This is a genomic window from Pseudomonas sp. NY15374 (assembly GCF_048068255.1).
Taxonomy (GTDB): domain Bacteria; phylum Pseudomonadota; class Gammaproteobacteria; order Pseudomonadales; family Pseudomonadaceae; genus Aquipseudomonas; species Aquipseudomonas machongensis.
The window spans coordinates 1-52942 of sequence record NZ_JBLUPZ010000008.1 but is presented as its reverse complement, the minus strand read 5'-3'; the positions used below and the strand labels follow the sequence as shown (position 1 = coordinate 52942).

The 52942-nt window shown below is 61.4% G+C and carries 64 protein-coding genes; 38 read left to right on the top strand and 26 right to left on the bottom strand.

What is annotated here, in order from left to right; translation table 11 throughout:
- The first annotated feature begins 102 nt into the window (after positions 1-102).
- Positions 103-1017, top strand: a complete 915-nt coding sequence (locus tag ACNFHO_RS17430; protein WP_416766940.1) for a LysR family transcriptional regulator — start codon at positions 103-105, stop codon at positions 1015-1017.
- A gap of 546 nt (positions 1018-1563) precedes the next feature.
- Here the strand turns inward: ACNFHO_RS17430 and ACNFHO_RS17425 are convergent.
- The 3 genes from ACNFHO_RS17425 to ACNFHO_RS17415 are packed head-to-tail and all read right to left on the bottom strand — an operon-like array spanning position 1564 to position 2844.
- Entirely contained in the window at positions 1564-2316 is a 753-nt protein-coding gene (locus ACNFHO_RS17425; RefSeq protein WP_416766939.1) for a gamma-glutamyl-gamma-aminobutyrate hydrolase family protein, read from the bottom strand.
- 54 nt (positions 2317-2370) lie between these two features.
- Positions 2371-2613, bottom strand: coding sequence for a hypothetical protein (locus ACNFHO_RS17420; RefSeq protein ID WP_414155371.1), 243 nt, complete (start codon positions 2611-2613; stop codon positions 2371-2373).
- Positions 2614-2634: 21 nt separating this feature from the next.
- Positions 2635-2844, bottom strand: coding sequence for a hypothetical protein (locus ACNFHO_RS17415; protein ID WP_416766938.1), 210 nt, complete (start codon positions 2842-2844; stop codon positions 2635-2637).
- 522 nt (positions 2845-3366) lie between these two features.
- Here ACNFHO_RS17415 and ACNFHO_RS17410 point away from each other — a divergent pair.
- The 3 genes from ACNFHO_RS17410 (at position 3367) to ACNFHO_RS17400 (ending at position 6483) form a co-directional block, all read left to right on the top strand.
- Entirely contained in the window at positions 3367-3876 is a 510-nt protein-coding gene (locus tag ACNFHO_RS17410) for a ferritin-like domain-containing protein (protein WP_063544688.1), read from the top strand.
- A 558-nt stretch (positions 3877-4434) separates the two neighbouring features.
- Complete coding sequence (locus ACNFHO_RS17405) at positions 4435-5769, top strand: acetamidase/formamidase family protein (protein WP_416766937.1); 1335 nt, start codon at positions 4435-4437, stop codon at positions 5767-5769.
- A 282-nt stretch (positions 5770-6051) separates the two neighbouring features.
- Positions 6052-6483, top strand: coding sequence for a RidA family protein (locus ACNFHO_RS17400; RefSeq protein WP_416767049.1), 432 nt, complete (start codon positions 6052-6054; stop codon positions 6481-6483).
- A gap of 268 nt (positions 6484-6751) precedes the next feature.
- Here the strand turns inward: ACNFHO_RS17400 and ACNFHO_RS17395 are convergent, their stop codons facing one another.
- A complete protein-coding gene (locus tag ACNFHO_RS17395) occupies positions 6752-7501 on the bottom strand; it encodes a creatininase family protein (RefSeq protein ID WP_112898114.1) in 750 nt (249 codons plus the stop codon).
- Positions 7502-7909: 408 nt separating this feature from the next.
- On the opposite strand from ACNFHO_RS17395, the gene ACNFHO_RS17390 reads away from it, so the two are divergent.
- Together ACNFHO_RS17390 and ACNFHO_RS17385 are read left to right on the top strand one after the other, a co-directional pair.
- Entirely contained in the window at positions 7910-8650 is a 741-nt protein-coding gene (locus tag ACNFHO_RS17390) for a response regulator (protein ID WP_054893741.1), read from the top strand.
- The gene (locus ACNFHO_RS17385) at positions 8647-9984 is read left to right on the top strand and encodes a sensor histidine kinase (protein WP_416766936.1); all 1338 of its coding nucleotides are present in this window, start codon (positions 8647-8649) and stop codon (positions 9982-9984) included. Before ACNFHO_RS17390 ends, ACNFHO_RS17385 begins: the two co-directional genes overlap by 4 nt.
- An 8-nt stretch (positions 9985-9992) precedes the next feature.
- On the opposite strand, the gene ACNFHO_RS17380 is transcribed toward ACNFHO_RS17385, so the two are convergent.
- A complete protein-coding gene (locus ACNFHO_RS17380; RefSeq protein WP_112899562.1) occupies positions 9993-10808 on the bottom strand; it encodes an AraC family transcriptional regulator in 816 nt (271 codons plus the stop codon).
- 104 nt (positions 10809-10912) lie between these two features.
- Here ACNFHO_RS17380 and ACNFHO_RS17375 point away from each other — a divergent pair, with 104 nt between their 5' ends.
- The 4 genes from ACNFHO_RS17375 (at position 10913) to ACNFHO_RS17360 (ending at position 14632) form a co-directional block, all read left to right on the top strand.
- Positions 10913-12127, top strand: a complete 1215-nt coding sequence (locus ACNFHO_RS17375) for a CynX/NimT family MFS transporter (protein WP_416766935.1) — start codon at positions 10913-10915, stop codon at positions 12125-12127.
- Between the two features lie 309 nt (positions 12128-12436).
- Positions 12437-13579, top strand: coding sequence for an ATP-binding protein (locus ACNFHO_RS17370; RefSeq protein ID WP_416766934.1), 1143 nt, complete (start codon positions 12437-12439; stop codon positions 13577-13579).
- Positions 13576-13947: a response regulator transcription factor gene (locus ACNFHO_RS17365; RefSeq protein WP_112898110.1), complete on the top strand. Its 372-nt coding sequence runs from the start codon at positions 13576-13578 to the stop codon at positions 13945-13947. Before ACNFHO_RS17370 ends, ACNFHO_RS17365 begins: the two co-directional genes overlap by 4 nt.
- Positions 13948-13972: 25 nt before the next feature.
- The gene (locus ACNFHO_RS17360; RefSeq protein WP_151924525.1) at positions 13973-14632 is read left to right on the top strand and encodes a response regulator transcription factor; all 660 of its coding nucleotides are present in this window, start codon (positions 13973-13975) and stop codon (positions 14630-14632) included.
- 89 nt (positions 14633-14721) lie between these two features.
- On the opposite strand, the gene ACNFHO_RS17355 is transcribed toward ACNFHO_RS17360, so the two are convergent.
- The 4 genes from ACNFHO_RS17355 to ACNFHO_RS17340 form a co-directional block, all read right to left on the bottom strand.
- Entirely contained in the window at positions 14722-14985 is a 264-nt protein-coding gene (locus tag ACNFHO_RS17355) for a DUF2790 domain-containing protein (RefSeq protein ID WP_153774677.1), read from the bottom strand.
- Positions 14986-15289: 304 nt separating this feature from the next.
- The gene (locus ACNFHO_RS17350) at positions 15290-15514 is read right to left on the bottom strand and encodes a hypothetical protein (RefSeq protein WP_416766933.1); all 225 of its coding nucleotides are present in this window, start codon (positions 15512-15514) and stop codon (positions 15290-15292) included.
- A 72-nt stretch (positions 15515-15586) separates the two neighbouring features.
- Entirely contained in the window at positions 15587-16300 is a 714-nt protein-coding gene (locus ACNFHO_RS17345; protein ID WP_416767048.1) for a DUF72 domain-containing protein, read from the bottom strand.
- Positions 16301-16450: 150 nt separating this feature from the next.
- Entirely contained in the window at positions 16451-16669 is a 219-nt protein-coding gene (locus ACNFHO_RS17340) for a hypothetical protein (protein WP_054893733.1), read from the bottom strand.
- A 303-nt stretch (positions 16670-16972) separates the two neighbouring features.
- On the opposite strand from ACNFHO_RS17340, the gene ACNFHO_RS17335 reads away from it, so the two are divergent.
- Positions 16973-18301, top strand: coding sequence for an SDR family oxidoreductase (locus ACNFHO_RS17335; protein WP_416766932.1), 1329 nt, complete (start codon positions 16973-16975; stop codon positions 18299-18301).
- 98 nt (positions 18302-18399) lie between these two features.
- On the opposite strand, the gene ACNFHO_RS17330 is transcribed toward ACNFHO_RS17335, so the two are convergent.
- Complete coding sequence (locus ACNFHO_RS17330; RefSeq protein ID WP_416766931.1) at positions 18400-18924, bottom strand: cupin domain-containing protein; 525 nt, start codon at positions 18922-18924, stop codon at positions 18400-18402.
- 144 nt (positions 18925-19068) lie between these two features.
- Between ACNFHO_RS17330 and ACNFHO_RS17325 the strand changes: the two genes are divergently transcribed.
- Positions 19069-20856 carry a thiamine pyrophosphate-requiring protein gene (locus ACNFHO_RS17325; protein ID WP_416766930.1) on the top strand — a complete coding sequence of 596 codons (1788 nt, stop codon included), beginning with the start codon at positions 19069-19071 and terminating at the stop codon, positions 20854-20856.
- Between the two features lie 58 nt (positions 20857-20914).
- Here ACNFHO_RS17325 and ACNFHO_RS17320 read toward each other — a convergent pair whose 3' ends face one another.
- Entirely contained in the window at positions 20915-21997 is a 1083-nt protein-coding gene (locus ACNFHO_RS17320; RefSeq protein WP_416766929.1) for a M28 family peptidase, read from the bottom strand.
- Positions 21998-22298: 301 nt separating this feature from the next.
- On the opposite strand from ACNFHO_RS17320, the gene ACNFHO_RS17315 reads away from it, so the two are divergent.
- The gene (locus ACNFHO_RS17315; RefSeq protein WP_051096970.1) at positions 22299-22508 is read left to right on the top strand and encodes a general stress protein; all 210 of its coding nucleotides are present in this window, start codon (positions 22299-22301) and stop codon (positions 22506-22508) included.
- 52 nt (positions 22509-22560) lie between these two features.
- Here ACNFHO_RS17315 and ACNFHO_RS17310 read toward each other — a convergent pair whose 3' ends face one another.
- Both ACNFHO_RS17310 and ACNFHO_RS17305 read right to left on the bottom strand, forming a co-directional pair.
- Positions 22561-22719, bottom strand: a complete 159-nt coding sequence (locus ACNFHO_RS17310) for a hypothetical protein (RefSeq protein ID WP_172964773.1) — start codon at positions 22717-22719, stop codon at positions 22561-22563.
- A 71-nt stretch (positions 22720-22790) separates the two neighbouring features.
- Positions 22791-22931 (bottom strand): hypothetical protein, encoded by a 141-nt coding sequence (locus ACNFHO_RS17305; protein ID WP_416766928.1) that lies wholly within the window; start codon positions 22929-22931, stop codon positions 22791-22793.
- Positions 22932-22950: 19 nt separating this feature from the next.
- Here ACNFHO_RS17305 and ACNFHO_RS17300 point away from each other — a divergent pair, with 19 nt between their 5' ends.
- The 6 genes from ACNFHO_RS17300 (at position 22951) to ACNFHO_RS17275 (ending at position 27055) form a co-directional block, all read left to right on the top strand.
- A complete protein-coding gene (locus ACNFHO_RS17300; protein ID WP_063544668.1) occupies positions 22951-23490 on the top strand; it encodes a type 1 glutamine amidotransferase domain-containing protein in 540 nt (179 codons plus the stop codon).
- Between the two features lie 86 nt (positions 23491-23576).
- The gene (locus ACNFHO_RS17295; protein ID WP_063544666.1) at positions 23577-24434 is read left to right on the top strand and encodes an SDR family oxidoreductase; all 858 of its coding nucleotides are present in this window, start codon (positions 23577-23579) and stop codon (positions 24432-24434) included.
- Positions 24435-24601: 167 nt separating this feature from the next.
- Positions 24602-25105 (top strand): CinA family protein, encoded by a 504-nt coding sequence (locus ACNFHO_RS17290; protein WP_054893726.1) that lies wholly within the window; start codon positions 24602-24604, stop codon positions 25103-25105.
- A gap of 66 nt (positions 25106-25171) precedes the next feature.
- Positions 25172-25624, top strand: coding sequence for a hypothetical protein (locus ACNFHO_RS17285; protein ID WP_416766927.1), 453 nt, complete (start codon positions 25172-25174; stop codon positions 25622-25624).
- Between the two features lie 9 nt (positions 25625-25633).
- Positions 25634-26077, top strand: coding sequence for a DUF421 domain-containing protein (locus tag ACNFHO_RS17280; RefSeq protein ID WP_414155362.1), 444 nt, complete (start codon positions 25634-25636; stop codon positions 26075-26077).
- 513 nt (positions 26078-26590) lie between these two features.
- Positions 26591-27055 carry a hemerythrin domain-containing protein gene (locus tag ACNFHO_RS17275; RefSeq protein ID WP_054893723.1) on the top strand — a complete coding sequence of 155 codons (465 nt, stop codon included), beginning with the start codon at positions 26591-26593 and terminating at the stop codon, positions 27053-27055.
- Positions 27056-27170: 115 nt separating this feature from the next.
- Here ACNFHO_RS17275 and ACNFHO_RS17270 read toward each other — a convergent pair whose 3' ends face one another.
- Positions 27171-27566: a hypothetical protein gene (locus ACNFHO_RS17270; RefSeq protein ID WP_416766926.1), complete on the bottom strand. Its 396-nt coding sequence runs from the start codon at positions 27564-27566 to the stop codon at positions 27171-27173.
- Positions 27563-28153 carry a hypothetical protein gene (locus tag ACNFHO_RS17265; protein WP_054893721.1) on the bottom strand — a complete coding sequence of 197 codons (591 nt, stop codon included), beginning with the start codon at positions 28151-28153 and terminating at the stop codon, positions 27563-27565. Before ACNFHO_RS17265 ends, ACNFHO_RS17270 begins: the two co-directional genes overlap by 4 nt.
- A 240-nt stretch (positions 28154-28393) precedes the next feature.
- Between ACNFHO_RS17265 and ACNFHO_RS17260 the strand changes: the two genes are divergently transcribed.
- Positions 28394-28885, top strand: a complete 492-nt coding sequence (locus ACNFHO_RS17260; protein ID WP_416766925.1) for a DUF1543 domain-containing protein — start codon at positions 28394-28396, stop codon at positions 28883-28885.
- Between the two features lie 28 nt (positions 28886-28913).
- Here the strand turns inward: ACNFHO_RS17260 and xth are convergent, their stop codons facing one another.
- Both xth and ACNFHO_RS17250 read right to left on the bottom strand, forming a co-directional pair.
- Positions 28914-29711, bottom strand: coding sequence for an exodeoxyribonuclease III (gene xth, locus ACNFHO_RS17255; protein ID WP_416766924.1), 798 nt, complete (start codon positions 29709-29711; stop codon positions 28914-28916).
- Positions 29708-29950 (bottom strand): hypothetical protein, encoded by a 243-nt coding sequence (locus ACNFHO_RS17250; protein WP_054894654.1) that lies wholly within the window; start codon positions 29948-29950, stop codon positions 29708-29710. The genes xth and ACNFHO_RS17250 overlap by 4 nt, the downstream gene beginning before the upstream one ends.
- Positions 29951-30198: 248 nt before the next feature.
- Between ACNFHO_RS17250 and ACNFHO_RS17245 the strand changes: the two genes are divergently transcribed.
- The gene (locus ACNFHO_RS17245; RefSeq protein WP_414155358.1) at positions 30199-31401 is read left to right on the top strand and encodes a zinc-dependent alcohol dehydrogenase; all 1203 of its coding nucleotides are present in this window, start codon (positions 30199-30201) and stop codon (positions 31399-31401) included.
- 13 nt (positions 31402-31414) lie between these two features.
- Positions 31415-31648, top strand: a complete 234-nt coding sequence (locus ACNFHO_RS17240) for a PLDc N-terminal domain-containing protein (protein WP_054894652.1) — start codon at positions 31415-31417, stop codon at positions 31646-31648.
- A gap of 90 nt (positions 31649-31738) precedes the next feature.
- Here the strand turns inward: ACNFHO_RS17240 and ACNFHO_RS17235 are convergent, their stop codons facing one another.
- The 3 genes from ACNFHO_RS17235 to ACNFHO_RS17225 form a co-directional block, all read right to left on the bottom strand.
- Positions 31739-32263 carry a hypothetical protein gene (locus ACNFHO_RS17235; RefSeq protein WP_054894651.1) on the bottom strand — a complete coding sequence of 175 codons (525 nt, stop codon included), beginning with the start codon at positions 32261-32263 and terminating at the stop codon, positions 31739-31741.
- A 171-nt stretch (positions 32264-32434) separates the two neighbouring features.
- A complete protein-coding gene (locus ACNFHO_RS17230) occupies positions 32435-32596 on the bottom strand; it encodes a hypothetical protein (RefSeq protein WP_416766923.1) in 162 nt (53 codons plus the stop codon).
- Positions 32597-32674: 78 nt separating this feature from the next.
- Positions 32675-33562, bottom strand: coding sequence for a MerR family transcriptional regulator (locus ACNFHO_RS17225; protein WP_416766922.1), 888 nt, complete (start codon positions 33560-33562; stop codon positions 32675-32677).
- 153 nt (positions 33563-33715) lie between these two features.
- On the opposite strand from ACNFHO_RS17225, the gene ACNFHO_RS17220 reads away from it, so the two are divergent.
- The 7 genes from ACNFHO_RS17220 (at position 33716) to ACNFHO_RS17190 (ending at position 39219) form a co-directional block, all read left to right on the top strand.
- On the top strand, positions 33716-34162 hold the full coding sequence (locus tag ACNFHO_RS17220) for a PAS domain S-box protein (RefSeq protein ID WP_112898072.1): 447 nt from the start codon (positions 33716-33718) through the stop codon (positions 34160-34162).
- A gap of 100 nt (positions 34163-34262) precedes the next feature.
- A complete protein-coding gene (locus ACNFHO_RS17215) occupies positions 34263-34685 on the top strand; it encodes a nuclear transport factor 2 family protein (RefSeq protein WP_054894648.1) in 423 nt (140 codons plus the stop codon).
- Positions 34682-35437 (top strand): SDR family NAD(P)-dependent oxidoreductase, encoded by a 756-nt coding sequence (locus ACNFHO_RS17210; RefSeq protein WP_063544644.1) that lies wholly within the window; start codon positions 34682-34684, stop codon positions 35435-35437. The genes ACNFHO_RS17215 and ACNFHO_RS17210 overlap by 4 nt, the downstream gene beginning before the upstream one ends.
- A gap of 3 nt (positions 35438-35440) precedes the next feature.
- Positions 35441-36688 (top strand): NAD(P)/FAD-dependent oxidoreductase, encoded by a 1248-nt coding sequence (locus ACNFHO_RS17205; RefSeq protein ID WP_125930078.1) that lies wholly within the window; start codon positions 35441-35443, stop codon positions 36686-36688.
- Complete coding sequence (locus ACNFHO_RS17200; protein ID WP_416766921.1) at positions 36685-37494, top strand: DUF1365 domain-containing protein; 810 nt, start codon at positions 36685-36687, stop codon at positions 37492-37494. Before ACNFHO_RS17205 ends, ACNFHO_RS17200 begins: the two co-directional genes overlap by 4 nt.
- A complete protein-coding gene (locus ACNFHO_RS17195) occupies positions 37469-38731 on the top strand; it encodes a class I SAM-dependent methyltransferase (protein WP_416766920.1) in 1263 nt (420 codons plus the stop codon). The genes ACNFHO_RS17200 and ACNFHO_RS17195 overlap by 26 nt, the downstream gene beginning before the upstream one ends.
- Positions 38731-39219, top strand: coding sequence for a DUF2878 domain-containing protein (locus ACNFHO_RS17190; RefSeq protein WP_416766919.1), 489 nt, complete (start codon positions 38731-38733; stop codon positions 39217-39219). Before ACNFHO_RS17195 ends, ACNFHO_RS17190 begins: the two co-directional genes overlap by 1 nt.
- Here the strand turns inward: ACNFHO_RS17190 and ACNFHO_RS17185 are convergent.
- From ACNFHO_RS17185 to ACNFHO_RS17165, 5 genes are read right to left on the bottom strand one after another with little or no spacing between them, the layout of a single operon-like run.
- Entirely contained in the window at positions 39157-39339 is a 183-nt protein-coding gene (locus ACNFHO_RS17185) for a DUF2256 domain-containing protein (protein WP_112898067.1), read from the bottom strand. The genes ACNFHO_RS17190 and ACNFHO_RS17185 overlap by 63 nt on opposite strands.
- A complete protein-coding gene (locus ACNFHO_RS17180; RefSeq protein WP_416766918.1) occupies positions 39336-40862 on the bottom strand; it encodes a cryptochrome/photolyase family protein in 1527 nt (508 codons plus the stop codon). The genes ACNFHO_RS17185 and ACNFHO_RS17180 overlap by 4 nt, the downstream gene beginning before the upstream one ends.
- Before the next feature lie 8 nt (positions 40863-40870).
- Entirely contained in the window at positions 40871-41176 is a 306-nt protein-coding gene (locus ACNFHO_RS17175; RefSeq protein ID WP_063544632.1) for a DUF6482 family protein, read from the bottom strand.
- Positions 41173-41709 (bottom strand): DUF3833 domain-containing protein, encoded by a 537-nt coding sequence (locus tag ACNFHO_RS17170; protein ID WP_416766917.1) that lies wholly within the window; start codon positions 41707-41709, stop codon positions 41173-41175. The genes ACNFHO_RS17175 and ACNFHO_RS17170 overlap by 4 nt, the downstream gene beginning before the upstream one ends.
- Positions 41710-41711: 2 nt before the next feature.
- Entirely contained in the window at positions 41712-42248 is a 537-nt protein-coding gene (locus tag ACNFHO_RS17165) for a chalcone isomerase family protein (RefSeq protein ID WP_416766916.1), read from the bottom strand.
- Positions 42249-42461: 213 nt separating this feature from the next.
- Between ACNFHO_RS17165 and ACNFHO_RS17160 the strand changes: the two genes are divergently transcribed.
- Together ACNFHO_RS17160 and ACNFHO_RS17155 are read left to right on the top strand one after the other, a co-directional pair.
- Positions 42462-42689 carry a hypothetical protein gene (locus tag ACNFHO_RS17160; protein WP_416766915.1) on the top strand — a complete coding sequence of 76 codons (228 nt, stop codon included), beginning with the start codon at positions 42462-42464 and terminating at the stop codon, positions 42687-42689.
- Positions 42690-42765: 76 nt separating this feature from the next.
- Positions 42766-46893: a CheR family methyltransferase gene (locus ACNFHO_RS17155; protein WP_416766914.1), complete on the top strand. Its 4128-nt coding sequence runs from the start codon at positions 42766-42768 to the stop codon at positions 46891-46893.
- Positions 46894-47069: 176 nt separating this feature from the next.
- Here ACNFHO_RS17155 and ACNFHO_RS17150 read toward each other — a convergent pair whose 3' ends face one another.
- The gene (locus ACNFHO_RS17150) at positions 47070-47465 is read right to left on the bottom strand and encodes a low affinity iron permease family protein (protein ID WP_063544622.1); all 396 of its coding nucleotides are present in this window, start codon (positions 47463-47465) and stop codon (positions 47070-47072) included.
- 300 nt (positions 47466-47765) lie between these two features.
- Here ACNFHO_RS17150 and ACNFHO_RS17145 point away from each other — a divergent pair, with 300 nt between their 5' ends.
- The 7 genes from ACNFHO_RS17145 (at position 47766) to ACNFHO_RS17115 (ending at position 52706) form a co-directional block, all read left to right on the top strand.
- Positions 47766-47909 carry a hypothetical protein gene (locus tag ACNFHO_RS17145; RefSeq protein ID WP_153774704.1) on the top strand — a complete coding sequence of 48 codons (144 nt, stop codon included), beginning with the start codon at positions 47766-47768 and terminating at the stop codon, positions 47907-47909.
- Between the two features lie 74 nt (positions 47910-47983).
- Complete coding sequence (locus ACNFHO_RS17140; RefSeq protein WP_239502749.1) at positions 47984-48928, top strand: DUF72 domain-containing protein; 945 nt, start codon at positions 47984-47986, stop codon at positions 48926-48928.
- On the top strand, positions 48925-49698 hold the full coding sequence (locus ACNFHO_RS17135) for an endonuclease/exonuclease/phosphatase family protein (RefSeq protein WP_416766913.1): 774 nt from the start codon (positions 48925-48927) through the stop codon (positions 49696-49698). Before ACNFHO_RS17140 ends, ACNFHO_RS17135 begins: the two co-directional genes overlap by 4 nt.
- Entirely contained in the window at positions 49695-50897 is a 1203-nt protein-coding gene (gene clsB / locus ACNFHO_RS17130) for a cardiolipin synthase ClsB (RefSeq protein WP_151924500.1), read from the top strand. The genes ACNFHO_RS17135 and clsB overlap by 4 nt, the downstream gene beginning before the upstream one ends.
- Positions 50897-51856 carry a lysylphosphatidylglycerol synthase domain-containing protein gene (locus ACNFHO_RS17125; protein WP_416766912.1) on the top strand — a complete coding sequence of 320 codons (960 nt, stop codon included), beginning with the start codon at positions 50897-50899 and terminating at the stop codon, positions 51854-51856. The genes clsB and ACNFHO_RS17125 overlap by 1 nt, the downstream gene beginning before the upstream one ends.
- 26 nt (positions 51857-51882) lie before the next feature.
- Positions 51883-52311, top strand: a complete 429-nt coding sequence (locus ACNFHO_RS17120) for a hypothetical protein (RefSeq protein ID WP_125930088.1) — start codon at positions 51883-51885, stop codon at positions 52309-52311.
- A gap of 17 nt (positions 52312-52328) precedes the next feature.
- The gene (locus ACNFHO_RS17115) at positions 52329-52706 is read left to right on the top strand and encodes a Rho termination factor N-terminal domain-containing protein (RefSeq protein WP_063544611.1); all 378 of its coding nucleotides are present in this window, start codon (positions 52329-52331) and stop codon (positions 52704-52706) included.
- The last annotated feature ends 236 nt before the right edge of the window (positions 52707-52942 follow it).

The following is a 52942-nucleotide window of genomic DNA, read 5'->3' as shown; positions in this document are numbered from 1 at the left end:
CTACGGGCAAATCGCTGCATTGGCCCCCGTAAACCCGTGCAGGGTAACAGCCTTTGGCCTTAATATTCACCCCGACCCACCTGAGCAAGGCGAAACGCACCGATGAATCGTAACGACCTGCGCCGCGTAGACCTCAACCTGCTGATCGTGTTCGAGACGCTCATGCATGAGCGCAGCGTAACCCGTGCAGCCGAAAAACTGTTTCTCGGCCAGCCGGCGATCAGTGCGGCACTGTCACGTCTGCGAAACCTGTTCGACGATCCACTGTTCGTCCGTACCGGGCGCAGCATGGAGCCCTCGGCTCGCGCCCACGAGATCTTCGCCCTGCTCTCCCCGGCCCTGGATTCGATCTCCACCGCCGTCAGCCGCGCCGCTGACTTCGACCCAGCCACCAGCACCTCGGTCTTTCGCATCGGTCTGTCGGACGACGCCGAGTTCGCCTTGCTGCCGCAGTTGCTCAAGCGCATCCGCGCCGAAGCGCCGGGCATCGTCCTGGTGGTACGGCGGGTCAACTATTTGCTGATGCCGACGCTGCTCGCCTCTGGGGAGATTTCGGTGGGTGTGAGCTATACCGCCGACCTCCCGGCCAACGCCAAGCGCAAGGTGCTGCGGCGCAGCAAGCCGAAACTGCTGCGCGCCGACAGCGTACCGGGCAACATCACCCTCGACGACTTCTGCGCCCGTCCGCATGCACTGGTCTCGTTCGCCGGCGACCTCTCCGGCTTCATCGACGAAACCCTCGAGGAAATCGGTCGCAAGCGTCATGTGGTGCTGGCCGTGCCGCAGTTCAACGGCCTCGGCACCCTGCTCGCCGGCACCGACATCATCGCCACGGTACCGGACTATGCAGCAGAAACCCTCACCGCCACCGGCGGCCTGCGCGCCGAAGACCTGCCATTGGATGTGCGTACCTTCGAACTGCACATGGCTTGGCGCGGAGCGCAGGACAACGACCCGGCGGAGCGGTGGTTGCGGTCGCGGATACAGATGTTCTTCGGGGATCCTGACAGCCTCTAGAGGACAATGTCACCGCGCATGCGCTTCGTGCTCTTCTGGGCCGTTGCCAAGAACATCTGGTGATGTACTCGTGCAGAGAGGTGACAGAACCACTCACCAAACAAGCCATTGAGGCCATGCGTAAGTATCACTAGCGGGGCCAGGAGTTCTACCCAAGCCAGGGCGGGCATTGATCGGCTTCGATGCCGCCCGTTGGTTGACGTGCCGCGAGCCGCCAGGCTATGGCCTTCTGAAGCCGAAAAAAAGGCCCGCAGCGAGGCGGGCCGAAGACCTGATGTGGAGAGTCGAACCAACTCTACAACTGTTCTGACGAACGCAATCATCAATGGTTTTGCATATCCGCGTCCCCTCCGACGGGCGGATAACGCTTGATTGCCGCGGCATGGGTTGCGCTGGCGCGCTAACCGTCCCCTAGTCGGCCAAGTGCTGCAGTCTGATGAAAGTGGGGGGCAGAGGCAGATGCTGAAGCCCCCAGTAGAGGATCTCCTCCCAGCGTTGCTGGCATTGCAAAATGCCCGTCCAGATTAAAGACCGATCAGATGGAGACTACCTGAGCCGTTGCGCAGCTCGAGCTCGGCAAGCGGCTCCAAACGCCTCGAAAATCGCGCGATATTGCGGATAGAACATCACCTGCCACTCCGGATGCCATTGGACCCCAAGGGCGAATGAGCGACTGTCTTCCACCGACAACGCTTCGACGAGGCCATCCATTGCCACAGCCTCAATACGCAAACCTTCACCGACCCGTTCTATACCTTGCCCATGTACCGAGTTGACTTCGATCACCTCGGGAAACCCCAACCCGTGTAACACCCCACCTGATCGTACCGTGAGCCTGTGAGCGGGCGCGTACTGGTCTTCAATAGGTTCGTTGCTTGGGGGCTCATGCTCTACCCCTGGTTGATGGAGCTGCTGAACGAGCGTGCCGCCGAACGCCACATTCATCTCCTGAAAACCCCGACACACGCCTAGCACTGGCAGTCCTTCTTTTACTGCAGCACGCCAAAGCGGTAGCGTGAGGTGATCACGAGCAGCATCTTTTTTAGTACCAGGCGGGCTCGGGGGGCCATCGTAATGATGAGGCTCGATATTGGACGGTGAGCCGGTGAAGAACAGCCCATCCAGTCCATCGATTATGTCTGCGATGTTCAGCAACTCTGGAAACATCGGCAAAATCAACGGTAATCCATTGGCAGCAGTGGCTACTGCCCGGGCATTCTTGTCGTCATTCAATTGCACTGCATGCGGGCCGACCTTATAACTACAGGCCGTCACCCCGATTATTGGCAGCCGTGACATCTTCTCCCCCTAGTCATGTCTCCTGTCGGTGCAGCCGGTGCGCATGGCTGCCCTCTAGTAATCAGCACCGGCAATTGCTTTGAGAAAGGCCCTGTCTGCGAGCTTGCGCAGGTCTCGCCATTCGCGCCAGTCCACCAATCCAAGGCGGTCCATTTCGTCGGCTTGACGCAGCAGTTCTTCATGATGGGTGCTGGGGCAATCACGTCTTTGCTCCACGTCGTCGTAACGCAGAAACCACCTATTGATCGCAACGAGTCGGCGCTCTTCCTGGTCTATCTGTCCGCTGATCGCGTTCATGCTGATAACCCGTCAGGGTTGCTAGTAGTGTCCTGGCGATGTGCCGGGCTTGTGGTCATGCACGACACGCTGAACTTGCACATCGGTGAACGATGACGCTTCGTTACGATGCAAACCCTGCAAATACTCGCGCGCAGCCTCGCGAGTAAGGCCCGCCTGCTGACTGCGAAACTCGCAGGTGTCGGGTTGGCTATCGAAGATGTAGCTGATCAAGTACAGGTATTTGGCCATTTTGAGGATCCCACGGCAGAGATAGAGTGAGACGCGATCTACTGGGTTGAGCCTGACGCAGTGGCATCCGTTCACCCCGATTGACGATTGGCGTATCCGCAACGGTTCCACGGGCCGTACGTGCGTGGTTCATTAGAGCTATGGCTTTCAGCCACCAACGGCGACTCGGTCCGCAGCTTCATGGCTTCAAGTACGAGCGATCGGGAGCTGACAGCTCTACCGAAGCAGGGCCGTCACCACCATCAACGGATTTTCGACGTACTCCCACGCCTCCCCTTAATTCCAAGGGGCCCGCCGTCTGGTCCACCCGACATATTGAAATACTTATTGGTGGATAGGCGTGTTGAAGAAAGAATTGGGTGCAAAGCGCAATCAAAAACGAACGGAACACGCGAGAAAGTTCAGATCGGCTACGCAAATAAGCCCACCCAAATAGTTTGCGCGCCAAACCATTCGTCAGGCCACTTGAACACGTGCTGGCGACAGAAATTCTCAATTACTCTGGCATAACGGAGAACTATCATGACTCAGCCTACCGAGAACCTTCTTGATTGGTTGCGCGACGCCCACGCAATGGAACAGCAAGCGGAAAAAATGCTTAAAGCACAAGCGGAACGGCTGGAGCATTACCCAAAATTGCGCGAGCGTATTGTTCAGCACATCACCGAAACCGAGGGGCAACAGCGATTGCTAGTTGAGTGCATTGAACGGTTGGGAGGAAGCACCTCAACCCTGAAAGATCTGGCAGGAAAGCTTATGGCGTTTGGACAGGCTGTGGGCGGCATGACGATGAGCGATGAAGTGGTCAAGGGCGCGATGTCCGGTTACGTATTTGAAAATCTGGAGATCGCTTCTTACACCGTGCTTATTGAAGCGGCTAACTTCTCCGGTGATGAGCTGACCGCAGAAGCCTGCCGGTCGATTTTGAAAGAAGAGATCGCCATGGCTGACTGGTTAAGGGAGCACCTACCCGAAATAACTCGAGCGTTCCTTAGCCGCTCGGCTACACCCGGGGAGGAAGCGAAACGGTGAGCAGCGCTCACGGCCGCATGCTCTTGCGTGCGGCCCAACACACCAATTTAAGGGCCGAAGATGAGAAGCTCAAGAGGATATGGCGCCGGCTTGAGCATAGTTAAAAAGGCATGCAAAATTGCACACTGGTAATGCAACATAAATAATTAAGCTCCCAATTAAATGCCTGCATCACCGCCCGTTTGATTATTACCGGTGCGAGGCCAAGGGCAGAAAAGCTCCGAGCATGTTCAGCACTCCTTGAATATACAAAGACTGGCACTGCCAAGCCGCAGTCCTGTAGCGAGCATGCTCGCTCTTACAGCCGTGTGTGTTCCCGTTGCAGGGTCGTGCATTAAGTTTTATTCGGCAGAGAAGCACCGCGGCCCGACGCGACGAGATCTTCTGTTGCGTGTATCGCAATGTATCCACGCAGCCCTCCGATACAGTCCCCGTAATTTCCCAGCTTCCCCGAACACAAGGTAGATACAAAGCTGCGCTGAACTATGCAGGCTGTTTGACCCTTCTCGGGCTGCCTCAGCCGGCAGCCGTTCGCTCCTGATTCCCAAGGGGACCACAATGACAACGCCTGTTCCTGATTCCACCCTCAATGTCACGCCGGTCGACCGCCTGCGGGTCGATCAATACACCCATGGAATCATCGGGCCGAGCCTGGCTATGCTCGGCCCGCTGGCTGATGGCGGCACCCTGATCACCGGCACGCCGCCGGGCTGCTGGGGACCGATGATCACTCCGGCTTTCGAGGGCGGCCATGAGGTGACGCAACCGGTGGCCATTGACGGCGCTGAAATCGGCGATGCCGTGGCGATCAAGATCAAAACCATGCGCGTCACCTCCCTGGCCACGTCGTCCGGGGTCATGTCGTTCGTCGAGGGTCGCTACAATGGTGATCCGTTCGTTTCCAAGTTCTGCGCCAATTGCGGCACCGAACACCCGGCCAGCCATGTCGAAGGCATAGGCGAAGACTCGATTCGCTGTAACCACTGCGGCGCCGAAGTCAGTGCGTTCCGCTTCAGCCATGGTTACGTTATCGTGTTCGATGCGCAGAATCAGGTCAGCCTGACGGTCAATCAGGACATCGCCAATCGACTGGCCGGCAAGGCGTCTGAAATGTCAGCACTGCCGAAATTCGCCGCCCAGCATTCGATCCTGTCCCTAGCCCGCGCCGATATCCCTGGTGTCGCCGCGCACATGCGGCCGTTTCTCGGCAATATTGGCACCCTGCCGTCGCGAGACTTGCCCGATTCCCATAACTGCGCGGATTTCGGCCAGTACCTGATCAGCGCCCCGCACCGTTTCGGTATGACAAGAGAAGAGCTGCACGCGGCCAAGACCGATGGCCACATGGACACCAACTCGGTCCGCGAGGGTTGTGTGCTGATCTGCCCGGTGAAAGTGCCGGGCGCCGGGGTGTACATGGGCGACATGCACGCCCAGCAGGGCAACGGTGAAATTGCTGGGCATGCCACCGATTGCTCCGGGGAAACCGAAGTGGTGGTGGAGGTGGTGAAGAACCTGACGCTGGAAGGTCCGATCCTCCTGCAAAACATCGATGATCTGCCGCCGATGGCGCGGCCGATGAATGCCCGTCAGCGCGCTGATGTCCGTGCGCTGAGCGAGCACTGGGGCCAGCAGGAAATCGAGCAGAGCGGTCCGATCACCTTCATAGGCAGCGGCGAAAATCTCAACCTGGCTGTGGAAAACGGCCTGCAGCGCGCCGCTAATGTCACTGGCCTGCCGTATGACGAAATACTTAATCGCGCGACCATCACCGGCTCCATCGACATCAGCCGCCTGCCCGGTACGGTGCGCGTGACTTTTCTGTGCCCCATGAGCGTGTTGGAACGCATGGGCATCGCTCATCTGGTGCGTGAGAAATACGATTTGGCGTAATGGCCTAGTCCGAGGCCGAGCCGTTAGCGCCCGGTGATACCGATTCATTGCTGGAGCGTCTGTTGACGGTATCGCCCCAAGGCCTACCCCTTGGCATCAAGCGTGTCTGATCGGCCCGGTGACACACAGACTTGCCAGGCAGATCAAAATCGAAACCAACTGGATACGCTAGTGAAATTGGCTGGCGCCCTACCCTGATATTCAGAGCTTGCTGACATGATCATTCGCTCGAAACTCAAGACCGCACGCATCCCCACCGGCTGGATATCAGCTCTCGCCTTGATCGCACTCCATTCCCAGTTTTCAGCGGCTGCGACTTCACCTGCGGGCGATGCGGTCGTGACAACCACAAACGCGCCAGCCGCCATAGGGCCCTATTCACAAGCGATTCGCGCTGGAGATACGCTTTATCTTTCTGGGCAACTGCCAATTGACCCGGCGACCGGAAGCCTGCCTATAGATGACACTATCGAATCACAGACTCGGCAATCACTGGAAAACATCAAATCCATTCTTGCAGTCGACGGGCTGAAGATGAGCGACATCGTGTCCACCACCGTCTACCTCACGGACCTGGAAGATTTTGGCAAAATGAACGAGGTGTATGGCACCTATTTTTCAACTGCCTATCCCGCCAGGGTCACTGTTGGAATCACACGCCTGCCGAAAGGGGCGAAGGTCGAGATCGCATCGGTTGCAAGCCGACATAAATAATCCAAGGCCGAGCCAAGGAGCTCGACCTTCACCGCTTTAGCTGTCTAACTGTCAAGGCTACAGCCATGCCGAAGCGGCCCGTTCGAAAGGCTTCTTCGAGTCGGCACTGCGCCGATGGGTTAATCAGCTTCAGCAGGAGCGCGGCGGCGTTCTTTGCCGAGTTGGGCACAATGTCGATAGCCTGGTAATGGCGGTCATCACACTGGGTCTGGCCCCCTGGTTCAGCCAGCCCAGTACCGAAGACCCCGGAGAATGATACGGGATCATTTCACGCCGGCGTGGGTTCGTTGGTGAACTGGTCCACGACCTTCACCAACCCCTGAACAGCCATCATCACCAACTGCCGGCCCTTTTCCGGCGACGCCTGCCCTGGGTCAGACCCCATTCGCCCGTCCGGGTGGCGCGCGCGAAAATCCAGCGCCTCGCGGATGGGACCCCAGTTGGCGATCTGGGGTGCATAGTCGGCTGTCTTGATACACGCTGGGTATGCCCATTGGGTCACGGCAATTTCCGACGGCGTGGCATGGATGCCATGCCCGGTCGGGAACTGTTCCTTGACGAGCGCTTCCACCCCGTCCAGATCCCACCAGTTGCACAGCTTCAAAGCAAACCCTGCCGGTCGGCCGGCAAAGCTGGCCTCGGTGTAGATTTCCGAAAACGCCGCCTCGATCGAGGCCACGTTGCCGCCATGGCCGTTGAGAAAGAGGATTTTCTCGAAACCATGCACCGCCAGCGAGCGGATCCAGTCGGTGATAGCGGCAATGAAGGTCGATGGTCTGAGCGAGATCGTGCCGGGGAAACCGAGATGGTGCTGGGCCATGCCGATGTTGAAGGTCGGGGCGATAAGGATGTCGGCCGTCTTCTGCGCCTCAAAAGCGATGATTTCCGGGCACATCCAGTCGGTACCTAGCAGCCCCATCGGCCCATGCTGCTCGTTGGAGCCGATCGGGATGACGATGGTTCGGCTGCGCTGTAGGAATCGTTCGGTTTCAACCCAGGTCGATTGATGTAGGAGCATCTTGGTTTTCTCTTGGGAAAGGTGGTTGACCGGTTACGCCTGCCCAGTGATAGCACCCTCACACCTGGCCCGACAGCATACGAAGGTATCGATGCCGCTCCCGCAATCCGCGGCTAATAACAGCTAACAGCAAATAACGGGCAGTCCGCTGCCTGGCGCCTCACGCTGGAGGCCAGAGTACGGATCACGAGAATTACCCATGCTGAATGTCGAAAAATTTCTGTACAGCGCACGCACCCAGCCCTGCTGGTGCAGGCGGCCAACCAGAATTGCCCCTCCCCCAAGGCGACACGGGACAACATTACCGTGACGCTGAGCCTTGCACCGACACCTTGATGTAATGGCGCAACACTCAAGCAACCGCTAGAAGTGCGTGCCTCAAGGTTCAAGACACAAAAGGTAGCGCAGATGGAACACGTGGATCACATCCTGATCGTAGACGACGATCGCGAGATCAGGGAGCTGGTGGGCAACTACCTGCGCAAGAACGGCCTGCGCGCCACGGTCATGGCCGACGGCAGGCAGATGCGCAACTTCCTGGAGTCAAACCGTGTCGACTTTATCGTGCTTGACATCATGATGCCTGGCGACGATGGCCTGGTGCTCTGCCGCGAACTGCGTGCCGGCAAGCACAAGGCTACGCCAGTGCTGCTGCTGACCGCGCGCAACGAAGAGGCCGACCGCATCGTCGGCCTTGAGATGGGCGCGGACGATTACTTGGTCAAGCCTTTCGCCGCCCGCGAACTGCTGGCGCGCATCAACGCGATACTGCGTCGCACGCGCATGCTGCCACCCAATCTGATCGTCAGCGAGGCCAACCGGTTGCTGGCGTTTGGCGCCTGGCGGCTGGACACTACGGCGCGTCACCTGCTCGACAGCGAGGACACCGTCGTGGCCTTGAGCGGCGCGGAATACCGCCTGTTGCGGGTGTTCGTCGACCACCCACAGCGGGTGCTGAGCCGCGACCAGTTGCTCAATCTGACCCAAGGCCGTGACGCCGACCTGTTCGACCGCTCGATCGACCTGCTGGTCAGCCGCCTGCGCCAGCGCCTGGGCGACGACGCCCGCGACCCGGCCTATGTGAAGACCGTGCGCAGCGAGGGCTACGTGTTCTCCTACGCTGTGCAGATCCTGGGGGAACCCGCATGAAGCCCACGCGCTGGCCACACACCCTGGCCTCCCGACTGTCGCTGATCTTCCTGGTCAGCCTGGTGATCGCTCATGGTCTGTCTTTCGGCCTGCAGTTCTATGAGCGCTACCAAAGCGCCAAGACCCTGATGCTGGGCAACCTGGAGCAGGACCTGACCACCACCGTGGCCATGCTCGAACGCCTTCCAGCCGAAGAGCGCCGGGCGTGGCTGCCGCGTTTCGTACACCCCAACTATCGTTACCAGCTGGATGAGGGCTTACCCGGCAAGCCTCTGGACATGGCGTCGTCGCCCGAATTCGTGCGATCCATGGAGGCGACCCTGGGCCGCGAGTACACCTTGAACTACATCCAGCTGGAAGACCTGCGCCCTCACTATCAGGCCCACTTGCGCTTGCACGACGGCAGCCCCTTGACCATCGATGTGCGACCTTCAATTTCACCGCTCTCAGCCTGGCTGCCGCTGGTGCTGGTCGGCCAGTTGCTACTGCTGCTGGGCTGTACTTGGCTGGCGGTGCGCACGGCCATTCGCCCGCTGACGCACCTGTCCAAAGCCGTCGACAGCCTCGACCCAAACGGCGCCGGCACGCGCCTGGATGAGTCGGGCCCGGTGGAGGTCGCCTACGCCGCTGTCGCCTTCAACACCCTGCAGGCACGCATTGCCGCCCATGTGAAGGAGCGCATGCAACTGTTGGCGGCCATCTCACATGACCTGCAAACGCCCATCACGCGCATGAAGCTGCGCGCCGAGCTGATGGACGATTCGCCCGAAAAAGACAAGCTGTGGAGCGACCTGAGTGAAATGCAGCATCTGGTCCAAGAGGGCGTGGCCTACGCCCGCAGCATGGATAGCTCGACCGAAGTAAGCCGCCGCATCGATGTGCAGGCTTTCCTGGAAAGCCTGGTGTTCGATTACCTCGACACCGGCAAGCACATCAACCTGGACATGGCTTGCGAGGCTGTACTCGACACCCGCCCCCATGCCCTGCGCCGGCTGCTGGTGAATCTGCTGGACAACGCCCTGAAATATGCTTCAGACGTCGAGATCGCGGTAACGAGACCCGGCGCTGGGAGCCTGACCATCCAGATTCTTGACCGTGGCCCCGGCATTCCCAACGAGTTGCTGGCCGAAGTGCTCAAGCCTTTCTATCGCCTGGAGAACTCTCGCAACCGCGACACAGGCGGAACCGGGCTCGGCCTGGCCATCTCCCAGCAACTGGCGATATCGCTGCAAGGCACGCTGGTGTTGCGCAACCGTGAGGGCGGTGGGTTGTGCGCTCAGTTGAGCCTCCCTGCCCTCGTTACCGAGCAGGTCAAAGCGTTGACCAACAGCTGACACCGTCTTCAGCGCGCAGCCATGAACGCACTGGGCGAATCACCCATCACCCGACGGAACATGCTGCTGAACGCGCTGACGCTGGAATAACCGAGCGCCTTCGCAACAACGCTGATCGCCTCGCCATTGTCGAGCCGGTCCAGGGCGCTGGCCAAACGTACCTGCTGTACCCAGCTGCGGAATGTCATGCCGGTCTGTTTGAGGAACAGACGGATCAGCGTGCGCGAGCTGGCTCCGACCTTGTCCGCCCAGTATTCGATGGTACGGGCATGCCCTGGTGCCTCAAGGATCGCATTACAGATCACCAACAAGCGTCGATCGGCCGGCCAGGGAATCTGCAGCGGCAAGGTCCGGGCAGACTCCAGTTCACTGAGGATCAGCGCGACCACGTGGGCATTACGCCCCTCCAGCTCATATTCGATGGGTTGGCTGGCCAGGATAAGGATCAGCTCGCGCAACAGCGTGGAAACCTCTAGCACCCGGCAGCGTTCACCGTAGCGGGCGGCGAGATCGGCCTGGATGTAGATAGAGCGCATGCTGACCGCACCCAGCATCAGCTGGTCATGCACCACGCCCGCCGGGATCCACAGGGCGCGCCTGGGAGGCAAAAACCATAGCCCGTCGTCCGTCGCCACGCGCATGACACCATGAGTGGCGTAGAGCAATTGGCCGTGGCGGTGGGTATGCGGTGCGTTGTAGGCGCCGGCGGGCTGGTTGCGCAAGAGCGCCGTCATCGGCAGCGCGACGTCCTGATAGTCGCGATAGTCCTCACTACGCCCACACAACGCATCGGTGTCGTCCCGCGCCCGTGCTTCTTTGTTCATCTCATACCCTTTGAGGTTGTCACTTGGCCGATACATTTTGGCACTTATCATCGCCAATGCCTCGTTACGATCCTTTGCAACCACCCGATACAAGGCGCGTCAACATGGCATCCGACAAACATCATCTAAAGGTCGTCATCGGTCTGCTGGTGCTTTCCCTGGCACTGCGCCCGGCGATCGTCTCCATCGGCCCGATCCTGCTGCCGATCCAGCAGCACTTCGGCCTGAGCTTCACCCAGGCAGCCTTGCTAACCGCCATCCCGGACGTGTGCATGGGCCTCATGGCCTTGCTGGCGCCCAGCCTGGCCCGACGTCACGGCACCGATCGCTGCGTGGTTGCCGCACTGGTTCTGCTCGGCGCCGCTTGCCTGCTGCGAGCGTTGGCCGGCACCACGATGCTGCTGTTGTTCAGCACCTTCCTGGTCAGTGTCGGCATCGCCATCGCCGGAGCGCTGATCGGTGGCTGGATCAAAACACACTTTCCCCAGCGTCCGGCATTGTTCATGGGTATTTACGCCGCCGGCCTGAGCGTCGGGGCCAGCCTGTCAGCAGTCCTGACCGCGCCCATTACGGCGCTTGCGCAAAGCTGGCGCGTAGGCAGCGGGATTTGGAGCATGCTGTGCGTGAGCGCGGTGCTTAGCTGGCTGTGGATGGGCAGGCGCTTGAGCGTAAGCACTCCGATAGTCGCACCGCTCGACAACCAGCCGACCAGGTTGCCCTGGACCGAGCCGCAAGCCTGGCGGGTAGCGCTGCACTTCGGCGCCAGTCAGTTCGTGGTCTATGCGCTGTTCGCCTGGCTGGCGCCGGCGTCCAGTGAACGGGCGCTGACATCCCTGCCTCCCGGCATTCTGCTCGGCCTGTTCACTGCGGTGTTTGCCGTAGCGAGCATCGTCGCCGGAGTGGTTCCCGGTAACCCCGAGGACCGTCGCGGTGTGCTGGCGCTGTCGACCTTGCTTGCCCTGGCCGGCGCTGCCGGCATGGCTTTCGCCCCTGCCGCAGCGCCGACGCTGTATGTGCTGCTGGTCGCTACCGGTCTGGGCATGGGTTTCACCGTGGGCATGACGCTGCCACTGGACCATGCGCAAACACCTGCGCAGGCCAGCGCCTGGACCGTTTTCATGCTGTTCATCGGCTATCTGATCGCCGCACTGGGACCCATCTGCTTCGGCGCCCTGCGCGATTACACCGACAACCATGACCTTGGGTTCGAGCTGCTGTTTGCCGTGCTCGTCTTGATGCTGTGCCTGACCACGGCGCTCAAACCGGCCCGCTCAGGCGCAGAAGGATTGAATCAGCTAACAGAAGCTGACAGGGCATAACGGGTAGTCGCCGGCATCGGCCCTCACTCTGGGAACTCGCCACTCTGTGCGCTGGCAAGCAGTGGCATCGACCTGGTACTTGCCATCGGACGACTGTGCGAAATTCTGTCGCCCAGCGTGGCCTGCTTGCTACTCGAGGCCTAGTGGACATCACAGCATCTGCTCAATCTGTACACCGCCAGCCTGCTGTTGGCGTCCCTGCTGGTCTGGTGCTGCTACCGGTCGCGCAGTGACACCTAGGTATCTATCGGCACATTTCCCGCCGCAGTGCACGCTCACTCGGCGGTGCCCGCAACACAGAGAATCGTCATGCCCAACGAACCAGACCTAAGCCACCTAATCAATGCCGTGCCCGGCTTCGTCTGGAGCGCCGACGCCAATGGCGAGGTCAATTTCATTAACCAGCGCTGGTGCGATTACACCGGCATGTCGCAAGAGCAGGCACGTGGCCAAGGCTGGACCGCATCGCTGCACCCGGACGACGCCGGAGGACTGCAGCAGTACTGGGTGGCCTTGATGCAGGCTGGCACGCCAGGTGAATACGAAGCTCGGCTAAGACGCCACGACGGTGCCTTTCGCTGGTTCCTGATCCGCGCCGTGCCGCAACGTGATGACGACGGAGCAGTGGTGTGCTGGTACGGCGAAAACACCGATATCGAAGACCGCAAGCAGGCTGAAGAAGCGCTGGACAAAGTCCGATCGGAAATGGCCCACCTGGCACGGGTAGCAAGCCTCGGCGCGCTCACGGCCTCCATTGCCCATGAGGTCAATCAGCCGCTGGCAGGCATTGTCACTAACGCCAGCACCTGCCTGCGCATGCTCGGTGCCACCCCACCCAACGTCGATGGCGCGATGGAGACCGCGCGGCGCACCATTCGTGACGGCAACCGTGCTGCGGATGTGATCACGCGCCTGCGCGCTTTGTTCGCCAGGCAAAGCGTGATGACCGAGGCAGTCGATGTAAACGAGGCAGCGCACGAAGTCATCACATTGCTGCTCGGCGAGCTACGGCGCAACGGCGTTGCGCTACAGGTGCAGTTTGCCAAGGGGCTGCCAGCGGTCATGGGGGACCGCGTGCAGCTGCAGCAGGTGATCCTCAACCTGATCATCAACGCCATCGAAGCCATGCGCAAAGCGGCCGGCACCGCACGGCAGCTGCTGGTGACCACGGTTCTGGACGGCCAGCATGGCGTGCACCTGGCTGTACGCGACAACGGCAGCGGTTTCGACCGCCAGGCCATGGAACGCATGTTTGAGACGTTCTACACCACCAAGGAATCCGGGATGGGTATCGGCCTATCCATCAGCCGCTCGATCATCGAACGCCACAATGGGGAGCTCTGGGCCACACTCAATGATGGCCAGGGGGCAACCTTTCACTGTGCCATTCCTCTGCCGACAACCAGCAGCGAAGCAACAGCCGACGGTGTCACCAAGGAGGTAAACGGATGAAAGGGCCCTTGCTCGTAGCAGTGGTCGATGACGACGAGTCGGTCCGCGAGTCACTGCCCGACCTGCTTAGAGAGTTCGGGTTCGCGGTAGAAGCATTCGCCTCGGCCCAGTCTTTCCTGAGCGCGTCTGGCCTGCAGCAGATCCGCTGCCTGATCCTGGATGTGCTGATGCCCGGCATGTCAGGCGCGGATCTGCTCCAGGCTCTGCAAGCCTGCGGCAATGCCATGCCGGTGATCCTCGTCACCGCCAACACCGATGCTTGCCGGGACCCGCGCCTGCAGGGCGCCGGCGTGGTCGACTGCCTGGCCAAGCCTTTTAGCGAGGCACAACTGCTCAAGGCACTGAGTGCCGCGTTGCCGGTTGGTTGATCAAGGACTTCAAGGAGCTGACCCGATGCTCGCCCGCCCCCTCACAGCCCCCGTGACGGCCACGGCAACGCCTGTGGTGTATGTCGTGGACGACGATATTTCCGTGCGCGAGTCGCTGGAACCGCTGATCCGCTTCGCCGACTGGCAGCCGCGGCTGTTCGCCTGTGCCCAGACCTTTCTCGCTCACCCCCGGGAGGTCGTGCCCAGTTGCCTGGTGCTGGATATCAATCTGCCGGGCCTGAACGGCTTGGACTTGCAGGCCAACCTGACCGGCGCGCAGCCGACCATGCCGATCATTTTCATCACCGGCTACGGCGATATTCCAGGCACGGTTCGCGCCATGAAGGCCGGCGCGCTGGAGTTCCTGACCAAGCCGTTCGACGCTGACATTCTGCTCGCGGCCATCAGCGCCGCGCTGGAAAAAAGCCGCAGCGCGCTGGAGCGCGAAGAGCACCTGCACGACCTTCGCATGCGCCATGCGTCATTGACCCCTCGCGAGCGGGAGATCATGAACCGGGTGGTGGCTGGCTGCATGAACAAGGTCATCGCCGCGGACCTCGACATCAGCGAAATCACGGTGAAGGCCCACCGCGGCAAGGTCACCCGCAAGATGAAAGCACGTTCGGTGGCTGAGCTGGTGCGCATGGCGTCACAGCTGACGGGGCCCACTGCTGACGAACAGTGAGCCCCGCGCCTGCGTGGCAGGCGTTGGTGGTTCCGGGTTTACCAATTCATGGCTGCGCTCCTGTAGACGGATCGAGTCGGTTGTTGATTTCAGTTTTCACCGATGCAGTTACTGGAAAGGGTACGGTAGTTCATCACTTGGGTCTGATTGTGCGAGTCGAGGTAGGTCAGCCGGGCATTGACCGGTCCGCAGGTCGGCGCATCATCCTGGCTGGTCGACACCACCTTCTTGATATCCAGCGGAGTGCCGTAGGTGTAGTTGCGCACGTTGTCGGCCGCTTCTGCGCGGGCAGCCAGGGTGCAGACATTCAGTGCGGCGAACAGGCAGGCGGCGTAGACGGTTTTGCGGTTCATGGTCGGGTTCTCCAGGCTTCAATGGGCTGTTCGTTTGAACCGAGGCGTTGCTGCTTCGCTTCGATAGAGCCCATTTAAAGCCGGCAAAGTACCTGGCCTGTGTCACGAACCCGGATTAATCGATCACAAGGTATCAACGCCGCCTGCCAATACGCTGTGATACAAACCCGCTGACACTGCTCGATCTAAACCAAAAACGAATCTGTCGAGCAGACTGCGGGCGTCCAGTCACCCCAAACCCCAGGTAGCGGAAAATCTCGCTAAGCGCTAACCGGGTTTAGCGCCCGGTCACCTGAGCGGATATTCAAAGGCGGGCTTTCCTGTCGACCTCGGCCAGACGCTTTTCGATCTGGCGCGTCTTTTCCTCCTGTTCCTTGATGGACGTGGGCGTAATGACCTTGTCCACCGCCTCGGTATCCTGGTCCGGGCGCTCAAGCACCGGGCCTTGCACCCGCTCGCCTTGCTGTGCTTCTTCAGAAGAGAGCGGCCGTGGGACTTTGTCGCCGTTCTTGCCATCGTCAGCTTTCATGGGCTGTTCCTCGCGGTCTAATGTGTTCTCAGAAGAGCCCTGATGCAGCCAAAAAGTTTGATCCGATTTGCATCAGCGCAGATACCGCTCAAGCGTCAGTGCGTTACCCAGTGCTGCGCTGGAGGCCGTGTTGTCGAAGATGCACCAGGTATCTGCACCTGCAGCGTGACTGCGCTGCAGCCGCTCAGCCAGCTGTTGCAGGTATTGTTGGGAATACTCGCTGTGGTAGATCCGCGGCTCGCCGTGCAAGCGCCAGTAGACCAATCCAGGCCAGCCAGCGGGTTGTGCGTCGGCAGCAAAGCGTGAAGGGCTCGCCGCCACCTGGGCAATACGCAAGTCGACCAACATCGATTGCGCCGCTTGCCAACTGGCGTGCCTGGGCTCGACCGCGACCGGCCCGGCATAGTGTTCGCGCAGGACTTCAAAGAAACGCCGGTCGCGCCCGGCATCATGGGCGAGCGACGGCGGCAACTGAACGAGCAGGCAACCCAGACGGTCCCCCAATTGCCGGCACTGGCCAAGAAACGCATCAAGCGCAACCTCGCAACCTTCCAAGTGTAGCTCGTGGGTGATGAGCCTGGGCAGCTTGACGGCGAAGCGAAAATGTTCCGGAACCGAGCAAGCCCAACGGGCATAGGTCGCAGGTAGATGCGCACGGTAGAACGAACTGTTGATCTCCACGGCATCAAGCCGCGCGGCATAGCGCTGCAGGTGGCTGCCCGGCAGCCGGAACTCGTCGGCGTACTGGCGGGACAAGCTCCAGCCCGCGCACCCCAGATGAATCATCATGGCATTCCAAATGCACTGTGTTGCTGCAATGGAGTCGTCAAGGCAGGTCGTCGTTCAATAAGCGCAAAGCGCCGAACAAGAGGCGCCAGAGACGAGTCGGCGCTCTGCCTGGCTTATTTCGATTATCGCGTTCATCCCGGCAACCCCTCAGGGTTGCTGGTAGTGTCCTGGCGATGTGCCGGGCTCGTGGTCATGCTCAAGACGCTGCACTTGCACATCGGTGAATGAAGAAGCCTCGTTGCGGTGCAGGCCCTGCAAGTATTCGCGCGCAGCTTCGCGGCTCAGGTCTTCCTGGTCACTGCGGAACTCGCAAGTACCGGGCTGGTTGTCGAGGATATAGCTGATCAAGTACAGGTAGCTGGGCATTTTGAAGGTCCTAGGGCGGGTGGAGTGAGAAGCGAATCTTCCAGGTTGAGCCTGACTCCGTTGCCTCCGTTCACCCCAATTGACGACTGGCGTTGCCATCACGGCTTAATGCGCCATACCGCAGGGGTCCAAGTGCTGCGCCTGTCCCTTCACCATGCTCTCAGGTTGTCGAGGGAACCAGCTTCGAAGTGTTTGTCACGTCATCCATGCCTGCATCACACCACCACTGAACCAGTTGCTCTGAACTTTGCCCGCCTAACAGCCTTCCCCTGCATACCCCCCACGTTTTAGGGAGCTTGCACCATGATTGATCAAGCAACAGGCATGAAGCCAGGTGAACGGTACAGCGTTGAAAACCTTGAACGCGCCCATCAGTTCCCAGGCTTTTTCCAAGACGGCAAGTATTACCTCAGCCCAGAGCTTCTGACGGCTATCGGATGGCTGGAAGGCGACCGATTCATCTACGACAGTCTCGATGCTGAAGGCGAGCCCATTTTCCCTGGGCGGGTGGCCGGCACCATCAGCGACTTGACCTTGAATCTTGTGGACGGTACCTCCCTCCAGCTCTCGCGCATCGAAGCCAGTGAGACCTTCACGGCGCCGATAAGCGAGCCCATTTCACCCGCCGATGAGCCGCCCCCGTTGACTCACTCGCCGATCAGAGGCCCGCTGCGCGGCAAGGTGGTTGTGATCACCGGAGCGTCCAGTGGCATAGGCCGCGCCGCAGCCCATGCCTTTGCCTGCAAAGGCGCGCGTCTGGTTCTGGCCGCACGAGATGAGCAGGCGTTGTTCGAAACGCTGGATGAATGCACCGATTGCGGCACCGATGCTGTCGCCGTAACGACCGACATGACCCAGAGCGATCAGGTACTCGCCTTGGCGGAACGTGCTGCAGAGTTTGGTCATGGCCGAATAGACATCTGGATAAACAACGCGGGCGTGGGTGCGGTGGGCAGTTTCGAGGAGACGCCGCTCGAAGCCCATGAGCAGGTCATCCAGACCGACTTGGTGGGTTACCTTCGAGGGGCCTACGTAGCGCTCCCCTACTTCAAGAAACAGGGCAGCGGTACGCTGATAAACACCTTGTCGCTAGGGAGCTGGGTTGCACAACCCTATGCCGCAGCCTACTCAGCCAGCAAATTCGGCTTGCGCGGGCTCACTCAGGCACTCAGGGGCGAGCTCACTGAATTCCCCGACATCCACGTCTGTGACATCTACCCAGCCGTAATGGATACCCCTGGCTTCCGCGATGGCGGCAACTACACAGGCCATGCGCTCAAACCGCCAGGGCCCATCTACGATCCAGAGCTCGTGGCAAAGGCGATGGTGGCCTGCGCTATTTCACCTCACGCCAACACCACTGTCGGTGCAAGCGCCCGCCTCGCGCATTTGGCCAGCTATCTGATGCCCGGGTTACCGGCGCTGTCGGGATGGCTCACGCGCTGGGGATTGAACCGTAGCCCTGGCGCAGCGAAGTCTTCAGGCAACCTCTTTGAACCGCCGATTGGTCGGCGAAGTATCGAAGGCGGATGGAGAACCCCGAAGGCCAGACCCCCTTTGCTGCTGAGTGCCGCAGTGATCGGGTTCCTCGCCGGGTTCGTCATTACCCATGCCCAACGTCGGCGCCGGTGAACGATCTTGATGACGCAAAGATTCGGCTGGCCAGCTGATCTCGCCTGGGTTTCTCTCAAGCGGAAATCCAGGCGTTCTTTTGACGCGTTTGCTGCTGATCACTGCCAGAGCCTCATCAGCGCACCATGTACGCCCGTCACCGGGTCTTGCTCCGGGTGCGGCACTCGGGCAATACGCGCCAGCGCCTGCTGGTGAGCGCCGGTTTCGGGTCGCTGGGTATCGTAATCTTCCTGCCCCTGGGGATAGGCGCCCACGACCAGGAATTCGTCGCTGGACGAGATGCAACGATGGCCTGTCCCTGCCGGCAAAACCAGAACATCGCCCGCCTTGACCGTCAGCGCCTGACCCGCTGCGCCGCCCAGCATGATCGGAGCCTGGCCGCGGGCAACGCCGAGCACCTCGTGTGCATTGGGGTGGAAATGGTGGTAGTCGAAAATCCCGGCACGCCACAGCGGGGTCCACTGATGAGCGGCGAACAAGGACTCGAACGCGCTGGCGTTGTCATGCGCAGGCGCAAGTTTCAGCTGGTAGAGCAACACGGGGAAACGGCTATTGGGTGTCGCGCCGTCGTCCTCGAATCGCAAGGCCTGGATGGGCTGGGCGCTACTGTCGATGGCAATCATGAGGGCATCCTGATCAGGCTGGTAATGTCCTTGAGAAGCCATACCCGTGCCGAGGTTCCTATGGACTGACCACCTACAACCTGTTGAAACTTTACCCTCCGCGGCCCAGTCCAGACCCTATTGATCACAGATAGGGAGAAGACGATGACAACGACGGTAGGCGACTTCCTGGTCGAGCGCTTGTACCAGTGGGGCGTTCGACGCATCTTCGGCTACCCGGGGGACGGCATCAATGGCGTATTTGGTGCATTGAGCCGAGCCAACGGGAAGATTGAATTCATCCAGGCCCGCCATGAAGAGATGGCCGCATTCATGGCCAGCGCTCACGCCAAGTTCACCGGTGAGCTCGGTGTGTGCATCGCCACTTCCGGACCCGGCGCCTCGCACCTGCTGACCGGCCTCTACGATGCACGAATGGATCACCAGCCGGTACTGGCCATCGTCGGCCAGCAAGCGCGTGCGGCGCTAGGCGGGCATTACCAGCAAGAGCTCGACCTGTTGTCGATGTTCAAGGATGTGGCCGGAGCCTTCGTACAGCAGGCCTCGACCCGGGAGCAAGTGCGGCACCTGCTCGACCGTGCAGTGCGTACCGCCGTCGGCGAACGTCGGGTCACCGCCATCATCCTGCCCAATGACTTACAGGACCTGCCCTATCAGGAGCCGGCGAGGGCACACGGCACGGTGCATTCGGGCATCGGCTACAGCAAGCCCAAGGTCGTGCCGTTCGACGCTGACCTGCAGCGGGCGGCCGAGGTGCTCAATGCCGGGAAAAAGGTGGCGATCCTGGTCGGTGCCGGCGCCTTGCAGGCCACCGAGCAGGTCATCGCCGTCGCCGAAAAGCTCGGCGCCGGCGTGGCCAAGGCACTACTGGGCAAGGCCGTGCTGCCTGACGACCTGCCCTGGGTCACCGGTGCCATCGGCCTGCTCGGTACGGAACCGAGCTACCAGTTGATGAATGAGTGCGACACCTTGCTGATGATCGGCTCAGGCTTTCCCTATGCCGAGTTCCTGCCCAAGGAAGGTCAGGCCCGTGGCGTGCAGATCGACCTGCAACCGGACATGCTCAGCCTGCGCTATCCAATGGAAGTCAACCTGGTCGGCGATGCCAGCGAAACCCTGCAAGCATTGCTGCCCTTGCTGCAGCACAAAAGCGAGCGGCGCTGGCGCGGCAAGGTCGAACGCTGGCGCACACAGTGGGACAAGACCCTGGAAAAGCGCGCGCTGGCCAAGGCCGACCCGATCAACCCGCAACGCGTGGTGTGCGAACTCTCCCCGCGCCTTCCGGACCACGCCATCGTCACCAGCGACTCTGGGTCGTGCGCCAACTGGTTCGCCCGCGACCTGAAGATCCGCGAAGGGATGCAATGCTCATTATCCGGCGGCCTTGCCAGCATGGGCGCGGCGGTACCTTATGCCATCGCGGCGAAGTTCGCCCACCCTCAGCGCGCGGTGGTGGCGTTGGTGGGTGACGGCGCGATGCAGATGAACAACCTGGCCGAGCTCATCACCGTGGCCAAATACTGGCGCCAGTGGGACAACCCGCAGTGGATCTGCGCGGTGTTCAACAACGAAGACCTCAACCAGGTGACCTGGGAACAACGGGTCATGGAAGGTGACCCCAAATTCGAGGCCTCGCAATCGATCCCGGACGTGCCCTATCACCTGTTCGCCATTTCCATTGGCCTGCAAGGCATCTATGTGGAGCGTGAAGAAGACATTGCCAGCGCCTGGGAGCGCGCCCTGGCAGCCGACCGACCGGTGCTGATCGAGTTCAAGACCGACCCGGACGTCCCGCCGTTGCCACCCCACATCAAGCTTGAGCAAGCGAAGAAGTTCGCCAGTGCGTTGCTTCATGGCGATCCGAATCAGGGTGGTGTCATCGTCCAGACTGCCAAGCAAGTGTTCAGCTCAGTACTGCCGAGTAAAAAATAGACCCTGCCCGAGACCCGCGCTCAGGCGCGGGTTGCGGTTTAGCTATCCGGGGCGGCGCTCATCTTGTGGATGAGGCGTCGGACCGCTTGTCAGGATGCGGATCTATCAGATATTCGACGAGCGTGACGGCGCAGGCCGAGATTCCTTCCAGCAGGGCCATCTCGAAACCATGGGTATTTTCGGTCGGGATCGCGATGCAGCCAGCCTTGGCATCAATACCTGTACTCAACACCGCGCTGGCATCGGATGCAAAATCTACCAGCAATGCGGTTTGGGGAACGTACCCTGCCCGCCGAGCGGCGGTCATCAGCGCCTGCACCACGGTGCGGCTGTAGTATCCCTTCTGATCGCCGGTATTGATGATCGGGTTGGCCGTCAGCTCCGTTCCATATTCTTCAAGCACCGGCCCGACCTCGACCGCAATGGTGGTCTCTCCCGGTAACCTGGCTGCCGCGTAGAGCGCACCGGCATTGGATTCCTCTTCCAGCGTGGTCAAGACGAACCACACATCCTGGTGCAATTCCTCACGCCGTGCTCGCAGCAAACGGGCGCACTCGATCACCGCAGTGAGCGGTGCACGGTCATCAAGAAAATGGGCAGCCACACAGTCATGGACAGTGAACGGTTTGCGCCAATGCTGACTGAGCACCACGCGGGTGCCGGGGCGCACGCCAGCGCCTTGCAGCTCGCGCTTCGACATGCGCGTGACTACGTATACATCCTTCCACTGAACATTGCCTGCGAGCACATCTCTCCCGTTGGAAGTCCGACCACTGTTGTGCATCGAGCCATAGGACAGAACACCGGGCAGGTTTTTTTCATCGCCAAGGATATCGACAGGGCAGACACCGAAGCTGATCGGCTGAGCACCACCCAAGGCCAAAACTTCCAGCGTTCCGTTCTCGCGGACGTTCTTGACGATCATTGCAATCTCATCAAGGTGTGCCATGACCCTGATGGCGTCTTCTGGATTACAGGAATGCCCCGCTCGAACCACGCCCACGACATTGCCAGCCCCGTCAATACGCGCATCGTCGCACAAAGAAGCCAATTCGCGCTGACAGATGGCCCTTACCTCATCTTCCTGGCCGCCAGGGCCGCGAGCATTCAGCAGCTCGGTCAATAACGCATGGATTTCCACCGCTCACCCTCCTCACTCCATCGCCAGTTGTTGACCCTGCCCCATCAGCCCGCGTTCAGCCGATTGGCTGGTATTGCAGGCATTTCTTTGAGCAACCACCTTTGGTGGAAACAATGCCAGAGGACTCATGAGTAGCGCTCCAGGCTACTTGCGGCGCAGGCTCTAGGACACATGAAATAAAGCGCCTAATACTTCATGCGTTTCGTCCGGTGGATGCGAATTTGTGGGAGTGATTGCCTCCAGGCTAGCGGTCGAAGTTGAACACAGACTTTCCTGTGTGACTGACATGAGGTGAAAGATCATGGCTAACAACCAAACCAATCGCGGGCATCAAGGCGGCACTGCACAGAACAACCCCGGCAATTTTGCCAACGACCGAGAGAAAGCGTCCGAGGCGGGGCGCAAGGGTGGCCAATCCTCGGGCGGCAACTTTGCCAACGACCGTGAACGCGCCTCGGAGGCTGGCCGCAAGGGCGGACAAAACAGCCACGGAGGCGGTCGCAACAGCTAAGGCCGCTGGCCAATGTTGAAGGTGCCAGGGCGAGAACTCGCCCTGGCGCTCTTCAGAGAGATTGGCCATCGTCTTCGATGTCTTCCTCAGCCTCTGCAGCACCAGTGGCGTCAGCGTCATTCAAAGGCGGTGAAGTCGGTTTTTCCGGATCGTTGATGAACGGCACACCACTTGGGCCGTGCTCTTCAAGACCTTCGGTTTTTGGTTGCATAGCAAAGCCTCCCGGCAATATTACTCATGTGCCTGTGAGGGACGAAGGACGAGAAAAATTCAAAGGAAACGCTAGGCGGCAAAATACGACGCCACGCCAGCAATCACGCCTGCAATTTTTTTCAATTGCTGCCCATTGGTCAGCTTGACGCGATTCGAAGCATCGTCTTTGAACTTCGCGGTTGATGGAATGGCCTTCCCTTTCAGGTCCATCGTAAACGGAGAATTCACAATGAATGCGCAACTGAGCGGCAAACGCGTGGCTTTCCTGGTCACTGACGGGTTTGAACAGATAGAGCTCACCGGCCCGCGTGAAGCCCTGGAAAAAACTGGCGCCGTGGTCGACATCCTGAGTGACAAGGAGGGAACTGTACGCGGCTGGAACCATGACAAGCCGGCAGACGAGTTTGCCGTGGATGCAACGTTCGACAGTGCCCACCTGGATCTCTATGACGCCATTGTCCTGCCGGGCGGCGTGCAGAATTCCGACACCATCCGGCTGATACCTGGCGCCCAGAAGCTGGTGAAAAGCCACGACTCTGCAAACAAGCCATTGGCGGTCATCTGTCATGGCGCCTGGCTGCTGGTGTCGACCGGCCTGGTCCAAGGCAAGCGGATGACCAGCTACAAGACGCTGCAGGACGATATTCGCAATGCAGGCGGTGACTGGGTTGATGAAGAGGTAGTGGTGGATGGCAACCTGATCACCAGCCGCCAGCCGGACGATATCCCGGCATTCAACGAGCAACTGATCAAGATGCTGGTCGGTTGAGCCCTCTCTCAGCACACCGAAAAGGCAAGGCGCGCTGACACGATCAGCCTTAAAAAATCCGTGGCACAACCGCAGGAGCTTTTACCATGCGAGACTTCCCTACGCCGCCCTTTCCTTCGCAACCGCAAAGCGTCCCCGGCTCACAACGCAAGATGGAGCCCTATCCAGATTGTGGTGAGCACTCCTATACCGGCCACAACCGCCTGGAAGGCAAGATTGCGCTCATCACCGGTGCTGACAGTGGCATCGGGCGGGCAGTCGCCATCGCCTATGCACGCGAGGGTGCTGACGTCGCCATCGCTTACCTCAACGAACATGAAGATGCGCAGGACACTGCGCGCTGGGTCGAAGCAGCAGGGCGAAAATGTCTTCTGCTCCCTGGAGACTTGGCGCAGAAACAGCACTGCCATGACATCGTCGAGAAGACCGTCAAACAGTTCGGGCGCATAGACATCCTGGTCAACAACGCTGCCTTCCAGATGGCCCATGAGACCCTGGAGGAGATCAGCGATGACGAATGGGTGAAAACCTTCGATACCAACATCACCGCTATCTTCAGGATCTGCAAAGCAGCATTACCCTCCATGCCCAAGGGCAGCTCGATCATCAACACGAGTTCGGTCAACTCCGACGACCCATCCCCCAGTTTGCTGGCCTACGCCACGACCAAGGGCGCCATTGCCAACTTCACGGCTGGGTTGGCTCAGCTACTAGGGAAGAAAGGGATTCGAGTCAACAGCGTTGCGCCCGGCCCCATCTGGACGCCTCTGATCCCGGCTACCATGCCCGACGAGGCCGTAAGAAACTTCGGCTCCAGCTACCCCATGGGGCGGCCAGGACAGCCGGTGGAGGTCGCGCCAATCTACGTGCTGCTCGGCTCCGACGAGGCGAGCTACATCAGTGGTTCACGGTACGCTGTTACCGGCGGGAAACCGATCCTCTGACGAAAAGAGGCTCGCCAGAAGGCGAGCCTACTTCCTGACTTTCGGGATGGAATCAGCGTTGTGCTACCCCTCCTCACGTGCTGTTTTTTGCGCCGTGGACACCGATTGAGCTGAACCAATCACCGCTTGATTGCGTCCACCGCACAACAACAAGCGAGTCATGTCTTATGGCAAGCGAACCCGTATTGACTGCCCTCAGCTATCTCAAAGACAACAAGTTGATCCTGACGACCGCAGAGTCGTGCACGGCAGGTTGCATGGTGGCGCTTCTGGCGGCGGTGCCCGGCACCGGGGAGGTACTGGAAAGTGGCTATGTGGTCTACTCCCCCAGCGCCAAGAAACGCTTGCTTGGCGTCAGCGCCGAAACCATCGAACGCTACGGCCTGACCAGCGAGCCAGTAGCCTGGGAAATGGCGCTGGGGGCGTTGAGAGACAGCGACGCCAATGTCGCGATCGCTACCACTGGCGTCGCGGGGCCCGCGCCTGAGTCCGGTGTGCCACCGGGCACCCTGTGCTTTGCCTGGGCTTTTGCCGGGGAGCCCACAGCCGTATTTACCCGTACCCAACGTTTCTTCGGTGAGCGGTCTGAGGTCATGCGCCAGGGAGCGTTGTTCGGGCTGACGCGGCTTGCTCACTATCACCAACGCTGGCTTCGCGGCGAGCGCGCCTGAGGGCAAAGGATCATGCCGGAAGACGAATGGGCGTCCAGACGCAATCCTGTTCAAGAAGACATGTCGATGCAGCAACGCGTCTGGCGCTTCGAGCGCGTTGGCTGGTATGTACTCGTCATCATCGTCCTGCTGGCCTTGGCAGGGCTGTTCGGCAACGGCCCGCTCAGCGATGCTGAGGTGGTCAGCCCGGATGGTCGTGTCAAAGTCGAGTATCAGCGCCTCAGTCGCAGTGGTACGACCGACAACCTCTACATCACTGTTCGAGGCGAGCCTGGGCAGCCGGTGGAGATAGAGCTCGAGGGCTCTTTACTTCGCGCTGCCAGTATCGAGACGATGCAGCCGGAACCGCAGCGTTCGATGTCGCACGGCCCTGCCCTGTTACTGCAACTGGGTACCCGCAACGACGGCGTGGCCACCTTGTACCTGACGCTTCGAAGTGATCACGTGGGTACCCTGGAGGGCGTCGTCAGGGCAGGCCCCCGAAGCGCTGTCCACTTCTCCACATTCCTCTACCCATAGGAGTGCGTCATGGATTCGATCCTCCGCGCAGCTGGGATGTACCTGGCCCTTATGCTGCTATTCCGCGTAGCCGGACGACGCTCTCTGGCCGACCTGACCACCTTCGACTTCGTCTTACTGCTGATTATTGGAGAGGCGACTCAACAGGCGCTGCTGGGTGAGGATTTTTCGTTCACCAACGCCATGCTGGTGATTGCTACGCTGATCGTCCTCGACGTAGGGCTGTCGTTGGCGAAGCTCAACTCCAAGCCCTTGGCGCGGCTTCTGGATGGGCACGCTACCCTGGTCGTCGAAAACGGGCGCTTTCTGCATCACCGAATGCGCCGCGCGCGCCTCACGGAAGACGACATTCTTGAGTCGGCGCGGGATAGCCAGGGTATCGAGAACATCGAGCAGGTGAAGTTTGCCATCGTGGAGCGCAATGGCAAGATCTCGATCATTCCAGCCGACTAAAGCACCCATATCGCCTGGGCATGATCGATGCTGGGAACGGGCATCCTGTCGCGATGGGACATCAACCACTCGCGCATACGTTCGGCATCGAAAATCTGCCCCTCTTCCATCATCATCAGAATGAGTGAATGGGACATCCGGTAACAACCACATCGGGAGCATCGCCGCTCCTCCCAACCGCTGATGCATTCGACGGACTCAGCCTGACCCGCGCAGATTAGACAACTCATGTAAGCCCCCTTTTGTTCTTGTTCAGTTGAGGGTGGGTGAAAGGATCTGGCGCATTCAATGTCTCTCGCATGACATATGATTTCCACGCCACGCCTAAATTCCTTCTACTTGGCAACCCGTCACAAGACCTTATCCACCTGGCTGTTAATCGGGCAGCGCTGGTCATCGCTGATCTGTGCCCGGATCGCTGATGCCACCCATCGTGAACGTTGAACCCCGCCGCTTCGCCGTGACTCAACCCCAGGCAAGTTTTGTATTCTCAACCCGTGATGAGGTAACGCCATGAACGCTATCGATTTGCTGATTCAGGATCACAAGCTGGTGAAGAAGCTTCTTGAAGAACTGTCCGCCACCACAGAGCGAGCCGTGAAAAAACGTGCCGAGCTACTGCAGAGAATCGAGCAGGAATTGCAGATTCACACGGCGCTCGAGGAGGAAATCCTCTACCCGGCCATCAAGGAAGCCGGGGGCAAGGAAGAAGCGAAGATGTACTACGAGGCCAAGGAGGAGCACCGCACTGTCGACTCCCTCGTCATCCCTGACCTTCTCGGCACTGACACCGGCACCGTTGAGTTTGCCGGTCGGGTCAAGGTCATGAAAGAGCTGCTGGAGCATCACATCGAGGAAGAAGAAGGCGAGCTCTTCCCGACCGCCAAAAAACTCCTTGGCAAAGACATGCTGGAACAGCTCGGGCAAACCATGGAAACCCAGAAAAAGTTGCTCAAGGGCGAGCAGCGGGCCGCCTGATGGGGCCATTCCCTGCCAGCCTGATGAAGCTGGCAGGGAATTTCTCATCGAGCTTGTTCCAGGAAGCAGTTGAAACGGCTCAGGCAGCAGGTCTGAGCGCCCCGAGCCAGCTTGCTCAGGCGTTGGGGGTGAGCTTGATGCCACCACAGCGACCCCGAGTCAGCAGGTAGTCCACCTGCCTGGCCCGATTGACCGCCACGCGGATTTCACAGCTGGCCGAGTTGACCACATCGCCCCAATACTCGGTATGCACCAGTTGGCCGTTCTGCGGACCGGTGTAGGTACCCAGCGCTTCACGCGACACATAAGAGGTGTCGCGGCGATAGATCAGCACCACCCAGTCCTTCTCCGGTGCCAGCGCGATCTCGCTGGGTGTACCGAAGTGATCGACCGCCTGGGCCACCGGGCGGTTCTTCCAGTAACTGCGGGCCTGGGCTTCGGGCAGGGTCGGAATGGCAGAGCAGCCGACGAGCAGCAGTGCGGCGATCATCAGCGAGAGCAGTGTTTTCATCGCACCACCTCCTTGGCAGGTGCATTCCGGGCGGGCATCTGGTCGAAGGCCTGATCGACCATCTTCAGGATGAGGTCCCTGCCATGCTCGCGGTTACGCAACTGGAACAGGCCTGGAGCGGTCGCCACCATCTGGGTGGGCAGCATCTTGCCCATCGGAATCATGAACTTGGCCTGGCGCTGGCTTGGCTGGCAAAGAAAGTCACGGCTCTGCGCCAACCACGTCTCGGGCTTCTTCTGCCACTGAGTGGAGACCTTCACCGGCCGGATATCGTTGTAGAACTTGTCGACGTTCTGCGCACCCTTGAGGCGCACACGATTTTTGGCGCAATCGACCTCGACGTCATAGGCGGTCATGGTCGGCTTGGCGCCCTCTTCGTAAAGCCTGAATACCCCAAGCGAACGGATACCGCCCGGGCGCTGGAAGATATTGGCAGGCTCGCCATCGACGACGAAGGCTTCGTTCTTGTACATGCCGCCTTGCTGGTGGATGAGCCAGTAGTCGCCGACCGAGGAAGGTTCGGCCTGTGCGGTAACTGCACCGCAGCAGAGCAATGCCGCAAGCCCGTGCTTGAGGGAAATGGTCATGACGCAACAGTCCTTGTCAGTGTTATCGCTCAGACGCAGCGCATCGGAGGAAGTAGGCATGGAAAGCTAGTTGCCTGACAGGGTTACGTCAAATCAAGTGTCGACGACTGTGAGCGGGAGCACACATGGTTGCGGCGTCAGCATGCTGCGAGCATCACTTGACGAAGCCCGCATACCGCCGAGCAATCAACGAAGCGCTATGCCAACATATGCCCCCTGACCCGTACCACAGGCTCACCCATGCTCTACGTTGTCATGCTCGGAGGAAGACATCCTCGGGCCAGCATCGAAGTCCACGACGTGGTCTTCGCCCACGCCGACACGCTCGACCAGACCTACCCGCAGCTGCGCAGCGCCTGGTTCGGCAGCCCTAAAGGCTTGCACATCGATTCCTGGCTGGAAGTCCACGGTGTGGATGGCTATCGCGTCGAGCTCGGCCACGCCGCACCACCGCCCGGCGCCATGCGCTTGTTCTTGCTGAACCTGGGAGGCTACGCACCTGGCGTGTTTGGCGAGGATCACCGCTACTTGCTGGTAACGGCTACCGACAAGGCCGCCGCCAAGCAGATTGGCAAGCGACGCATGGCAGCCGGTTGGCTGAAGCCGCATACCGACACAGTGGTGGATGTCGACGACTGCCTGCCGGTGGACCTGGTCGACGGTCGCTACGTGCAGCTGGTCGAGGGCGAGCATCGAGGCACGCTGCAGCGCAGCGACTACATCGTCATCTGAGCGAAGGTGTGGACCGAAACGCTGACCGCTAACGTTGCTGGCGGCGCCTGCCCAGTTCGATCCAGACCGGCGCATGATCGCTGGCCTTGGCCTCGTTGCGTACCCAGGCATCCACACCCGCCCGTTTCAGATAGGGGGCCAGGTCGGGATTGAGCAGCAAGTGGTCGATCCGCAGCCCGGCATTGCGTGCCCAGTGATTGCGAAAATAGTCCCAGAACGTGTAGATGCGCTGCTCTGGGTACAGGTGGCGAACAGCATCGACCCAGCCTTGCGCCAGCAACTGCTCGAAACACGCCCGTGACTCAGGTTGCAGCAGCGCGTCCTTGAGCCACGAACGTGGGTTGTAGATGTCCAGGTCAGTCGGCACGACATTGAAATCGCCCGCCAGCACCGTGGGATGGCTGCTGCCATGCAGTGCCTGGGCATGCTTGATCAGGCACTCGAACCAGCGCAATTTGTACTCGAACTTCGGGCCGGGTTGCGGGTTGCCATTGGGCAGATACAGACAGCCCACCAGCACGCCCTGCACCGCAGCTTCGAGATAGCGGCTCTGCTCATCGTCCTCCATGCCGGGCAGGCCACGACGGACCTCCAGTGGTTCGCTATCGCGCGCCAGGATTGCAACGCCGTTCCAAGAAGGTTGCCCTTGGTAAAGGCAGCCATAACCCGCCGCCTCAAGCGCCTCGCGAGGAAACTGTTGATCGGCCGCCTTCAATTCCTGCAGGCAGACGATGTCCGGTTGCTCCCGCGCCAGCCAGGCCAACAACGCGGGCAGGCGGCTGCGGATGCCATTGATATTGAAGGTGGCAATCTTCAGCGCTTTCATGCGTCAGGGTCGTTCACGTGGGCCTGGACGGCGTCTTCCAGTGCCCGGACATGGGCCTGATCGGCCAACGCCTTCAGCGCCAGCCAGTCATCCCAGTCGATGGCGCCATCGTCACGCAGCGCCTCGGCGGTGCGAACCAGTTCATGGTGGTAGGCATCCGGCGACTCGCGCCGGTAACTGACGTCGTCGTACTGTGCGTACCAGGCTTCAAGTTCAGGAATGCTGCGTTCGATGCTCATGATGACGGCCTCGTTATACCCCTCTTTGTGAGAGCCCGCCCTGCGCGCAACGTTCCAATGAGCATTGGATCAGGACCGCTGGTGCTTGTCGGATGCAGCCTGTTCCCGCTTACCCCGATCGAACAGAAGCCGCTATTTAGCGAGTCAGTATTTAGTACCACCGGACTTACTCACCTGAACTTTGCTGACTGTCATGGCTTCCCCTGCATACCTACCACGCAAACATGCACTTGCAGGAGCAGACACTCATGAGAGCATTGACCTACCACGGAGCACACGACGTCAGGGTCGATAACGTCCCTGATCCCATCATCCAGGAACAAGACGACATCATCCTCAAGGTGACCGCCACCGCCATCTGCGGCTCCGATCTGCACCTCTATCGAGGCAAAATTCCGCAAACCGAAGCGGGCGATATTTTCGGGCACGAGTTCATGGGTATCGTCGAGGACACCGGCAGTGCCGTTACCAATCTGAAGATCGGCGATCGCGTCGTGATCCCCTTCGTGATCGCCTGCGGCAGTTGCTTCTTCTGTCAGCACGATCTGTTCGCGGCTTGCGAGACTACCAACACCGGGCGCGGCGCGATCATCAACAAAAAAGGCATTCCCCCAGGAGCTGCCCTATTCGGATACAGCCATCTGTATGGCGGTATCCCTGGCGGCCAAGCCGACTATGTCAGGGTGCCCAAAGGTAATGTCGGCCCGTTCAAAGTGCCCACGAACCTTGCCGATGACAAGGTGCTGTTTCTTTCCGACATTCTGCCGACCGCCTGGCAGGCGGTGATCAATGCCGACATCGGCCAGGGTTCGTCAGTGGCCATCTACGGGGCCGGGCCAGTGGGCTTGTTGAGTGCTGCCTGCGCGCGGATGCTCGGCGCCCAGACCATCTTCATGGTCGACGACAACGATTACCGCCTGGCGTATGCCCAGGAGGCCTACGGAGTCATACCCATCAACTTCGAGCAGGACGACGACCCTGCAGACAGCATCATCCGTCAGACACCTGGCATGCGCGGCGTGGATGCCGTGATCGACGCGGTCGGCTTCGAGGCCAAGGGCAGCACTGCAGAAACGGTGATGACAGCGCTGAAAATCGAAGGCAGCAGTGGCAAGGCGCTACGCCAGAGCATTGCTGCGGTTCGCCGTGGCGGGGTTGTCAGCGTCCCCGGTGTGTATGCCGGCTTCATCCACGCCTTCATGTTCGGCGATGCCTTCGACAAGGGCCTCACCTTCAAGATGGGTCAGACCCATGTCCAGAAATACCTGCCAGAGCTGCTGCAACACATCGAAGCCGGACGCCTGCAACCGGAACTGATCGTCACCCACCGCCTGGCGCTCGAGGAGGCGGCGATGGGATACAAGATATTCGATCAGAAGCAGGACAACTGCCGCAAGGTCATCCTCGTGCCAGGCGCTGCGGCGGGCACCCTGGGCCCTGACTACGTGTAGAGGAGGCAAGGTCATGAACGGTTTAGCCAGTTACTTCTGGATTGCCGTGGCGGCAATTCTTCTACTCATCGATCTGTGGGCAATCGTCAGCGTGTTCAGGAGCGACAAGACGGATGCCGTCAAAGCGGCTTGGGCCCTGCTGATCCTGGCGCTACCGCTCGTGGGTCTGGGTATCTGGGGCGTTGCTGGCCCACGAGGCATCAAACGAGGCACCGGGCCCACTTCTGACGAGCACAGCAAAGGCTGACGTTACTGAGGTTGGCGCTACGGCACACCTCGCCCGCTGAGCCCGCGTCGAGCCCTGGATGCTCGAACCGAACGTCCAGGATCGACGCGCTCAGGCCAGTTGGATGTAGACCGAGTAGCTACCCAGCAGCACCCAGAAGACCAGAAAGATCCACGGCGTGCGTAACGAAAACAGCAGTGATTTTCGATGCCCTGCACGAGAGGTCTCTGCCTCGGAGAACAGCGGCGACTCGTCGTAGGCCAACCCCATCAACGGCTCGCTGCGCAGCAGGTGGCTTTGCTTGAGCTGCCAGTGATCGATGATGTTGTACGCAGCCCGGATGCCAGGCCAGGCGTTGAGCGAGCTCAATACCCCGAGCAAGGCAAGGAACGCCGGCACGATCAGGGTGAACATTTCGCCCCACCCTTGATTGAGGTTGCCCATGGAAGAAACGAACGCGATGACCAGGAAAGATTGCGCCGCCAGGTAGGCATCCGTGCGATTGGCCAGGATGCTGGTTTCGTACTGGATCTCGCGGCGGTAGAAGTCCAGGCGCTCCTTGGGAGAGCCGAACATCCTCGCATTGTGCTCGTTGATCTCGTGTTCAGGGGTGGTTGGGGTAATGATTCGAGGCATTCGCTGCTCCGGAAAGTGGGGTCCGAGCTACGAGATGAGCCAGGAGCTGAGTCCGGTAGAACAGGCGATGGGACCGAGAATTCCATTGAATTGACGTCTCACCTGCGATTTCCCTGCTCCGCCCCAGAGGCTCGCCAGCGTGGCGAGCCTCAACCCTGTCGGGTGGCAGTTTCAGCGTTTGTGCTGACCATGATCACGGGCCGTTTTTTGCGCCGTCGAGTCATGTGATGTACCGGTAGATCCGTCCGGACGATGGGCGTCGTTGTCTCGCTCCTCCTCCCCCTGGGTCCCGGTCTGCGTCCCCGGCTTTTGAGTATGGGTCTCTTTTTTCATGCTGCTCTCCTCAGCTTGGCCTTTGAACAAGGGAAGCCAATCCGTGGGGCAAAGTTCCATGTTTGGAGCCCAGACCCGCTAAAGGTCAAGCGCGCCACGGTGCAACGCACTCAGCCTGCGCGCAGCGTCAACGCCTCCCTCGTCCAGCAGGCATAACGGGATTCCGCTCAACGCATGCAGCGAATCAGCCAACCCCTCGCCAACCAAGGCCAGCGGGCAGGCAATGTCCATCTGCAAGGTACGCAAGCGCCTGGCCAAGGCGGGGCTCACCGGCGCCTGGACTTTTATCACCAGCGCCGCAGGCTGCATGGCGGTGCAGAGCAACGGCAACTCTTCCAACGACTGTCCGCAGCCCAGTACGTCGATGCGCTGTTGCTCGCTGCTCAACATCAGCCCAGCGCACAGCACCTCGAATTCAGCCAGCCCCTCGGTGCTTGCCAGCAGCACCCGCGGCGCGGGGACCTGATTCAAGTGCAGGCGCGCCAGCAAGCGGGCACGCAGGAACGTATCGAGAAACAGCCATTGGCTACGCCGGCCTGGAGCAGCCCCTGAAGCCAACTCATACCAAACCGGCATCAGCACTTCGCGCAGCACGGAGGTCTTGGGGAACAGGGTGAACAACTGGCCATGAATCCCCTCCAACGCCTGTGCATCGAATGCCTCGGATGCACGCACCACAGCGTCTCGCCATTCGTCGAAGGCCGAGGCCTGCTGCACTGGCGCCTCAGGCCGGCCGGCGAGCCTGTCGCCGACCTTGCTGATAGACAGGCCGTTGGCAGTCCAGCGCAGGATGTCGCGTATGCGTTGCACATCCCGGGCGGTGTACAAGCGATGGCCGCCCTCGGTGCGCTGCGGGCGTATCAACCCATGGCGCCGCTCCCAGGCGCGCAACGTGACCGGGTTGATGCCGGTCAAGCTGACCACATCGCGCATGGGTAGCAAATCGGGTGGGGTGGTGTCAGTCATAATCAGAGAATATCCGGGAGATCGAGCATTCTAAACTCATATGGACTTTCTGCGGCGAGCCTCCATGGTCCATCATGCAACCAACGGCGCCGAGGTCTTCCACACAGAAGCCATCTGCGCATCTCGCATATAAAACGCCTGTAGGTGGGCCCTATGATCACCGCGAAACTCCTTCAACTGATGGTCGAGCATTCGAACGATGGCATCGTCGTTGCCGAGCAAGAGGGCAACGACAGCATCCTCATCTACGTCAACCCCGCTTTCGAGCGCCTGACCGGCTATTACGCCGACGACATCCTCTATCAGGATTGCCGTTTTCTGCAGGGCGAGAATCATGACCAGGAAGGCCTCGCAAGCATCCGCGATGCGATCCGTGAAGGCCGCCCCTGCCGCGAGGTGCTACGCAACTATCGCAAGGATGGAAGCCTGTTCTGGAACGAATTGTCCATCTCGCCCGTGTACAACGAGGCAGACCAGCTGACCTACTACATCGGCATCCAGCGCGATGTGACAGCGCAGGTTTGCGCCGAAGAAAAGGTGCGCGAGCTCGAGGCCGAAGTGGCCCGCTTGCGCCGCCAGCTCGGCCAGGACGAGCGCTAAAAAAAGCTATACACAGCCCTCAATCTGTATAGATTAATCTCGGCGCTTCAGCTATACCTGTACAACAAATATATTTTGTACAGGATTTCCTGGAGCCCACATGTCAGCATACCTACAGCAATTCGCCGAGCGCTTCGCCAGCCTCGATGGGGCTAACCTCGGCACGCTGGAAAACCTGTACAGCGAAGACATCACTTTTCGCGACCCTCTGCACCACATACAGGGCCTGCCGGCGCTGCGAGCCTATTTCGAGCAGCTGTACGCCAACGCCACCGATATCCGCTATGCCTTTCTCAGCGCCGACGAGGTGAGTCCCGGACAGGGTTACCTGCGCTGGACCCTGCAGTTCCGCCACCCACGCCTGGCCAGCGGGCGGCAGATCTCGTTGCAAGGTTGCAGTTGCCTGCACTGGCGCGACCGTGTGCATTTTCACCAGGACTATTTCGACGCCGGCGCCCTCATTTATGAACACCTTCCCATCATGGGCGGCGCCATTCGCTGGCTCAAAGGCAGGCTGGCATGAGCCGCTGCTGGTTGACCGGCGCCAGCAGCGGTATCGGTGCCGAGCTCGCTCGCATCCTGCTGGAGCAAGGCCATCAAGTGGCCCTGGGCGCACGCCAGGCCGATCGCCTTGCACCCCTGGCCGAACAGTTTCCTGGGCAGGTACTGCTGGCCATCGGCGATCTTGGCAACCCTGAGGATATCGCCGCGATCGCCGCGCGGATCGAGCAGGCCTGGGGCGGGCTGGACATGGCCATTTTCAATGCCGGCACCTGCGAATACCTGGAGCCGGGGCAGTTCGATCCGGCGCTGGTCGAGCGCGTGATGCGCACCAACCTGCTCAGTGTCGCCTATTGCCTGGCATCGGCATTGCCCCTGCTTCGCAAGGGCGAGCGCCCTCACCTGGTGGTGATGGGCAGTTCGGTGACCTGGCTGGCGTTGCCCCGCGCCGGTGCCTACGGCGCCTCCAAGGCCGCGGTGCGCTACTTGATGGAGTCACAGCGGATCGACCTGGCTCGCGAAGGTATCGCAGTCACCTTGGTCAGCCCTGGCTTTGTCGACACACCTTTGACACGCCGCAACGATTTCCCCATGCCGCAGCTGTGGAGTGCGCAGCGCGCCGCCCGACACATCGCCAGGCGCTTGCCCCACCGCCCCGTGGAAATCAACTTCCCCGGTCTTTTCACCTGTGTATTGCGCCTGCTCGGTGCGCTACCGGCGCGCCTGCGTCTGGCCCTGGGGCAACGCCTCGCCCGTCATGAACAGGAAGGTTGATTCATGCGTATAGCAATCATCGGCAGCGGCATCGCCGGGCTGACCTGCGCCCATCTGCTGTCACGCAACCACCAGGTCACGGTTTTCGAAGCCGAGCGCTGGATCGGTGGCCACACCCACACCCTCGATGTGGTCTGGAAGGGCCAGCGCCATGCAATAGACACCGGCTTCATCGTGTTCAACGACTGGACCTACCCCAACTTCATTCGGCTGCTCGACCAGCTCAAGGTCACCTCACAGCCCACCGAAATGAGTTTTTCCGTGCATGACCCGGCCACAGGCCTCGAGTACAACGGCCACGACCTGAACACACTGTTCGCACAACGCCGCAACCTGATCTCCCCAGGGTTCTGGGGAATGCTGCGGGATATTCTGCGCTTCAACCGCCAGGCACTGTCCGACCTGGACAACCAGCGTATCGATGCCAGCACCACGCTGGGTAGCTACCTTCAGGCACAGGGCTATGGGCAGCGCTTCATCGACCACTATATCGTGCCGATGGGATCGGCCATCTGGTCGATGTCCCGCGCCGACATGCTCCACTTCCCCCTCGAGTTCTTCGTCCGCTTCTGTCGCAACCACGGCCTGCTGTCGGTCAACCACCGTCCACAGTGGCGGGTCATCAACGGTGGTTCGAGCAGCTACATCGCGCCACTGTGCCGCCCCTTCGCTGAGCACATCCGCCTTGACTGCAAGGTTCACCGGGTCAGCCGCGACGAAGGTGGGGTAACCGTGGTGAGCGCGGCCGGCACCGAACGCTTCGACAATGTGGTGTTTGCCTGCCATAGCGACCAGGCCCTGGCAATGCTGGAAAGCCCCAGCGCACAGGAGCGTGCCGTGCTCGGGGCCATCGGCTACGCCAGTAACGACGTCGTACTGCACACCGACACCCGCCTGCTGCCGCGCCGCAAGCGCGCCTGGGCGAGCTGGAACTACCGCCTGGGAGGCCCACAGGAGGCTCCCGCCGCGCTGACCTACAACATGAATATCCTGCAAGGTATTCAGGCACCGACCACCTTCTGCGTGAGCCTAAACCAGACCGCATTGATAGACCCTGCGCAGGTGATTGCCCGCTTTCAGTACGCCCATCCTCAATACAGCCTCGCGGCATCCGCGGCGCAGGCTCGGCAGTCAGAGCTGCAAGGTCAGCAGCACAGCTACTTCTGTGGTGCCTACTGGGGAAATGGCTTTCACGAGGACGGTGTGGTCAGTGCGCTGAAGGTGGCCGCGCATTTCGGGGTGCAACTGTGAACAGCAGCCTTTGCCTGGGCTGGATCAGCCACCATCGCCTGACGCCGCGCGCCCACGCGTTCCGCTATCGAACAGGCATGTTCTACCTGGATCTGGACGAGCAAACCTGGCTGATGAGCCTGTCACGCTGGCTAGGGCGCTGGCGACTGGCACCGCTCAGCTTTCGCCAGACCGACTACCTGCCAGCGCTGACCCAGCAGGGACACACGTTGGCACAGGCCGCGCGCTTGATCGTCCACCAAGCCACGGGGCATATGCCCGAAGGCCCGGTCCACCTGCTCACGCAATTGCGCTGCTGGGGGCTGTCGTTCAACCCGGTGAGTTTCTATTTCTGCCATGACCGGGACGCGAACCTGGCGGCGATCCTGCTGGAAGTACGAAACACCCCCTGGCGTGAACGCTTCCACTACGTGCTGCCGGTCCACGACAACCTGGGCACACCCTTCACGGTATCCAAGGCCTTCCATGTGTCGCCGTTCATGCCACTGGACATGGACTATCGCTTTCGCTTTTCCCTGAATGCGCAACATATACGTATCCACATGGAGAACCACCAACACGAGCGCACGGTGTTCAAGGCAGACCTCGCCTTGCAGCGCCAGCCTTTGGACCGCGCCAGTCTGCATCGATACATCCTGGCCTTCCCGTGGATGAGCCTGCGCACCCTCTCGGCTATCTACTGGCAAGCACTGCGCCTGCTGTTCAAACGCACCCCCATCCATGACCACACTGCCCGCCAGAATCACTTGGCGCTCGGCCACTCCTGCGAGGACACGAATGATGTCGAATCACACCCTGAGCGTTAGCAAGTTCGCCGGCCTTGCGCCGTTGCTCGGCGGTCTGGCACGAAGCGCCGTACTCGCCCGGATGGGCAAGCTGCGCCAAGGTCACTTGCGCCTGCTGTGCCACGGCCAGCAGTGGAGTTTTGGCGATGCCGAGAGCCCGTTGCAGGCCGAAGTGGAGGTGCTCGATGACGCCACCTGGAGCCTGATCGCCGGCAATGGCTCGATCGGTGCCGGCGAAGCCTATATTCACGGCTACTGGCGCAGCCCGGACCTTGCACGGGTGACGCGCCTGTTCGTCGCCAACCTTGAAGTGCTCGACGCGCTCGAGGGCGGCCTGGCACGCCTCGGCCGCCCTGCCCTGCGGCTGTTGCACCAGCTCAACCGCAATAGCAAGCGCGGTTCCCGGCGTAACATTCTGGCGCACTACGACCTCGGCAACGCCCTGTTCGAGCGACTACTGGACCCCACCATGATGTATTCGGCAGCCCAGTTCGAGCATCCCGGGCAGACACTGGAACACGCACAGGTGCACAAGCTGGAGCGTATCTGCCAGAAACTTGAGCTATGCCCTGACGATCACCTGCTGGAAATTGGCTGCGGTTGGGGCTCCCTGGCGATTCACGCCGCCACCCGATACGGCTGCAAGGTCACCACCACCACGCTCTCCGAAGCGCAGTACAGCCATACCCTGGACCGCGTTCGGGCGCTGGGCCTAGAGCAGCGCATAACGGTACTTCGCGAGGACTACCGCGACCTGGAAGGCCGTTTCGACAAATTGGTTTCGATCGAGATGATCGAGGCGGTCGGCCATCGTTATCTGCCGGTGTACTTCCGCCAGTGCGCCGCGCTGCTCAAGCCCGATGGCCTGATGCTGCTGCAAGCCATCACCATTCGCGACCAGCGCTATGACCAGGCACGGCGCTCGGTAGACTTCATCCAGCGCTACATTTTCCCCGGAGGCGCCCTGCCTTCGCTGAGCGTGATGCTCGATACCGCCAGCCGGCACACCGCGCTGAACCTTGTACATATGGAAGATTTCGGCCAGGACTACGCCCTCACCCTACAGCATTGGCGGGAAAACCTGCGTCAGGCACGCACGGCGCTGGCCGACCTGGGCTACGACGACACGTTCCAACGCCTGTGGGAATTCTACTTGTGCTACTGCCAAGGCGGCTTCGAGGAGCGCGCCATCGGCGTTGCCCACCTGCTGTTGGCCGCGCCCCAGGCACGTCGCGCGCCCTTGCCAGGCCAGGCCTGATGCATGGCGGCAGGCTGGTCGCCAATGCCCTTTGGTTGCAGGTTGGCTGGTGGGCCTGCGTGCTGGGTGCCGAACGGCCCTGGCTCTTGCTGCCGGTGATCCTCGGCCTCGGCGTGCACCTGTACCTGAGCCGGGACGTCAGCGGCGAGTTCAAGGCCCTGTGGCGCGTTACCTTGGCCGGCTGCCTGCTCGATACGGTGCTGGGAGCGCTGGGGGTATTCGCGTTCGATGCCTGGCCGCTGCCACTGTGGCTGGCGCTGCTGTGGCTGGTGCTGGCCAGTGGCATGCGCCACAGCCTGGCATGGATCGCCAGGGACTGGCGGCTTGGTGCACTGCTAGGCGCGATCGGCGGCCCACTGGCTTACCTGGCGGGCGCCAGGCTGGCCGGGGTGGGATTGCCGTTGGGCACGCTGGAAACCGGCCTGCTACTGGCGCCCATCTGGGCCTTCACCTTGCCCCTGCTCTTGCGCCTGGCGGCGTGGCGCTGACCTGCGGCATCGCTCAGAGCAATAGCGCACCGCTTCCCAGCAACGCGCCCAGCGCTTGCGCCAGTTGAACGGCCGGCCGCACACCACACAGACTTTGCTGGGCAACAGGCTCTTCTTCATATTGCCTGCCCGGCATCCAGTCGCGCCAACAACGACTGGCCGCGTTGCCATACGGCATCGCGACGGCTGGCCGACATGCCATCGAGCCCACGATAGGCCAGAGCCAGCCGCGGGTTAGCCGACAGCAAGGTGCGATGGCGAATGAGAAAATGCCAGTACAGAGCATTGAACGGGCAAGCATCCTCCTCGGTTACCTGACCAACCCTGTAACTGCAGGACGCGCAATGGTCGGACATGCGCTGGATGTACCGACCACTCGCACAATAGGGCTTGGAGCCCAGGTAGCCACCGTCGGCATGCATCACCATGCCAAGCGTGTTGGGCAGCTCGACCCAGTCGAAGGCGTCCATGTAGACCGCCAGGTACCACTCACAAATCGCCGTTGGCACGATACCGGCCAGCAAGGCGAAGTTGCCGGTGATCATCAGCCGTTGGATATGGTGTGCGTAGCCCAGCCGCAAGGTCTGCCCGATGGCTTGCGCCATGCAGCGCATACGGGTTTGCCCGGTCCAGTAGAATTCCGGCAACGCGCGCTCGTTGCCCAGGTGATTGAGCCCCGCATACTCCGGCATGCGCAGCCAGTAGATCCCGCGCACGTACTCGCGCCAGCCTATCAACTGACGGATGAACCCCTCGGCTGCATTGAGCGGCACTCGCCGCTCGCGCCACGCCCTGTCGACGTCTTCACACAGGCAACGCACATCCAGTAGCCCGATGTTGAGCGCCGCACTGATGCGTGCATGAAACAGGTAAGGCTCACCCTCGGCCATCGCATCCTGGTAGTCCCCGAAAGCCGCCAGGCCAAACTCCAGAAAGTGTTGCCAGAGCTGCTGGGCCTGGGCATGGGTTACTGGATAGTCGAAGCCGTCGGTGGTCCCGTAGTGGTCGCTGAAGCGCTGACCTACCAGCGCCTGCACCGCTGCTGTGATCTCGTCCTGCGCGAAATGCGCAGCGAATGGGCCACGTAGCTGACGCGGCAACGGCTTGCGATTGTCGGCATCGAAATTCCAGGCCCCACCTGCCGGGCTGCCATCGAGCTCCATCAGCAGGCCGGTGCGCTTGCGCATGCCACGGTAGAAGTGCTCCATGCGCAGTTGGCGCCGTTCGCCGGCCCAGCGCGCGAAGGCTTCGCGCGAGCACAGAAAACGCCGGTCACGGTGCCACACCAGCGGCAACCCGGCATCACGCAATGCCTGCTCCAGACGCCACTCGCCGCACTCGGTCAGATGGATCTGCGTAGCGCCCAAGGCCTGTTGCCAGCGACACAACTCGCCAACGATGCTGCCGCTGTTGCCTGCCGCATCGAGCTCGACATAGTGCACTTGCCAACCCCGCTCGCGCAGGCAGCGAGCGAAGTGCCGCATGGCGCTGAAGATCAGAACGATCTTCAGTGGATGGTGCGGCACGTACCGGGCCTCACCCTCCACCTCCGCCATCAAGATAGCGTCCCGGGCAGGATCGAGAGCGCTCAGGCTCGCCAGGTCGAACGACAGCTGGTCACCCAGCACCAGGCCCAGGCGCATCGCTTCGCCTACCACTGGCTGGCGAGCGTTATCGGGACGCGCAGTGGTTCGATGGGGCCGTCACGTTGCCCGCACATCTCATCATGTACCACGTGCTGCACCAGCGTGCAGGGCACGGCTGGCAGGCCCGTCAGCAACTGGCGTAGCTCGGTGGTGGAGCGCACGCGCAAGGGCTGCCCATGGGCATCGTTCAGAGTCACGGGGCCAGCGTCGGTCAAGGCACGCAGAAGGTAGAAGCCGCCCTCCAGCGACAGCAGTTCCAGCGCCTTCGCTTCGCCGGTCGAGACCCATTGAAACAGCGTGACCAGGTTCACGGCGTACCCTCCGGGAGGCGGCGGAAGAACAGGGTGATCTGGCCGATTTCCACGCCCAGCTTGCTCATACTCGAGCGATTGATCAGGGTGTCGTCATCCATCAGGTACATCCAGTCGTCCAGGTCCACTTGCCAGTTACGCCCATCGACAGGCAGGTCAAGCTGATAACGCCAGCGCAACGCGTTACCCGCCACTTCCCCCCTCGCCTCGCCAATGACGTCCCCCGCCGTTCCGCGCCAGCGGCCAGGGCCGTCGGGCACCAACCGCCAGGTGCGTTCCTGGCGGGTGCCATCGCTGTAGAGAAAATGTTCTTCGAGGATCAGATGCTCACCTTCACGACGGCTATCGATGCGCACATGAAAGCGCTTGACCACCTCACCGGAGCGCTTCTGGAACATCCCCCAGGCCTGTACCGGCCGCGAGAAGAACGCCATCAGGTCGAGCTTCGGCTGCCCCTGGGCATAGCGTTCGACCCCGACATTGCCACAGCTGCCCAGAAGCAGACACAACGCCAGCAACAGTGCTTTGTACATGTTCAGCGTCCTCGTTCACTGCCAGTCAGCCCGAGCAGGCGCTGACGCAGTTGTGGGTCCCTGGCACGCGGATCGAGCCAGATGGCAAAGAATGCCCGGGCAAAGGCCGGGTCGTTGATTTCGCGGCTCAATTCACCCTCGACGTAAAAGCGGCACCCCTGCCCCGGCAGGTACAAGCCTGTAAATCGCATCCCGGGGCGCACGTCCACGAATGCCGCTTCGAGCGCCTGGGTCCAAGCCGGGCGTTGCTGGGGCGCAATGCCGCCAGCGTTGAGACGATCCATTTCCTCGAGGCTGGCCTGTACCAGCGTGTCCTTGGACAACGACCGGTGATAGAGAAGCTCGAGGGCGAACGGCCGGTTCCAGTCCAGCGCCGGCCCCAGCGTCCATAGCTGGGCGGTGTAAAGACGCAGGCCGAACCAAGTGAACTCACCGGCACCCAACCGCTGCGCTCCGGGCAACTGCGAGCGCCAGTCCGCCGTCGCCGAAAACGCAACGATCAGCAGGCAAAGGCACGTCCAACGAGCACGGTGAACCATATTGACCTCAAGTGCGGCCTAATACTGTACAAAGATAGCATGATGTACAGATATTCTATCTTCATGTACAGATTTTGCCATTTGTCCCCAGGCCACGGGCACAGTCGTTGGTCGCCGCCGAAATAGAAAAGAGCCATCCGGTCAAAACGTTCGCACTTATTTGCCTGCGCGGTAGTCATAGGTCTGAATACCACCTCGCCTACCGGAGCTCCCATGCCCATGACCCGCGCCTGCCAACAGCTCGCTCTGGAGCAGAATCGCCGGCTGTTCGCCAGCGCCTATGAACTCGACCACGCAGCCTCTGCCCTACTCGAAGGCGTCGGGCTCGACGCCTTTGACTTCGACCATTACCAAAGGCTGCGGCGCAAGGCAGCCGAGCGTTATCAGGAGGCCATCGAGCATTTGGCCCTCCTCGAGGGCAACCGCTCATCGCCAAAATGAGCGCCAGCCTATAATCTGCGCCCAGTGCCCGGCGATTCGCCCCAGGCCATTTCCCGGTCCGTACAAGGCTGATGCCATGAAGTCGTCCAGCAAAACGTCCCTCGCCTCGCCGCACAACTCGGCACTCAGTCCCAGCCACCTGGATTTCCCCGTGGTCGGCATCGGCGCCTCAGCCGGCGGGCTGGAGGCGATCCGTCGTTTCTTCCAGCACGCCCCGGACGACTCCGGCATGGCCTTCGTCGTCGTTCTACACCTCTCCCCGGACCACCAGAGCCAGGCCGACCGGATCATCCAGGCTGTCACCCGCATGCCGGTACGCCAGGTCAGCGAGCCGGTGCCGATCGAACGCAACCATGTCTACGTGATCTCGCCGGCCAATCGCCTGTCCACCAACGACGGCTACCTGAGGGTAACACCGGCCAAGCGCAGCCGCGGCGATCACGTGGCCATCGACCTGTTCTTTCGCGATCTGGCCGACGTGCACAAGGACCATGCGTTCTGCGTCGTGCTCTCGGGAACCGGTAGCGACGGCGCCGTAGGCCTGACGCGCATCAAGGAGCAAGGTGGCGTGACCCTGGTGCAGGCACCCGATGATGCCGAGTACCCCGACATGCCCCGTGCAGCGCTGGCCACCGGTATGGTCGACATGCTGCTGCCAGTGGCTGAAATGCCTGGGCGCCTGGTCGAGTTGTGGCGCACGGCGCGTCAGGTGAAACTGCCGGAAATCGAGGACGACAGCCTGCCGCCGCCACTGGGAGAGCGTGAAGGCGACCCGGCGGCAAGTGACCCGTTGCTGGATGAGATCCTGCTGACGCTGCAAGGCGATACCGGGCACGATTTCAGCCATTACAAGCGCGCCACCGTACTGCGCCGTCTGGAACGCCGCCTGCATGTCACCGGCCAGACAGAGCTGGCCGGCTACCTCGACTTCCTGCAACGCCATCCGGAGGAGTCGCGGGCACTGCTGGCCGACATGCTGATCGGAGTGACCAATTTCTTCCGCGACCGCGAAGCGTTCGAAGCGTTGCAGCGCCATGTCATGCCCGGCCTGGTCAACAAGGATGCCAGCGAAGAGTCCGCGCACGAGGTACGCCTCTGGTCAGCGGGCTGCTCCACCGGCGAGGAGGCCTACAGCCTGGCGATGTTGGTGACCGAACAGTTGGCGGTGGAACAGCGCAGTGCCCAGGTGCAGGTCTTCGCCACCGACCTCGACGAACGCGCTATCGCTGTCGGTCGCGCCGGCCGGTATCCAGACGCCATCGCCACCGACGTGTCACCGGCGCGCCTGCGCCAGTTCTTCATCAAGGAAGAACAGCACTTGCGGGTACGCAAGGAAATCAGGGAAAAGGTCCTGTTCGCCCGTCACAACCTGCTATCCGACCCGCCGTTCTCCCAGCTTGACCTGATCGTCTGCCGCAACCTGCTGATCTACCTGGACCGCGAGGTGCAGCGCGATATCCTGCGTCTGTTCCATTTCGCCCTGCGTCCAGGCGGCCATCTGTTCCTCGGTAGCTCCGAGTCGACTGACCTTGCAGCCGAGCTGTTCGTCGCCGTGGACAAACGCAACCGTATCTTCCGCGCCCGAGAAGTGCCGACCACCAGCCATCCGCCGCGCCTGCAGGCCCCGGAGCCTGCGCTCGCGCCACCGGCCCGCGCGCGTAGCACTCGCCGATTGTCCTACGCCGAGATCCACCACCGCGCACTCGCCCGCTGCACGCCGCCCAGCCTGGTGGTCGATAGCGAGGGCAATATCCTGCACATGAGTGAAGGTGTCGGGCGCTTCCTGCGCCATGCGGGTGGCGAGCTCAGCCACAACCTGCTCAGCCTGATCATCGCGCCTTTGCGGCCGGCCCTGCGCAGTACCATGCTGCAAGCGCAAGGCAGCGGCCAGGCGGTGACCTCGCGCAGTGTCGCGGTCAACCTCGACGAACAGCCCACTACCGTGCAAATCCTGATCCAGCCGCACCAGGACGACCCCAGTGGTACCGATTGCCTGCTGGTGGTGTTCCAGACGGTAGAAGTCGATAGCAGCGCCAGCACCAACGCAGCCGTCGAGCAGACCGAAGGCATGGTGTTGAGCAACCTGGAGCGCGAACTGCACCGCACGCGGCTGCAACTGCAGGAAACCATCGAGCAATCGGAGTTTTCCAGCCAGGAGTTGACCGCCTCCAACGAGGAAATGCAGGCGATCAACGAGGAACTGCGCTCGGCCAGCGAGGAACTGGAAACCAGCAAGGAGGAGCTGCAGTCGATCAACGAAGAGCTGCTGACGGTCAACTACGAGCTCAAGACCAAGGTCGAGGAGACCGACAAGGTCAACGACTACCTGAGCAACCTGATCGCCTCGACCGACATCGCCACGGTCTTCGTCGACCGTAACCTGTGCATCCGCTGGTTCACCCCACGGGCCACCGACATTTTCAGCATGCTGCCGGTGGACACCGGGCGCTCGCTACTCGATATCACCCATCGTCTCGACTACCCCGGCCTGGCCGACGACGCCCGTGCGGTGGTCGAGCGCGAGACCACCATCGAACGCGAGGTGGTCGGCCACAACCAGCACTGGTACCTGGCCCGCTTGCTGCCCTACCGGGCCAGCGAGCGCAATGTCGATGGCACCGTACTGACCTTCATCGACATCAGCCAGAGCCGCGCCGCGGAAGAACGCTTGCGCCAGGGCGAGGAACGCATGCGCCTGGTGGCCGAAAGCACCCATGACTTCGCCATCATCCTGCTTGACGAGCAAGGTCTGATCACCGACTGGAACACCGGCGCCGCGCTGATTTTCGGTTATGGCAAGGACGAGGTCCTCGGCCAGCACTATCAGCTGATCTTCACCGAACAGGATCAGGCCAGCGGTGTGCCGGAACACGAGCTGCGCAGCGCCCGCCTCCATGGCCGCGGCCAGGACGAGCGCTGGCACGTGCGCAAGGATGGCAGTCGCTTCTACTGCAGCGGCGAGGTCTCCCGCCTCAAGGGCAGCAGCCTGCGCGGCTACGTGAAGATCGCCCGCGACCTCACCGGCCACAAGCGCCTGCACGACGAGCAGAGCAAGCAACTGGCCGAGTCGCAGAGCAGCAGCCACATGAAGGACGAGTTCTTCGCCGTCATGTCCCACGAGCTCAAGCATCCGCTGAACCTGATCCAACTCAACGCCGAGATCCTGCGCCGCTCGCCGGCGGTGAAGTCTGCCAGCGCCGCCAGCAAGGCTGTCGGGATCATCTGTGACGCAGTATCCAGTCAGGCGCGGATCATCGACGACCTGCTCGACGTCGCCCGCATCCGCACCGGCAAGCTCAAGCTCAAGACCCAGTTGATCGACCTGTGCGCAGTGCTACAGGGCATCCATGCGGTGGTGCTCAACGAGCAGCATCCTTGCACCGTGCGCCTGGCGTTGCCGGCCGATGGCGCACCGGTCTACGTCGATGCCGATGGCACGCGGCTCGAACAGATCATCTGGAATCTGCTGAACAACGCTTTGAAATTCAGCCCCGCAGGCAGCGAGATTCGCGTGGCGCTCGCCAGGCGAGACACACAAGCCCATCTGGAAGTGATCGACCAGGGCGTGGGCCTGACCGCGGATAGCCTCGAGAGCGTTTTCGACCTGTTCACCCAGGCTGCCCCGCAGTCGTCCGGCAACCACCGCGACGGGCTGGGCATCGGCCTGTCGCTGGTGCGCCAGTTGGTCGAGGCCCATGGCGGGACGGTGGCGGCTTATTCTCCGGGGCTTGGTTGCGGCACCACCTTCACGGTCTCCCTGCCATTGACCGCACCCGAGCACCAGGCCCCGCCAGATGCGCCCGAGCAGCCCAGCGACGGCCGCCTGGACGGTATCAAGGTGCTGCTGGTAGACGATTCGAAGGAAATCCTCGAGGTCATGCAGCAGTTGCTAGAGATGGAAGGTGCGAACGTCGAGGCCTACAGCGACCCGCAAGCAGCGCTCGAGGCCGCCGCCGGCGGACGCTACGAGATCATCCTGTCCGATATCGGCATGCCGATAATGGACGGCCATGCCCTGATCAAGGCGCTACGGGGCCTGGAGCACCTGCGCTACACACCGGCCATTGCCCTGACCGGCTACGGCGCCAGCGCCGACCAGTACCGCTCACGCCAGTCAGGCTTCGATCGCCATCTGAACAAGCCGGTGGGCTATGACGAACTGGTCGAGGCCATAGAGACACTGTGCGGTTCGGTGCCCTATTGACCTGGCGCTGCGCCGTCAAAGCGCGGGCCACGGGCACCTGGCTGGATTCGCCGCCCAGTGTGGCGATGTTCATTCGCCCCTACTGCAGTGCCGTGGAACAGCGCTTTTAGAAGAGATCACGGAGTCGATCGGGTCAGTTGGGTGAATCATTTGACTGGCCCTGTCTTCTTCCAGGCTCAGTCAGACGTGTCCTTTTCCTGAGCATCACGGCTCGCTTTTGCCGAGTCGTGCTCACCCATTCGCTGGTAATGCTTGCGCAGCGCATGCAGTTCCGCCGGCCCCATGTCCTCAAGGTCCAGCAGCGCCTTGTGCGCCCGCTTGGTGGTGCGCAGCAGCTCGTCGATCTTGATGTGCAACTCGTCGTTGTCGCGGTTCTGGGTGTTCTGGATCAGGAACACCATCAGGAAGGTGATGATGGTGGTAGAGGTGTTGATCACCAGTTGCCAGGTATCGTTGAAGTCAAACAACGGCCCGCTCACCCCCCAGGCAATGATGAGCACTAGTGCGATGGCGAAGGTCATCGGACGTCCACTGCGGTTGGCCAACCATTGGGCAAATCGATCGAATTTCATGGTTTACCTCGATGTGTGCTCCTGCATGCGGTGGAGCCCCGCAGCACGGGCAAAGTTCCGGTTTTCTTCCCCCACCGGCGAGCGTGCTCGCAATGCAGGCCACGCGCAGTACTGCTGTTGTTCACCCGCTAAATGTTTGTCCCGCGGTCCTTCAGGCAATTGGTCTGGAAATCCGAGAATCTTTGCAGTGCGATGACTCGCGCCCTGGTCACAGCTGAACACAGGCGTTCCTGTGTTCGACCAGAGGTGACCCCTCATGGCTGACAAAAGCGACTGACCTACCTGCCCAGGAGACCGACCATGAGCGACCCCAATCATCCAGATCCTTATGTCGATGAAGTCCCACACGATCCCGGCGAGAAGATACCCGCGCCCGACCCGCAACAAGAGGCACCCGACTGGCCGGAAGGCCAGGTACCTCCAGAAGAACAATCCGATGGCTGAAGGCCCCGCGCTTTCCAGGTAACGCCACTCGTCAATCCTGCTGAACCCTCTCGATCCGCCACGGGTCGCTACTGATGAGTACATCAATCCAGGGGGCTGTGGTGAGCGAGATCCGCATTGGCATTTCCGGTTGGCGCTATGGCCCATGGCGCAAGGATTTCTACCCCAAGGGGCTGCGTCAGGACGACGAACTGGCGTTCGCCTCGCGGGCAGTCAACAGCATCGAGATCAATGGCTCGTTCTACGCGCTGCAGACCCCTGAACGCTACGAGCGCTGGCGTGACGAGACGCCCGACGATTTCGTGTTTTCGGTCAAGGCGCCACGCTATATAACCCATGTGCGCAGGCTTCGCGAGATCGACGAAGCGCTGGCCAACTTCTTCGCCTCGGGCCCCTTGCTGCTGGGTGACAAGCTTGGGCCTTTTCTCTGGCAGTTTCCCCCAAACCTGAAATTCGACGTGCAGCGGTTCAGCGATTTTCTCGCCAAGCTCCCACATGACCGCTCGGCCGCCCGCCGCATTGCCCGCGACGCCGCCGAGCGCCTGCAAGGCAGCGGTGGGACTGCCATCAAGGGCAACGCACGCCTGCGCCACGCCGTGGAAATCCGCCACCCCAGCTTCCTTTGCGACACCTTCATCGACCTGTTGCGCAAACACAAGGTCGCCTTGGTGGTCGCCGACAGCGCGGGCAAATGGCCTTATGTCGAGGAGGTCACGGCCGACTTCATGTACCTGCGCCTGCATGGCGATGTCGAGCTCTACAGCAGCGGCTATACCGCCAGCGCGCTGCGCCGCTGGCGCATGCGTATCCAGGCCTGGGCGGCAGGCGGTCAGCCGGAGGATGCCCAGCGCGTCGTGCGTCGCGCGCCGGCAAAACGTGCCTCCCGTGACGTGTACTGCTACTTCGACAATGACCAGAAGGTGCATGCCCCTTACGATGCCCGCCGCCTGCTGGGCAAGCTCGGCCTTGACGGCGAGCTGGTGACCGAGCCCGGCGTCGAACCGCAGGAGTCGCTATGAACGGAACCATGCCCGCCCCACGCTGCATCATCGACAAGGTGACCGCCGTGCACCGCCTGACGGTGCTGACCCTCAACGTGCACAAGGGCTTCACCCTGTTCAATCGCCGTTTCATCCTGCCGGAACTGCGCGAGGCGGTGCGCGCGACCGGGGCCGACCTGGTGTTCCTGCAGGAAGTACACGGCAGCCATCAGCAACATGCCGAGCGCCACCCGACCTGGCCGACGGCACCTCAGTACGAATTCCTCGCCGACAGCATGTGGCCGCAGTTCGCCTACGGACGCAACGCGGTCTATCCCCATGGCGACCATGGCAATGCCCTCCTGTCCAAATTTCCGATCCGCGCCCACGATAACCTTGACGTCACGATCCGCGGCAACGAGGAGCGCGGCCTGCTGCATTGCCAGCTCGAAGTGCCGGGCCACGAGCAGGTGCACGCGATCTGCGTGCACCTCGGGCTGCGCGAGGAGCACCGGCAGCAACAGGTCGACCTGCTGCTGGCGTTGCTGGACAGCCTGCCCTCGGACGAGCCGGTTATCGTCGCAGGTGACTTCAACGACTGGCGCCTGAAAGCGGATGTGCGGCTCTCGGGGCATCTGGTCGAAGCCTTCGGCAAGCCGGCGCGCAGCTTTCCCGCGCGCCTGCCGCTGCTGCGCCTGGACCGCATCTACCTGCGCAACGCACAAGCCAGCGACGCCCGGGTACTGTCCAGATACCCGTGGTCACACCTCTCCGACCATGCCCCGCTGGTCGCGCAGGTGACGCTATGAAGCTGCCCTGGAGCGAAGGCAATCACGTCCAGTTGCTGGTCAACGGCGAGCAGTACTATCCGCGCGTGCTCGAGGCCATGGCTCAGGCTCGCGAGGAAATACTCCTGGAGACCTTCATCATCTACGACGACAAGGTCGGCCAGGCCTTGCGCCAGGCCTTGATCGACGCCGCTCGGCGCGGGGTAAGGGTCGAAGTCGCCGTGGACGGTTACGGCACCGCCGACCTGCCCGACGAATTCATCGCCTCGATGACCGAGGCCGGGGTCCGTTTCCATTCGTTCGATCCGCAACCACGATTGGCCGGCATGCGCACCAACCTGTTCCGTCGCCTGCACCGCAAGATCCTGGTGATCGACGGACAACGCGCGTTCATCGGCGGTATCAACTACAGCGCCGACCACCTCGGTGACTTCGGCCCACAGGCCAAGCAGGACTACGCCGTGGAGGTCGTCGGCCCGGTAGTGGGCCAGGTGCACGCGTCCTCCTGCCGAATGCTCGCCCCCGTGCTGGATGCCGCCAGCCGAGTCCAGCCGAACAACATCGCCGCAGGCCCGGCCAGCGCCGTGCTGGTGGAGCGCGACAACCGGCGCCACCGCACCGATATCGAGGTCTGTTATCTGCAAGCCCTGCGCGAAGCCAGGCAACGTATCGTCGTGGCCAACGCCTACTTCTTCCCCGGCTACCGCCTGCTGCGCGAACTGCGCAACGCCGCTCGGCGCGGGGTCGAGGTGACCCTGATCCTTCAGGGGCAACCGGACATGCGCTGGGTCCGCGCACTCTCCCGGCTGCTCTACAACTACCTGTTGCGTGACGAGGTGCGCATCTACGAATACTGCCAGCGCCCGCTGCACGGCAAGGTAGCGTTGGTGGACGACGAGTGGACCACGGTGGGCTCGAGCAACCTCGACCCACTGAGCCTGTCGTTCAACCTCGAAGCCAACCTGCTGATCCGCGACCGTGCGTTCAACGCTGTGCTCTACCAACACTTGAGCGAACTGACCCGCGAGCACTGCAAGGCCGTGACGCTGGAGCGCATGGTGCGCGGTTACTGGTGGCGTGCCCCCTTGATCTTCCTGGGCTTCCATATCACCCGCTATTTCCCGCGTATCGCCGGCTGGTTCCCGGCACACCGGCAACGCCTGCAGTCGCTGCAAAGCGAAAGCGAGGCTCCGGCCGACTACCAAGAGGGCAAGACCTGATGGCCACGCCACGCTGGAAGACCTGGGGCAAACGCCTGCTGACCGTGCTGTTCCTGGTATTGATCCCGGTGCTGTTGTTCACCCTGGCGCGCAACCTGGACTGGAACGAAGTCAGCCAGTCGCTGCGGGCCTACCGGCCCTCGACGTTGGTCCTGGGGTTGCTGCTTGCCCTGTGCAGCTACCTGGTGTTCGCCAGCTACGACCTGCTCGCCCGCGCCTATACCGGCCACCGCCTGCCAGCTCGGCAGGTGCTGCCGGTGGCATTCGTCTGCTATGCGTTCAACCTCAACTTCACCACCTGGGTCGGTGGCGTGGCCCTGCGCTATCGGCTGTATGGCAGGCTGGGCCTGGATACCCCGACCATCACCCGCATCCTCACCCTGGGCCTGTTGACCAACTGGATGGGCTACCTGCTGTTGGCCGGCACCGTATTCGCCTTGGGCCTGGTCAAGCTGCCGGAGAACTGGACGGTAGGCGCTGGCGGCCTGCGGCTGATCGGCGTGTTGATGGTCGTGGTCGCGTTGGCCTACCTCTTCGCCTGTGCCTTCGCCAAGCGGCGCACGTGGGACCTGCGCGGGCATGAAGTCACCCTGCCGAGCCTGCGCCTGGCGTTGTGCCAGGTGGCCTTGGGTGCAAGCAACTGGGCGTTGATGGCGGCGTTGATCCATCTGCTGCTGCCACCGGAGCTGTTCTATCCCTCGGTGCTGGGTGTGTTGCTGATCAGTTGCGTGGCGGGCGTGGTCGCCCATATTCCCGCCGGGCTTGGGGTGCTGGAGGCCGTTTTCCTGGCCCTGCTCCATGGCCAGCTCGGCCAGGGCACGCTGGTGGCCGCGTTGCTGGGTTATCGAACCTTGTACTACCTGATCCCGCTGCTGTTGGCGGTGGTCACCTACCTGATCCTCGAGAAACGCGCCAAGGCCTTGCGCCGACAGGTCGAGCCAGCCCTCGACAAGCGCTGATGGCCGTGGGGCCCGGGAGGTACATCATGCGGATCGTTCCATGTATTGCACTGCTGGCCACCCTGGCCAGCGGCCAGGCAATGGCCGAAGGCTGCGACGTGGTCACGCGCTCATCCAGCGAGGCGGTCAAACCGGTGCAGCAGCATACCTGCTACAGCTACGCCAACATGCCGGCCGAAGCGATTGCCTGGTCGTGCAGCAATGAAAGCAAGGAGATGCTCAACAGCCAGAAACGCCGAGTCGAGCGTTGCGCCGACGGCAGCGTCGGCAGCTGCATCGCACCGTTGACCCAGGAAACCCTGGCCAACCCCGATGCCGCGGGGCGCAGCGAGCCTTCCACCCGCCCCACCGTGCCCAAGGACGCGCGGATCATCACCTACTACTACGACACCCCCAGCCTGGGCCAGGCGCGTAGCGATTGCGAACGCAGCAACGGTGTCTGGCAGACCCACTGACGTAGAGGAGAACGACCATGCCACGTGGAGAAAAAGACAAGTACACCGATAAACAGAAACGCAAGGCCGAGCATATCGAACAGAGCTACGAGGCCAAGGGCGTGTCCAAGGACGAAGCCGAAGCCCGCGCCTGGGCCACGGTCAACAAGCAGTCCGGAGGGGGTGAGCGCAAAGGCGGTTCGGGGCAACGGAAAAGCCCGACGGCCAAGGCCAAGGCACGGGAGTCCTCGGCCCGGCGTGCTGTCGCGACGAAGCATGGCGTGCCCCGTTCCGGACAACAGCTGGAGGACATGACCAAGGCCGAGTTGATGGACCGTGCGCGTAAACAGCACATTGCCGGTCGCTCGACCATGCGCAAGGGAGAGTTGATTGAGGCCTTACGCAAAGTGGCTTGAGCCGCACCGGCGTCCTTACAGGGCAATCTCAGTGCTGTTGCTGATCAAGAATCCAGCGTCATACCCCACTAGCGACAGCTGCGTCAGCCCAGTCACCGCCCGTACCTCCGCGACTTCAGGAGGCTGAACGCAGGACTTGCGGAGGGAGGTGACGGGCATGGATGCCCGTCAAGCGCTGGGGCCCAGGATGGGCCCTGCAGCGCGGTCCTCCCGGGAGCAAGGCCGGAGTGAGGGAA

Bases quoted from the DNA above. Each gene is read 5' to 3' on its own strand.
- ACNFHO_RS17430 (WP_416766940.1), top strand. From the start codon at position 103: ATGAATCGTAACGACCTGCGCCGCGTAGACCTCAACCTGCTGATCGTG.
- ACNFHO_RS17425 (WP_416766939.1), bottom strand. From the start codon at position 2,316: ATGTCACGGCTGCCAATAATCGGGGTGACGGCCTGTAGTTATAAGGTC.
- ACNFHO_RS17420 (WP_414155371.1), bottom strand. From the start codon at position 2,613: ATGAACGCGATCAGCGGACAGATAGACCAGGAAGAGCGCCGACTCGTT.
- ACNFHO_RS17415 (WP_416766938.1), bottom strand. From the start codon at position 2,844: ATGGCCAAATACCTGTACTTGATCAGCTACATCTTCGATAGCCAACCC.
- ACNFHO_RS17410 (WP_063544688.1), top strand. From the start codon at position 3,367: ATGACTCAGCCTACCGAGAACCTTCTTGATTGGTTGCGCGACGCCCAC.
- ACNFHO_RS17405 (WP_416766937.1), top strand. From the start codon at position 4,435: ATGACAACGCCTGTTCCTGATTCCACCCTCAATGTCACGCCGGTCGAC.
- ACNFHO_RS17395 (WP_112898114.1), bottom strand. From the start codon at position 7,501: ATGCTCCTACATCAATCGACCTGGGTTGAAACCGAACGATTCCTACAG.
- ACNFHO_RS17390 (WP_054893741.1), top strand. From the start codon at position 7,910: ATGGAACACGTGGATCACATCCTGATCGTAGACGACGATCGCGAGATC.
- ACNFHO_RS17385 (WP_416766936.1), top strand. From the start codon at position 8,647: ATGAAGCCCACGCGCTGGCCACACACCCTGGCCTCCCGACTGTCGCTG.
- ACNFHO_RS17380 (WP_112899562.1), bottom strand. From the start codon at position 10,808: ATGAACAAAGAAGCACGGGCGCGGGACGACACCGATGCGTTGTGTGGG.
- ACNFHO_RS17375 (WP_416766935.1), top strand. From the start codon at position 10,913: ATGGCATCCGACAAACATCATCTAAAGGTCGTCATCGGTCTGCTGGTG.
- ACNFHO_RS17370 (WP_416766934.1), top strand. From the start codon at position 12,437: ATGCCCAACGAACCAGACCTAAGCCACCTAATCAATGCCGTGCCCGGC.
- ACNFHO_RS17365 (WP_112898110.1), top strand. From the start codon at position 13,576: ATGAAAGGGCCCTTGCTCGTAGCAGTGGTCGATGACGACGAGTCGGTC.
- ACNFHO_RS17360 (WP_151924525.1), top strand. From the start codon at position 13,973: ATGCTCGCCCGCCCCCTCACAGCCCCCGTGACGGCCACGGCAACGCCT.
- ACNFHO_RS17355 (WP_153774677.1), bottom strand. From the start codon at position 14,985: ATGAACCGCAAAACCGTCTACGCCGCCTGCCTGTTCGCCGCACTGAAT.
- ACNFHO_RS17350 (WP_416766933.1), bottom strand. From the start codon at position 15,514: ATGAAAGCTGACGATGGCAAGAACGGCGACAAAGTCCCACGGCCGCTC.
- ACNFHO_RS17345 (WP_416767048.1), bottom strand. From the start codon at position 16,300: ATGATTCATCTGGGGTGCGCGGGCTGGAGCTTGTCCCGCCAGTACGCC.
- ACNFHO_RS17340 (WP_054893733.1), bottom strand. From the start codon at position 16,669: ATGCCCAGCTACCTGTACTTGATCAGCTATATCCTCGACAACCAGCCC.
- ACNFHO_RS17335 (WP_416766932.1), top strand. From the start codon at position 16,973: ATGATTGATCAAGCAACAGGCATGAAGCCAGGTGAACGGTACAGCGTT.
- ACNFHO_RS17330 (WP_416766931.1), bottom strand. From the start codon at position 18,924: ATGATTGCCATCGACAGTAGCGCCCAGCCCATCCAGGCCTTGCGATTC.
- ACNFHO_RS17325 (WP_416766930.1), top strand. From the start codon at position 19,069: ATGACAACGACGGTAGGCGACTTCCTGGTCGAGCGCTTGTACCAGTGG.
- ACNFHO_RS17315 (WP_051096970.1), top strand. From the start codon at position 22,299: ATGGCTAACAACCAAACCAATCGCGGGCATCAAGGCGGCACTGCACAG.
- ACNFHO_RS17310 (WP_172964773.1), bottom strand. From the start codon at position 22,719: ATGCAACCAAAAACCGAAGGTCTTGAAGAGCACGGCCCAAGTGGTGTG.
- ACNFHO_RS17305 (WP_416766928.1), bottom strand. From the start codon at position 22,931: ATGGACCTGAAAGGGAAGGCCATTCCATCAACCGCGAAGTTCAAAGAC.
- ACNFHO_RS17300 (WP_063544668.1), top strand. From the start codon at position 22,951: ATGAATGCGCAACTGAGCGGCAAACGCGTGGCTTTCCTGGTCACTGAC.
- ACNFHO_RS17295 (WP_063544666.1), top strand. From the start codon at position 23,577: ATGCGAGACTTCCCTACGCCGCCCTTTCCTTCGCAACCGCAAAGCGTC.
- ACNFHO_RS17290 (WP_054893726.1), top strand. From the start codon at position 24,602: ATGGCAAGCGAACCCGTATTGACTGCCCTCAGCTATCTCAAAGACAAC.
- ACNFHO_RS17285 (WP_416766927.1), top strand. From the start codon at position 25,172: ATGCAGCAACGCGTCTGGCGCTTCGAGCGCGTTGGCTGGTATGTACTC.
- ACNFHO_RS17280 (WP_414155362.1), top strand. From the start codon at position 25,634: ATGGATTCGATCCTCCGCGCAGCTGGGATGTACCTGGCCCTTATGCTG.
- ACNFHO_RS17275 (WP_054893723.1), top strand. From the start codon at position 26,591: ATGAACGCTATCGATTTGCTGATTCAGGATCACAAGCTGGTGAAGAAG.
- ACNFHO_RS17270 (WP_416766926.1), bottom strand. From the start codon at position 27,566: ATGAAAACACTGCTCTCGCTGATGATCGCCGCACTGCTGCTCGTCGGC.
- ACNFHO_RS17265 (WP_054893721.1), bottom strand. From the start codon at position 28,153: ATGACCATTTCCCTCAAGCACGGGCTTGCGGCATTGCTCTGCTGCGGT.
- ACNFHO_RS17260 (WP_416766925.1), top strand. From the start codon at position 28,394: ATGCTCTACGTTGTCATGCTCGGAGGAAGACATCCTCGGGCCAGCATC.
- xth (WP_416766924.1), bottom strand. From the start codon at position 29,711: ATGAAAGCGCTGAAGATTGCCACCTTCAATATCAATGGCATCCGCAGC.
- ACNFHO_RS17250 (WP_054894654.1), bottom strand. From the start codon at position 29,950: ATGAGCATCGAACGCAGCATTCCTGAACTTGAAGCCTGGTACGCACAG.
- ACNFHO_RS17245 (WP_414155358.1), top strand. From the start codon at position 30,199: ATGAGAGCATTGACCTACCACGGAGCACACGACGTCAGGGTCGATAAC.
- ACNFHO_RS17240 (WP_054894652.1), top strand. From the start codon at position 31,415: ATGAACGGTTTAGCCAGTTACTTCTGGATTGCCGTGGCGGCAATTCTT.
- ACNFHO_RS17235 (WP_054894651.1), bottom strand. From the start codon at position 32,263: ATGCCTCGAATCATTACCCCAACCACCCCTGAACACGAGATCAACGAG.
- ACNFHO_RS17230 (WP_416766923.1), bottom strand. From the start codon at position 32,596: ATGAAAAAAGAGACCCATACTCAAAAGCCGGGGACGCAGACCGGGACC.
- ACNFHO_RS17225 (WP_416766922.1), bottom strand. From the start codon at position 33,562: ATGACTGACACCACCCCACCCGATTTGCTACCCATGCGCGATGTGGTC.
- ACNFHO_RS17220 (WP_112898072.1), top strand. From the start codon at position 33,716: ATGATCACCGCGAAACTCCTTCAACTGATGGTCGAGCATTCGAACGAT.
- ACNFHO_RS17215 (WP_054894648.1), top strand. From the start codon at position 34,263: ATGTCAGCATACCTACAGCAATTCGCCGAGCGCTTCGCCAGCCTCGAT.
- ACNFHO_RS17210 (WP_063544644.1), top strand. From the start codon at position 34,682: ATGAGCCGCTGCTGGTTGACCGGCGCCAGCAGCGGTATCGGTGCCGAG.
- ACNFHO_RS17205 (WP_125930078.1), top strand. From the start codon at position 35,441: ATGCGTATAGCAATCATCGGCAGCGGCATCGCCGGGCTGACCTGCGCC.
- ACNFHO_RS17195 (WP_416766920.1), top strand. From the start codon at position 37,469: ATGTCGAATCACACCCTGAGCGTTAGCAAGTTCGCCGGCCTTGCGCCG.
- ACNFHO_RS17190 (WP_416766919.1), top strand. From the start codon at position 38,731: ATGCATGGCGGCAGGCTGGTCGCCAATGCCCTTTGGTTGCAGGTTGGC.
- ACNFHO_RS17185 (WP_112898067.1), bottom strand. From the start codon at position 39,339: ATGAAGAAGAGCCTGTTGCCCAGCAAAGTCTGTGTGGTGTGCGGCCGG.
- ACNFHO_RS17180 (WP_416766918.1), bottom strand. From the start codon at position 40,862: ATGCGCCTGGGCCTGGTGCTGGGTGACCAGCTGTCGTTCGACCTGGCG.
- ACNFHO_RS17170 (WP_416766917.1), bottom strand. From the start codon at position 41,709: ATGTACAAAGCACTGTTGCTGGCGTTGTGTCTGCTTCTGGGCAGCTGT.
- ACNFHO_RS17165 (WP_416766916.1), bottom strand. From the start codon at position 42,248: ATGGTTCACCGTGCTCGTTGGACGTGCCTTTGCCTGCTGATCGTTGCG.
- ACNFHO_RS17160 (WP_416766915.1), top strand. From the start codon at position 42,462: ATGCCCATGACCCGCGCCTGCCAACAGCTCGCTCTGGAGCAGAATCGC.
- ACNFHO_RS17155 (WP_416766914.1), top strand. From the start codon at position 42,766: ATGAAGTCGTCCAGCAAAACGTCCCTCGCCTCGCCGCACAACTCGGCA.
- ACNFHO_RS17150 (WP_063544622.1), bottom strand. From the start codon at position 47,465: ATGAAATTCGATCGATTTGCCCAATGGTTGGCCAACCGCAGTGGACGT.
- ACNFHO_RS17145 (WP_153774704.1), top strand. From the start codon at position 47,766: ATGAGCGACCCCAATCATCCAGATCCTTATGTCGATGAAGTCCCACAC.
- ACNFHO_RS17140 (WP_239502749.1), top strand. From the start codon at position 47,984: ATGAGTACATCAATCCAGGGGGCTGTGGTGAGCGAGATCCGCATTGGC.
- ACNFHO_RS17135 (WP_416766913.1), top strand. From the start codon at position 48,925: ATGAACGGAACCATGCCCGCCCCACGCTGCATCATCGACAAGGTGACC.
- clsB (WP_151924500.1), top strand. From the start codon at position 49,695: ATGAAGCTGCCCTGGAGCGAAGGCAATCACGTCCAGTTGCTGGTCAAC.
- ACNFHO_RS17125 (WP_416766912.1), top strand. From the start codon at position 50,897: ATGGCCACGCCACGCTGGAAGACCTGGGGCAAACGCCTGCTGACCGTG.
- ACNFHO_RS17120 (WP_125930088.1), top strand. From the start codon at position 51,883: ATGCGGATCGTTCCATGTATTGCACTGCTGGCCACCCTGGCCAGCGGC.
- ACNFHO_RS17115 (WP_063544611.1), top strand. From the start codon at position 52,329: ATGCCACGTGGAGAAAAAGACAAGTACACCGATAAACAGAAACGCAAG.